Consider the following 54,824-nt stretch of genomic DNA (forward strand, 5'->3'; position numbering starts at 1 on the left):
GACGGCACTCGCGGTCCACCGCGACCGGCGGGTACACCCGGTCGAGCACGGACAGGCGGGCGCCCTGACGCATCCGCGTGGCCGCGGCGCGCGCTCCGCGCACGACCTTGCCGGGGTCCTCGCGGGCGGCCTTGCGCCAGGTGAGGTCGAGTTCCGGCAGCACCAGCCTCTCGTCGGTCTCGGGACGCTCCAGCATCCAGCGCAGACCGAGCGCGATCTCGTCGACACGCGGACGCCCGCCGGCGTCGGCGAGGTCGAGGAGCGCCATCGGCCCCATGGAGAGCTGGTGGACGCTGTAGACGGGGTAGCCCTCGACGACGGCGCCGGACCGGGCGTCGTAGTGCCACCACCACTGTCCCTCGGGCCCCTGGCCGGCGCAGATGCCCTCGGACACCTGCTCGGCCGCGCGCAGCGCGTCGGGGTCGCCGGTGAGGGCGTGCAGGCGGGCGAGCGCCTGCAGCGGATAGACCTGGTCGGCGAAGCAGCCCACGTGGGCGCGGTACCAGGGCACGAGCGGGCCGGAGGTGGGCCCGAGGACGTGCCGGTAGAGACGGTCCTGCGTCAATCCGCCGAGGATGCGCGCCGTCGAGCGGGCGAGGCGCTCGTCGGAGACCGCGCCGCCCGCCTTGCGCGCCGCGACGAGCCCGGCCAGCGCCCAGGCGGCCTCCACCGTGTAGACCTGGGCGTCCTCGCCCACGGCGTCGTCCAGCTCGCCCAGCCGCGCGAGCGCCGCGTCCAGCCGGGGGTGGCCCGTCTCGGCCGCCGCCCAGCAGATGAGGGCCGCGTCTCCCAGCCCGCTGATCTGGGGCAGCCGGTCGACGAGGCGCCCGGCGAGCTCCCTCGCGGTGTCGCCGGCCAGCGCCGCGCGCTGCCGGTCCACGGGCAGCGTGTTGACGCCCAGCGCGACGATCGCGGTGTAGCGGACGCTGCGGCCCTCGGGCACGGCGGTCCACGCCCCCGCGTCGCCGGGCCTGCCGCGGCGGGTGAAGACGAACTCGCCGTCCACGTAGCCGGGCGGCAGCCCTCGCACGGCGAGGTCGATCATGTCGGTCACGAAGCCCGGCAGCGGATCGGACCCACCGGCCTGGCGATCCGTACCGGTGGCGGGGCCCAGCAGCCCCACGCGGCGGCTCGGGGTCACGTCGTCCTCCCTTGTCGGTTCATCGTTGACGCGGCTCATCGCCGCCGCAACCGTTCGTGGGCGAGCATCAGCAGGAACCGCGTGTTCGTCTTGAGGTAGCGCGGCCCGAGCCTGATCGGTTCCTGCAGCAGTCGGTAGAGCCATTCGAGCCCCAGACGCTGCCACGCGGCCGGAGCGCGCCGGGTCTCTCCGGCGAGGATGTCGAACGAGCCGCCCACCCCATGAATGATCTTGACGCGGGTGGTCTCGCCCCACTCTGCCACGAAGATCTCCTTCTTTGGCGAGGTGATGCCGAGAAAGAGCATGTCCGCATCGGTGGCCGCGATCTCGCGCGCGACCTCCCCGGCCTCCTCGCCGGTGAAGTAGCCGTCACGGGCGCCGGCGACGACCAGGCCGGGGAAGCGCCGGTGCACCTCCCGCACGACCCGCGACAGCACCTCTGGGCGGGCGCCGAGGAAGTAGACCCGGTGCCCGCGCCGCGCGCCCTCGGCGAGCAGCTCCATGAACAGGTCGATGCCGGCGACACGCTCCGGCAGCGGATGGCCGAGCACGCCGGACGCCCAGACGACCGCCTGGCCGTCGGCGAGCACGAGGTCGCAGTCGAGCACCGACCGGCGCAGCAGCGCGTCGTCGCGCATGTTCACGATCTTCGCGGCGTTGACCACGCCGATGCTCAGCCTGCGGCCCGCGTCGATCGCCTCCACGCATCGGGCGACGACCTGCCGCAAGGTCAGCGCGTCCAGGACGGTGCCGAGCACCATTCGCCGCGCGGGCGTTCCCTGCATCGTGTTCACCGGCGCGCTCCCCCGCGCTCGCGGCCCGGGCGGCAGGGCCGGCCGCGGCCCGCCGCCACCCGGTGCGCACCGGATCCCCGCTCCATGGTCATGCGTCTTCCTTTCCGCGCACGGACGAGGCCGATCGTCTTCCGAGCAGCGTGATCGCGAGGACCATCGCCGTGACCAGCCCGGCGGCCATCACGGCGACGGCCTGCCGGGGGCCGCCCAGCGTCCACAGCGCCCCGAAGCACCAGGCCCCCGCCATGGCCGCCAGCGCCTGGCCGGTCTGGACGATGGCCAGGCCGGTCGCCCGCTGGGCCTTGGGCACCAGCGGACCGGCCAGGGCGCTGATCACCCCGTCGGTGGCCGCGTACCCGAGCCCTCGCAGGCCGAGCGCGAGCAGGAGCGGCGCCATGCCCTCGCCCCAGAGGACGAGGAAGTAGCAGCACAGGACGGCGAGATAGCCGCCGAGCACCACCGTGAACCGGCCGTACCGGTCGGCGAGCCACCCGAACGGCACGGCCGCGATCAGGTAGGCGACCGAGACCCCGACCGGCAGCAGTGGCAGCCAGCCGGCCGGGATGTCCAGCCGTTGCTGCAGCAGCAGGTACAGGAACGAGTCGCTGATCGTGACCAGGGACAGCGGCAGCACCGCGATGACCACCCGTCGGAACGGCGCCTGGCGCAGCAGCCCGGCCGCCGCCCTGACGGACACCGCCCTAACGGACACCGCCCTGCCCGGCGCCGTCCTGCCCGGCGCCGTCCTGCCCGGCGCCGCGCGCCCGGCCTCTGCCGCGCGGGCGGCGCCGCGCGCCGGGGTGGGAGCGGGTTCGCGGACGAACAGCACGAGCGCCAGCACCCCGGCCACGGCGACGCAGAAACTCACGGTGAACACCGCGTCGTAGGCGTCCAGGGTGAGCCACAGCACGGCGAACGCCGCGAGGGGCCCGAGCAGCGCGCCCGCCGTGTCCAGCGCGCGGTGCAGGCCGAAGGCGCGTCCCTGCCCATCGCGGGGCGCGCTCAGCGAGATGATCGCGTCTCTCGGCGCGGTGCGCAGCCCCTTGCCCGTGCGGTCGATCCCGATGGTCAGCCCGAGCAGCGGAACGGACGTGCCCGCGGCGAGGAAGCCGAGCTTGGTGACCGCCGACAGGCCGTACCCGAACCCGGCCACCGCCTTGCGGCGCTGGAACCGGTCGGCGAAGTGGCCGCCGACGAGCCGGAGCACGGCCGTGGCCCCGGTGTAGATGCCGTCGAGCAGTCCGAACTGCAGGGTGCTGACGCCGAGATGGAAGATCAGGTAGAGCGGGAGGACGGCGGTGACCATCTCGGAGGAGATGTCGGTCAGGAAGCTGACCGTCCCCAGCGCGAGCACGTTGCCCGCCAGCACCCGGCCCGGTCCGCCCGAGCGCGAGCCGGTCGCGGCTCCCTCGGCCGGCTCCGAGGGCCCGCCCGGAGCGGAGGCGCCCGCGCCGGAGCCGGGCTCGGCCGCGCCGTCCGGCTCCGCCGCGCCGTCCTCCGCCATGGCGGGGACGCCCGCCCCGCGGGTCTCCGACAGGTACATCAGGCCCGGCCTCCGGTGAGGGAGGGCCAGGCGTCGTGCAGGGCGGCGCGCCAGTGGCGGATGGGGGGCATGCCGGCGACGGCCCAGCGTCCGTGGCCGAGGACGCTGAAGGCGGGCCTCGCGGTCGGCGAGGGGAAGGCCGCGCTGGTGACGGGCCGCACCCGGCCGGGATCGGCGCCGAGCAGGGTGAAGACCTCGCGGGCCAGCTCGTACCAGGTCGTCCGCCCGCCGCTGGTGCCGTGGTAGACGCCGGGCGAGGCGTCGGCGCGCGCCAGCCGCAGCAGCCGGGCGGCCAGGTCGCCGGTCCAGGTGGGCTGCCCGTGCTGGTCGTCGACGACGTTCACGGTGTCCCGCGCGCGCTCCAGGGCGATCATCGTCTGGACGAAGTTGCGGCCGCCGGCGCCGTACAGCCAGGCGGTGCGCACGACGTAGCCCGCCTCGGGCAGCAGGCCGAGGACGGCGCGCTCGCCGGCCAGCTTGCCGCGCCCATAGGCGTTGACCGGACGGGTCGGGGCGTCCTCGGCGTAGGGGTCGCGGGCCGTCCCGTCGAAGACGTAGTCGGTGGAGACGTGCAGCAGCCTCGCGCCGATCTCGGCGCAGCCCAGGGCGAGGGCGCGCACGCCGTCGCCGTTGACCGCCGTCGCCTCGGCCTCGTGGGTCTCGGCGTCGTCCACGGCGGTCCAGCCGGCGCAGTTGACCACGACGTCGGGACGCTCCTCGCGCAGGACCTGCCGCACGCCGTCGGGGTGGCGCAGGTCCAGGCGGTCGCGCCCGCAGGCCAGCACGTCCGGCGCCTGCGTGTCGCGTTCGGCCTCGGCCACCACGGCGCCGCCGAGCATGCCCTTGGCGCCGGTGACCAGCAGCCGCTTCACCGAGCGCCCTTCAGCGGCTTCCACCAGGACGGGTTGTCGGCGTACCAGCGGACGGTGGCGGCGATGCCCTCGTCGAAGCCGGTGCGCGGCGCGTACCCCATGCCGCGCAGCCTGGTGTCGTCCAGGGAGTAGCGGCGGTCATGGCCCTTGCGGTCGGGCACCGGCTCGACCTCGCTCCAGCCGGCGCCGAGCTCGGCGAGGATGCGCCGGGTGAGCTCCACGTTGGTCAGCTCGGCCGTGCCGGCGATGTGGTACACCTCGCCCGGCTCCCCGCGCTCGGCGACGAGCTGGATGCCGCGGCAGTGGTCGTCGACGTGCACCCAGTCGCGCACGTTGCCGCCGTCCCCATAGAGCGGGACCTTGCGGCCTTCGAGGAGGTTGGTCACGAAGAGCGGGACGACCTTCTCGGGGAACTGGTAGGGCCCGTAGTTGTTGCCGCAGCGCGTCACCGACACCGGAAGGCCGTGGGTGACGGCGTAGGCGCGGGCCATCAGGTCGCCGCCGGCCTTGGCCGCGGAGTACGGCGAGCGGGGCCGGAGCGGGGCGTCCTCCGCCCAGGAGCCCTCGGCGATCGAGCCGTACACCTCGTCGGTGGACACCTGGACGACCTTGGGCACCCCGGCGGAGAGGCACGCCTGCAGCAGGGTCTGCGTGCCGAGCACGTTGGTGCGCACGAACGCGCCCGGCCCGTCGATGGACCGGTCGACGTGCGACTCCGCGGCGAAGTTCACCACCACGTCGTGGCCGGGGACGACCTCGTCGAGCAGCGCGGCGTCGCAGATGTCGCCGTGCACGAAGGCGTAGCCGCCCTCGACGGGCGCGAGGTTGGCCAGGTTGCCCGCGTAGGTGAGCAGGTCGAGCACCGTGACCTCGGCGCCCGCGAACGCCGGGTAGCCGCCCCCGACCAGCGTCCGGACATAGTGCGACCCGATGAAACCGGCGCCGCCGGTTACCAGAACCCTCATGAGCTGATCTGCACCTTGCTGTGATCTCCGAGCACCAGCCGATGGGCTCTGGGCGTGTTGGGAGCGGGCGTGACCTCGACGTCGTGCCCGATCAGGGACGCCTCGATGCGGCGCACCCCATGAATGGACGCGCGCCTCAGCACGATCGAGTACTCGATCTCGCTGTCCACAAGCTGACAGTTCTCGGCGACCGAGGTGAACGGGCCGACGTAGGAGTTGCGCACGACGGCCCCGGCGCCGATGACCACCGGTCCGACGATGCGGGAGCCGGCGACCTTCGCCCCGGCCTCCACCACGACCCGGCCGATGATCTCGCTCGCGCCGTCGACGTCGCCGTCCAGCCGCTGGTCCAGCTCCTCCAGCACGAGCCGGTTGACCTCCAGCATGTCGGCGACGTTGCCGGTGTCCTTCCAGTAGCCGGAGATCACCGTGGAGGCGACCGGGCGGCCGGCGTCGATGAGCCACTGGATCGCCTCGGTGATCTCCAGCTCGCCGCGCCAGGACGGCTTGAGCGCGGCGACGGCCTCGTGCACCGCGGGGCTGAACAGGTAGACGCCGACCAGGGCGAGATCGCTCTTGGGCGCCTCGGGCTTCTCCTCCAGGCCGACCACCCGGCCCGCGGCGTCGAGTTGCGCCACCCCGAACTGCCGGGGGTCGGGCACGCGGGTCAGCATGATCTGCGCGTCCGGGCGCTCCTGCCCGAACCGCCGCACCAGCGGCTCGATGCCGCCGACGATGAAGTTGTCGCCGAGGTACATGACGAAGTCGTCCTCGCCCAGGTAATCGCGGGCGATGAGCACCGCGTGGGCGAGGCCGAGCGGGGCGTGCTGGCGCAGGTAGGTGACCTCCAGGCCGAACGCCGACCCGTCGCCGACGGCGGCCTCGATCTCCGCGTGGGTGTCGCCGACCACCATGCCCACCTCGCGGACGCCCGCCGCCGCGATGGCCTCCAGCCCGTAGAACAGCACGGGCTTGTTGGCCACCGGCACCAGCTGCTTGGCGGAGGTGTGGGTGATGGGCCGGAGACGGGTGCCGGACCCGCCGGCGAGCACAAGCGCCTTCACTAGTACGCCCCTCCGCCGCGGGTGACGGCCGACCACGTCTTCCACAGGATCTGCAGGTCGAGGATGAGCGACCAGTTCTCGACGTACCGCAGGTCGAGCCGGACCGACTCCTCCCACGACAGGTCGGACCGGCCGCTGACCTGCCACAGGCCGGTCATGCCCGGTTTGACGACCAGGCGCCGGCGCACGTCCGTGCCGTACTGGGCCACCTCTTCGGGAAGCGGCGGGCGCGGGCCGACCAGCGACATCTCGCCGCGCAGGACGTTCAGCAGCTGCGGCAGCTCGTCCAGCGAATATCTGCGCAGGAAACCGCCGACCGGGGTGATTCTTGGATCGTTCCGCATCTTGAACAACACGCCGTCAAACTCGTTGTCATCCGCCAGCTCCAGCTTGAGCTTCTCGGCGTCCTGCACCATCGTGCGGAACTTGAAGACCTGGAACTCCCGCCCGTCGCGGCCCACCCGGGTCTGCTTGAACAGCGCAGGCCCCGGGCTGGTGAACCGGACCAGCAGGGCGATCACCAGCATGGGCAGCGCGAGGACCGACACCGCCGCCGTCGCCAGCAGGCGGTCGAAGAGGCTCTTGACGATCTGGCGCGCCCCGTCGAACTCCGGATGCTCGACGTGCAGCAGGGGCATTCCCGCGACCGGCCTGATGCTGGTGCGCGGCCCGGCGACGTCCATGAGGGCCGGGGCGACCAGCAGCTCGGTGCCCTTGCTCTCGATGCTCCAGGCCAGGCGGCGCAGCGCGGCGCCGTCGAGCTCGGGGCAGGCCAGCACGGCGACCGCGTCGGCGGAGACCTTGTCGGCCACGGTGGCGACGTCGGCGAAGTCGCCGTAGACGGGGACGCCGTCGACGTCGAGCCCGTTGCCGGGGTACTGCCCGGCCGGCAGGCAGGCCGCGACCACGCGCATGCCGTGGTACGGCTGGCGCCGGAACTGCATGACCAGGTCGAGCACGGCGGTCCTGTGCCCGACGGCGACGACGCGGCGGAGGTACTCGCCCTCGGCGCGCCTGCGGTGCAGCCGCTTGCGCATGCGGTAGCGGAACACCAGCGTGAGCGCCGTGGCCAGCGGCAGCATCGCCATGACATAGCTTCGGGCGATCATCGTCTGGGTGGCGTACGCGGCGATGGCCACGGCCGCCGTGAGCCCCACCCCGCCCTCGAAGACGGCGCGGAACTCCTCGCTGCCCTCGCCGTGGCTCTTTTCGCGATAGACCCCGGCCAGCGCCAGGGCGCCCGGCCAGGCGACCAGCGCGAGGCCGAACCCGAACAACAACTCCGACCACGGGATGAAGGCGCCCACCCAGAGCCTGAATCCCATGACGGCCTCGCAGGCGATCATGGCACACGCCAGATCGCCCGCCAGTAGAGCCCGCATATAGGAGCGCGTCCAGATGCTGGACGCCGTCAGCGGGCCTACTTCAAGGAGCGCGGCATCACGCTCCTCCAGCCCCACCCTCATGCCCACCCCTACCCTGCTCCCGCCCGACCGTGACCACTGCCGCACCGTGCAGATACCAGACGGCCATCGTGTCCCCTTGGTTGACACGTGGCGCAAATATCACGAGCGTGGGTACCCGTTCACATACTAAAGATCGCTAAGGCCCAGCGAAATAGCCTGGCAATGGCCACAATCGGCCTGAAACTCCCGTGTCCTCTGGCTTGACGGAACGGTCCAAATCCGTGTAGGCGACCCTAGCCTCGTTAGATTCAGCACATGTCTGGTATTCACCTGGAGCGCTCCGGCCCGGTCGCCACCGTCGTCCTCTCCCGGCCCGAGGTCCGCAACGCGGTGGACGGGCCCGCCGCGGCGGCGCTCGCCGACGCCTTCCGCTCCTTCGAGGACTCCGACGCGGCCGTCGCCGTGCTGTGGGGCGACGGCGGCACGTTCTGCTCCGGCGCCGACCTGCACGCCGTCGGCACCGGGCGGGGCAACCGCCTGGAGCCCGACGGGGACGGCCCGATGGGACCGACCCGCATGCGGCTGTCCAAGCCGGTGATCGCGGCCGTGGAGGGGTACGCGGTGGCCGGCGGGCTGGAGCTGGCGATCTGGTGCGACCTGCGGGTCGCCGCCGAGGACGCGGTCTTCGGGGTGTACTGCCGCCGCTGGGGCGTCCCGCTCATCGACGGCGGCACCGTGCGGCTGCCGCGGCTCGTCGGCACGGGCCGGGCCATGGACATGATCCTCACCGGTCGCCCGGTGGACGCCGCGGAGGCCCTGCGCATCGGCCTGGCCGACCGCGTCGTGCCGTCCGGGACGACCCGGGCGCACGCGGAGGAGCTGGCGCTCCAGCTCGCCGGGCTGCCCCAGGAGTGCATGCGCCAGGACCGGCTCTCCGTCCTGGAGCAGGAAGGACTCCCGGAGGAGGAGGCGCTGCGCAACGAGTTCCGCCACGGCCTGGTCTCCCTGCGAGGGGCGGTCGCCGAGGGCGTCGGCCGCTTCCGCGCGGGCGCGGGCCGGCACGGGAGCTGACCGGCACGGGAGCCGGCCGCGGGCTCAGTCGTATTCGAGGTCGGGCAACGGGGTGGGCGGGTCGGGGCTGCGCCACACGACCACGTAACTGGGCGTGGCGGAGGTGAAGGCCTCGCTCAGCCGGTCGAGGTCGAAGTCGGGCAGATAGCGCAGCCTCGCCAGGAAGGTGGCGTCGGTCGCCGAGCGCGGCACCACGCATCCTTGCCCGTCGCGGTCGAGCAGGACGATCAGGATGTCGGATTCCGTGACCCCGCCCACCCGGACCTCGACGACGTCCTCCCACGCGAGGGCTTCCACGCTGCCATCGGCGTAGTGACGGGTGACGCCCTCTTCGGTGACGTAGACATAGGTATCCGGCACAAAGTTGCCGTGCATGGGCGCGATTGTGACGACTTACGAGCACTCCATGCAAGAGAAGTCGCTAATCAGGGCACGCCTGGACCCCGCCGGTCGCCCGGCGGGGCGGTCGTCCGGTCCTCACTCGTCGCCCCATGTGTGGTCGAGATGGGCGGCCACGGCCGCTCTGGCGGCCTGCGCCGGGCCCCGTGCGATGGCGTCGAGCAGATCTCTGTGCTCGGCGACCAGCGTCGCCCGGTCGGGGTAGATCGTGCGCAGCCGCACGAGCCCGAGCCTGGTCTCGGCCGCGAGGGCGGCGTACAGGCGCTCCAGCCGGGGGCTCCGCACGGCGGCGATGAGCTCTGTGTGCAGCGTCATGTGCTCGGCCACGACGTCGGCCCACGGCGCGTCCGGCGCCAGCGCGGCCATCCGGGCGAGCGCGCCGTCCGCCCGCGCCACCCGCCTGCCGGCCAGCTTGACGGCCATGAGGTCCTCCAGCGGCCGCCGGACGAACATCAGGTCGTCCAGGTCGGCGCTGGAGACCTCGGGGACGTAGGCGCTGCGGTTGCGCTCGCGCCGCAGCAGGCCCTCGTGGACGAGCAGGGCCAGCGCCTCGCGGACGGTCGGTCGCGCCACGCCGTACAGGGTTCCGAGCTCCTGCTCGGGCAGCGGGGTGCCAGGGGGGATCTCGCCGGACAGCACGCGCCGGCGCAGGGCGGCGGCGAGGGCGTCGACCGTGGAGACCGGGCGCAGCTTCACGCCGACGATTGTGCCGTGCGCGGGCCGGGGCCGACGACCGCGCCCCGGCGCCGTCCGGGCAGGGCGACCAGGAGCAGGCCGGCGCCGAGGAGCGCGAGGCCCGCCCAGGAGACGGCGGTGAGCCGCTCGTGCAGGACGGCGAGGCCGAGCAGCGCGGCCACGGCGGGCTCGGCGAGCGACAGGGTGGCCGCCCTGGCCACCGGCGTCGTGCGCAGGCCCCGCCCGTAGAGGAAGTAGGACAGTGCGGTGGTGGCGCAGCCCAGGTAGACGGCGGTGAGCAGGCCGCGCGGCTCGCCCAGCCATGCGGTGCCGCTCCACAGCAGGATCGGCAGCATCACCGCGGCGGCCCCGCCGAAGAGCACGCCCATGACCGCGCCCGAGGCGGCTCCCGTGTTGATCGTCCGGGCGGCGGTCACCGCGTAGAAGCCGTAGAGCAGGCCGCCCAGCAGGGCCAGCAGGACCCCCGCCGGGTCGGCGCCGACGCTCCGGCCGCCGAGGACCAGGGCGGCGCACCCGGCGACGGCGGCGGCCGTCGCGACCGTCCAGCGCCCGCCGGGCCGCCGGCGGTCGTACAGCCAGGACAGCGCGCCGGTGAAGGCGGGCCCGCTGCCGATCGCCACCACCGTCCCGACGGCGACGCCGGTGCGCCCGACGGCGGCGAAGTAGCACAGCTGGTAGGCGGCCACGGCCAGCGCGCCGGCGGCCAGCGGCAGCGTGCGGCGTCGTGCGCCGCGCAGCAGGCGCCAGGCGGCGGGCCCGGCCGCCGCGGCCAGCACGGCGCCGCCGATCACCAGGCGGGCCGCGGCGAGCGCCACCGGGTCGGCCGTGCCGCCCAGGGCGAGCGTGCCGGCCGTCCCGGCGGTGCCCCAGAGCACCGCGGCGGCGACCACTGCGGCCGTCCCTGACATGGCGGGGGAAGGGTCTTGGTGCATGCGAAATATTGTCTGACAACCAGACGAAGATTACCAGTATGGGATGTCTGGTACTCCGAAAAGGCCCCGTTTAGTTACTTGAGGGCACTACCTCCACCTGACCCACGTTGATACTGTTTCGCCACCAATAACCCGCGTGTAACGATGCGGTTCCCCTGCGAGGTCACATGGGCGGGCGTAAGAGGTCCATCAAATTCAAGATCCTCACCCTGGTACTGGTGCCGCTGGTGTCCATGCTGGGGATCTGGGCGTACTCCGCGATGATCACGGTCCAGAGCGGGCTTGACCTCCTCAGAGTCCGGACGATCTACGACACCCTGGTCGTCCCCACCGGTGACGTGGCCTCGCAGATCCAGAACGAGCGCTATCAGTCGATCGTCTTCCTCAGCTCAGGAGCCCGTTCCAACGAACGGAACGAGCTGGAGGCGCAGCGCGCCAGGACCGACCGGGCTCGCATCGCCCTGGAGCAGGCCGTGCTGGCGAGCGCCTCGGAGCAGGAGTCCAGCCCGCAGATGTACCAGCGGGTGACCGAGCTGATCGAGACGACCCACCGGCTGCCCGACATCCGGGCCCGGGTGGACTCCAGGAGCTTCAGCCGCCTGCTCACCCTGGACGCCTACCGCCTGATCTCCGACGCCGTCGGCCGTGTGTACGACAGCTTGAAGTTCGCCGGAGACCTGGAGATCGGCCCGCCGACCAGGGCCGTGACGCTGATCGACCGCAGCCGCGACCTGATGAGCGAGCAGGCCGCCCTGCTCGCCGGCGTCGTGCGGGCCGGGTCCATGACCAGCGACGAGCGCACCGTGTTCACCACCATGGTCACCAAGCGCAGGATGGTCTACGACATGGGCTTCCAGCTCCTGGACCCCGACCTGCGCCAGCCGTACCTGGTGTTGCAGAACTCCCCGACCTACACCAGGTTCGCCTCCGTGGAGGACCAGGTCACCCAGGACGTGCAGCCCGGCAGGAGGCTGCCCGGCGGCTCGATCAACTGGGGATCGAACATCCTGTCCCTGACGACGGCGTTCGACCGGCAGAACGCGATCGTGTCCCAGCGGATCGCCGACCGCGCCGCCCCGCTGGCCAGCGTGATCCTGCTGCGGATCGCCGTCACGCTCATCCTCGGCGTCATCGCGGTGGGCGTCTCGCTGTACGTCTCCGTCCGCTTCGGCCGGCGCATCACCGCCGAGCTGATCAACCTGCAGCACGCCGCGCTCGAACTCGCCCACCAGCGCCTGCCCAGAGTGGTCCAGCGGCTGCGGCAGGGGGAGGACGTCGACGTGGCCGCCGAGAGTCCGCCGATCGCCGCCGGCCCCACCGAGGAGATCACCAACGTCGGTGAGGCGTTCACCTCGGTGCAGACCACCGCGATCGAGGCGGCCGTGGGGCAGGCGGAGATCCGCAAGGGCGTCGGCAAGGTCTTCCTGAACCTGGCCCGCCGCAACCAGTCGCTGCTGCACCGCCAGCTGTCCATGCTGGACGCGCTCGAGCGCAAGGTCACCGAGCCGGAGCTGCTCGACGAGCTGTTCGGCATCGACCACCTCACCACCCGCATGCGGCGGCACGCCGAGGGCCTGATCATCCTGTCCGGCGCCGTCCCCGGACGTGGATGGCGCAATCCGATCCCCCTGTACGACGTGGTCCGCGCCGCCGTGGAGGAGGTCGAGGACTACCTGCGCGTCCACGTGGCCATGCCGGAGACCGTGTCGCTCGCGGGCACCGCGGCCACCGACGTCATCCACCTGCTCGCCGAGTTGGTGGAGAACGCCACGATGTTCTCGCCGCCGCAGACCCACGTGGAGGTCCGCGGCGAGATGGTCGCCAGGGGCTTCGCCATCGAGATCGAGGACCGCGGGCTCGGCCTGAGCCCGGAGGAGATGGAGCAGATCAACCAGCGGCTGGCCGACCCGCCGGAGTTCGATCTGGCCGACAGCGACCGGCTCGGCCTGTTCGTGGTCGGCCGCCTCGCGGCCCGGCGGGAGATCCGCGTCTCGCTGCGTCCCTCCCCCTACGGGGGCACCACGGCGATCGTGCTGCTGCCCGAGAGCCTGGTCATGCCGACCGAGCGCTCGCCGGAGCCGTACTCGGTGGAGCAGATCACCGGCGGGGAGGGGTGGTTCGGCGGGGGACGGAGCCTCACCGCGGCGATCGGCTCCGGCTCCGACTCCGGCGCCGGACGGCCCGGCGCGTCCGTCCGGTCCACCGGCGAGGGGGGCGGCACCCACCGCTCGAACGGCACCGGCGGCACGGGCGACGAGGCCAGGGCGCCGCGCAGGGCCACCGGCCTGCCGCACCGGGTGCGCCAGGCCAGCCTGGCCCCCCAGCTCCGCGAGGCGCCGCCGGCGCCCCAGCGCGCGCCGGGCCGTCCCCGGGCGCAGGCGAACGGCGCGCCGGAAGAGCGCCCGGACGCCGAACCGCTCCAGCCGTCCCCCGATATGTTCTCTTCGTTCAGGGCGGGCTGGGAACGAGCTCACGAAGGTGAGGGGAACGCGTCATGAGCGACGGCGAGCGCTGGCTGGATCAGGAGGCCGGGCCCCTCATCCGCCCCTACACCGTCACCCGGGGGCGCACCCGCCCCTCGGGGCCCGCGTTCGACATGGTCGCGATCGTCCGGGCCGTGCCGGGCGGCAGGCCGCAGCCGGGCCTCGGCCCCGAGCACCTGCGCATCCTGCGCATGTGCGTCCATCCCATGTCGGTGGTCGACCTCGCCTCCGAGAGCGGCCTGTCGCTCGGCGTCACCCGGGTCCTGCTCGGCGACCTGCGCGACAACGAGCTCGTCACCGTCCGGCCCCCCGCGACCGTGTCGCAGCTGCCCGAGGAGCGTCTGCTGCGCGAGGTGATCCAGGGCCTGCGGGCCCTGTGAGGCCGCCCTCGCGCTCCCTGCGACGTACGGCGGGCCCCCACCGATGACCGGTGAAGGCCCGCCGTCCATGCGCGCCGTGGCGTCCCGCCCCGGCAGGCTCGGTGACGGCGCTCTCGCCGCCGCCCGGCGCGCCGGGGCGTCCTACTCGTCGATGTGGTAGCCGTCGCCGTACACCTTCCACGACAGCGGCGGGTTCAGGTCGAGGTTGCCGGCCTTGAGGAAGACCCGCTGCTCGGTGTCCACCCTGCTGGTGTCGCCGTGGGCCTCCTCGGTCCTCATGGCGGCCTCGCGGGCGTCGAGGAAGGCGTCCAGGTAGGTCTGCTCGTCGCCGCCCTGCGCGGGCGGCCTGGCCTTCTTCAGGGCCGTCTCGCGGATGCCGCCGAAGCTGACGGGGTCCGAGCCGGGGCCGTGCATGACCATGGCGTCGTAGTAGACGAACTGGCCGAGGGCGCGCAGGCCGTCCTGCTTGGCCTGCCGGACCGCCGGTCCGAAGTACACCCGGTCGCGCTCGTCGTTCTGGGCGGCCTGGAAGGCCGGGTCCCCGGCGGCGGCCTTCCAGGCTTCGGTGAAGTCCGGGCCGAGCCCCTTGTGGGAGTCGGTGCCGTCGACGGCGCGCAGCGCGGGCAGGTACCGGGCCAGGATGTTGCCCGGCTCGCGCGCGGTGTACAGCTCGACGAGCTCCAGCATGTCGCCGGTGCCGGAGCAGAACCCGATGATGCCGCCGGTGTAGCCCCGCCCGTCGTCGATGTCCTCGATGTAGCCGTACTGGGCCCGCCAGTCGAGCGAGGAGTTCTCCGCGCTCGACACCAGTCGCATGGCCATCTCCTTCTTGTGCGGGTCGGTGAGGTCGGCGGACGCCGCCGTCGCCCGCGCCGCTCCCGCCGCGGTGGTCGCCGCGCGGCCCGTCGTCGCCACGGCGGCCTGGTCACCGCCCGCGCCGCAGGCGGTGACCAGGACGGCGGTCAGCGCCGGGACCAGCAGGACGCGCGCGCGCAAGGGCCGTGCGGCCGGGGGGATCGGCACCTGACCTCCCTTACTCGTTAGGAAACTTTACTAACGAAGGGAAACATCATCGGCGGACGCGTGTCAACGGCTTCCACAAGTTGCCCCCAGGGAAGGTGCACGGCATCGGCAGGAAGGCCCGCGACTCGGCGGGACCAGGTAGATCACCCGGCCCGCGTTCGGGCCGCCCGGTCAGCCGAGCCACCCGCGAAGGTAAAGACTGAGTACCCATTTGCGGTATATGGGTATCGATAGGGGTAGTTGTCCCGTTACTAGGTATGCGTCCGCAGGACGATGCTCTACATGTCGGTAAGGAAGACGACCAGCAAGATCTCATCGGATTCAGGTGCCAGTCATGTGTCAACACCAACCGCAGTGCCCGCCGGCCGACGCCGTCGATCACGAGGCGGCCTGCCTGGTGGCCTTCCACCCGGAGCAGGGGTGGGGGCTGCTGTGCAACGGCGTGGTCGTGTTCGACGACACAGGTGAGCTGCTGCCGGACGGACGCAGCGTCCCTCCCGTTCACCGCTTCGCCTACGGATGTGCCGCATGACGACCACCCACACGCCGGGGAGGATCTCCTCCCTCCGCCACGCCCGCGCGGCCGTCCGCCTCTGGCCGGCGCGCCAGAGCGGCAAGCGCGCCTCGTGGGTGCTGGTCCCTGAACCGACCACGGTCCCGAAGATGCGCAGGCGGGTGCGCCGCAAGCTGTCCGACTGGGGGCTCACGGCGCAGTCCGACGTCGTGGAACTGCTCGTCAGCGAGGTCGTCACCAACGCCATGCGCCACTCGTGGGGCGCCGTCATGTCGCTCGCGATGGACGACGGAACGCTCCGCTGCGAGGTGCAGGACACCAACCCCGCCCTGCCCCAGGTGCGGGAGGTCCACGACGGCGACGAGGGCGGTCGCGGCGTGTATCTCATGCAAGCGCTTTCCACCTCCTGGGGCAGCCACCCGCTGTCCACCGGGAAGGTCGTCTGGTTCGAGGTGGCCTGCGAGTGCGAGACGGCGGCGGCCGAGGCCGGGAAGAGCGGGGACGATGAGTGAGGACCCGCGCCGCGACCAGGCGGCACCCGTCGCGGTCCCCGGCGGCCGGCAGGCGTACCGGGCGCGCCGGTTCCAGACGCGAAAACAGCGGCGGCGCCCGGCCGACGACCTCCAGGACCTGCGCACCCCGTCGGGACGCACCATGCTCCCGTACTGAGGACCGTCCCGCGCTCCTGTACTGAGGACCGTTCCGCACGAGCCTCCCGGGCCTTCGCCCGCCCCCTCCCCTGGTGACGCCGGACCGGCGGACAGCCCGCGTCCGCCCGGTCCGGCGTCCCTCGCCGCCGGCGCCGCCGTCCGGGGCGCTCAGCGCCGCGTACGGGAGGCCGCCGCCCCCGCGCCCTTGGGCGGGTCCGGCGAGGCCTGCCGGCTGTTGTCCTGCGCCGCGGCGCGGCGATCCTGCTCGGCCATCCACACCGCGATCTGCGCGCGCGAGTGGAAGCCGAGCTTGCTCAGGATGTGCTCGATGTGTCCCTCGGCCGTGCGCTGGGCGATGACCAGCGTCGCGGCGATGTCCTTGTTGCTCAGCCCGCGGGCGACCAGCCGCGCGATCTCCATCTCCCTGCGGGTCAGCGGAGACGCCTTGCCCGCGGCCTGCGCGCTCGGGGCGGCGGTCGGGCTCTCCTCCATGGCGTAGGCGAGCGCCTCCTCGAACGACAGCCGCGCGCCCTGGTCCAGCGCCGCCCGGAAGGCGGGCTCGCCGAGCGCCTGCAGGATGCCGGCCTCGCACTCCTCGTGGTAGACGATCAGGTGGCCGAACTGCAACAGCGGCCTGCCGGAGGTCCGCCACATGGTCCACAGCGCGCCGATCAGCCGGGCCGCCCGCTCGTAGTCGTGGGCGGCGGCGGAGATCCACGCCAGCACGTCCACGTTGATGCCCACGCCGAGCCGGTCGTTCAGCGCGCTGTTGCACCGCATGCTCTCCTTCTCCAGGGCGACGGCGCGCGCCATGTCCCCCTCGCGCCAGGCCAGCACGCCGAGGGCCATGAGGGCGTAGGCGCGGTGCCAGCCCTCGCCGCGGGCGTCGCAGACGCGGACCGCCTCCTCGCCGGCCGCGGCCGCCCGCTCCACGTACCTCTTGCGCCCGTAGGTGAGGCAGAGCCTGATCAGCGCCAGCACCTGGCCCCGCTCGTCCCCGGCGGCGCGGTGCCCGGCGAGCGCCTCCTCGTGGAACTTGATCGCAGTGTCGATCTCGCCGCGGTAGACGGCCGTCATGCCCGAGAACAGGGAGACGTACGCGAGCAGGTGGGGCAGTCCCAGCGCCTCCCCCAGTTCCCTGGCCTCGTCGATCATCACCGACGCCGCCTCGTGGTCGCCCATCATGATCGCCATCCAGCCCGCGCAGCACAGCGCCCAGGCCCGCGGCTCGCACGGCGCGGTGACCTTGGCGAGGCCGTCCTCCAGCCAGCGGCGCCCCTCCCCGATCTGGTGCATGGTCTTCCAGTGGTAGAGCAGGTCCGTGGCCATGCGCAGGCCGTCCTCCGCGTCGCCTTCCTCGAAGCAGGAGCTCAGGGCAGCCCGCAGGTTGGCGTGCTCCAGCATGAGCCTGCGCTGCCAATGGAGCTGCGCGGCGGTGAAGATCTGCGCGTGCGCCTGCCGCGCCAGCGCGCGGTAGAACTCGCGGTGCCGGTGCCGCAGCGCCTCCTGCCCGCCGCACTCGGCCAGCCGGTCCCTGCCGTACTGCCGGACGGTGTCCAGCAGCCGGTAGCGCACGCCCACGGGATGCTCCTCGCGGACCAGCACGGACTTCTCCACCAGGCCGCTGATCACGTCCACGACGTCCTCGCGGGCGATGCCGTCGCCGGAGCAGACCGCCTCGGCCGCCTCCAGGTCCAGCCCGCCGGAGAAGACCGACGCGCGGGTCCACATGAGCCGCTCCGGCTCGGTGCACAGCTCGTAGCTCCAGTCGACCAGGGCGCGCAGCGTCTGCTGGCGCAGGGCGGCCGTCCGCGACCCGGTCGTGAGCATCTTGAACCGGTCCTGCAGCCGGTCCAGCAACTGCTGGACGGACAGCGCGCGCAGCCGCACCGCCGCCAGTTCGATCGCGAGCGGGATGCCGTCCAGGCGGCGGCAGATCTGGCCCACGGCGTCGCGGTTGTCGTCGGTGACCGCGAAGCCCGGCAGCACCGCGTCGGCGCGCTCCACGAACAGGCGTACCGCGTCCACCTCCGCGAGCGCCTGGGTGGACAGGTTCGCGCCGTCGTCGTCGGGGAGGGGGAGCGGATGGACGACGAGGGTGCGCTCGCCGTGGATGCGCAGCGGCTCCCTGCTCGTGACGATGATCCGCAACCCGTCCGCGGCGGCCAGGAGGTCTTCGGCGAGCAACGCGCAGTCGTGCAGCAGATGCTCGCAGTTGTCCAGGATGAGCAGGCCCTTCCGGTCGGCCAGGTACTCGGCGGCCGCCGCCATCGACGGGCGGCTGGTCCGCTCCTCGATCTGCAGGACCTCCAGCAGGGTCGGCAGGAGCAGGTCGGCGTCCTCAAGGGCGGACAGGTCGACGAACCAGACGCCGTCGGGGAACGCCCGTTGCACGTCCTGGGCGGTCCGGGCGGCCAGCCTGGTCTTGCCGACCCCGCCGAAGCCGGTGAGGGTGACCAGCCGGGACTTCGACAGCAGCGTCTTGACCTCGGCCATCTCTTGCCGACGCCCGACGAAGCTGGTCACGTCTGCCGGCAATCCCTGTGCCGACCGGCGGCTCATGGAGCTCGATGTCATCACGCTCACCCAGGGCTTCGGGTACGACGGCCGCCCGCGAAACCGCCCTTAGTTCGCAAGACAGCACTAACGCCTTATACCCCCACAGATCGCCGAGCGCACTGACCGAATCGCACGGATCACGTCAGGTCACCGCAAAACTTTGACGAGGACTCCCGCGCCGATGTCCGCCCGGACGGCGACGCGGACGCCCGGCGCCCCGGCACCCCCGCGGCCTTTCTTACCCGAATTTGCCGATTCCCCGCACAAGCGTTCCGCCGGCATCCGGCAACCGGCCGGACGCTCTTTTCCGGTCGATTACTTTCGCCGTCCGTTCGGCCGTATAAAGCCCGCTCCGGCTCAGCGAATCGTATCCCCGCGCGCTCGACGGCGTTCTGCGCCGCGCACTGCGAGGTTTCTCGGCGGCGTTCCCGGCAGCGTTCCCGGTAGGCGACCGCTAATCGCGGGAACCGCGTGCCCGCGCGTGCGCCGCCAAATGCGGGACTTACCGGGATGCGAGGGGGATTGAGGTGTTTGTGCTGGTAACCGGGGTGGAATCGTAACCGTGTACCTGAGGCCATGATTCGCAGGCGGCATCGCGGAAGGCCTCTTCGACCGTCGATCCCGGACGATGTCCACCACATATGCGAAGCCGGCCGGAGAACAGCAGAACAGGAGAACCGCACACGTCGGCCCGCCTTGAAAGGAACCAGCACGTCGGCGGCCTTGAGAGGAGAGCCCGATGAGCCTGGCCGATCCCAGCGCCAAATCCGAGTTTCTTCCGTACCCTTTGGTGGAAAGCGACCTGCCCGGCCCGCGTTCGGCCGAACTGCTCGACCGGCAGGCCGTCCGGGAGTCCAACGCGCGCACCTATCCGCGCCGCCTCCCGATCGCCATCGCCGAGGCGTCCGGGAGCTTCGTGCGCGATCTGGACGGCAACGTCTTCATCGACTTCCTGACCGGCGCCGGCGTGCTCACTCTCGGGCACAACCACCCAGAGCTCGTGCGGGCCGCCACCGCCCAGCTCACCCGGCTCACCCACGGTCTGGACTTCCCCACCCCCGCCAAGGACGCCTTCACCGAGGCGCAGCTGTCGATGCTGCCCGCCCCGCTGCGCGACCGCATGAAGGTGCACTTCTGCGGGCCGACCGGCGGCGACGCCGTCGACGCCGCGGTCAAACTGTGCAAGATCGCCACCGGCCGCGGCGACGTCGTGGCCTTCCAGGGCGGCTTCCACGGCAGCGGCCACGCGGCGATGGCGCTCAGCGGCCTCGTGCGGCAGAAGCAGCCGGTGGCCAACGGCGTGCCCGGCGTCCATTTCTCGCCCTACTCCTACTGCGCGCGCTGCCCGCTCGGCCTGGTCCCGAGCACCTGTGACACCAACTGCGCCGGGCAGCTCGAACGGGCGCTGCACGATGGGAACGGCGGCGTCGCGCCGCCCGCCGCGGTCATCCTGGAGATCGTCCAGGGCGAAGGCGGCGTCATCCCGGCCCGCCGCGCGTTCGTCCGCCGCGTGCGCAGGCTCACCCGCGAGCTGGACATCCCGCTCATCGTGGACGAGGTGCAGACCGGCTGCGGGCGCACGGGCACGTGGTTCGCCTTCGAGCGGTACGACATCGAGCCCGACGTGATCGTCGCGTCCAAGGGCCTGAGCGGCATGGGCCTGCCCGTGGCGATCATCCTCTACGACGGCAGGCTGGACGTGTGGGCGCCCGGCGCGCACATCGGCACCTTCCGCGGCAACCAGCTCGCCTTCGCCGCCGGGACCGAGGCCGTGCGCGTCATGCGCCGCGACGACGTGCTCGGCAACGTCCGCAGGCGCGGCGAGCAGATCGCCGACCGGCTGGCCCCGCTGACGGCCAACCCGTGGGTGCGGGAGGTGCGCGGCGTCGGCCTGATGTGGGGCGTGGAACTGGCCGACCCCCGCGACGGCGGCCCGGCCACCGAGCTGGCGCACCGCGTCCAGGGGGCCGCCCTGCGCCGCGGGCTGATCATCGAGGTCGGCGGGCGCGCGGACTGCGTCGTGCGGATCCTGCCGCCCCTGAACGTGACCGCCGACGTCGTCGAGACCGCGTGCTCCATCCTCGTCGAGGCCATCACCGCGTGCTGCCTGGTGGCGGCCTGACGGTCCGGGATCACGGGGACCCGCGGGGGTTGATGGAGGCAGCATGACCAGACAGGCCGATGTCCAGGACGTCCGGCACGCCGGGCCGGGGCGCGGAGACGCCCCCGCCGGGCACGTGCTGGTCGGCGCGGGCGGCGCGTACGCGGCCCGGCGGCGCGACGGCGAACGGCTGGACCACCTGTTCGAGGAGCTGTGCGACCGGCTGCGCGCCGCCGGGGAGCACACCCGGACGGCGGTGGACGCCGGAGAGGTCACGCTCACCTTCGGCGAGCTGGACGCGCGGGCCAACCGGCTCGCCCGCCACCTGCTGCGGCAGGGCGCGCGCCCCGGCGATCGCGTCGCGCTGGTCCTCGACCGCGCCGTCTGGTCCTACGTCGGCATGCTCGCCGTCCTGAAGATCAACGCGGCGTACGTGCCGCTGGACGCGGGCTTCCCCGCCGACCGGCTCGCCTACATCGTGCGGGACGCGGGCGTGCGCACCGTGCTGACGCTGTCGCACCTGCGCGACCGCGTCGAGCACCTCGACGCCGCCGTCCTGTGCCTGGACGAGGCCGAACCGCTGATCGACGCCGAGGACGGCGGCCGGCTCACCGCCGAGGAGCGGGGAGCGCCGGTCACAGAACGGGAGACGCCGGCCGGAGAGCGGGGAACGCCGATCGGAGAGCGGGGAACGCCGATCGGAGAGCGGGGAGCGCCGGCCGAGGAGCGAGGAGCGTCGGCCGGTGAGCAGGGGGTGCCGGACGGGGAGCTGTGCTACGTCGTCTACACCTCCGGCTCCACGGGCCGGCCCAAAGGCGTGGCCGTCGAGCACGCCTCGATCTGCAACTTCGTCCGCGTCGCCGTCGACGCGTACGGGCTGGCCCCCGGCGACCGGGTGTACCAGGGCATGACCATCGCCTTCGACTTCTCGGTCGAGGAGATCTGGGTGCCCCTGCTGTCGGGGGCCACGCTCGTGCCGCGCCCGCCGGGGGCGACGCTGCTCGGCCGCGACCTGTCGGACTTCCTGCGGGCCCGCGCGATCACCGCCCTGTGCTGCGTCCCCACTCTGCTGGCCACCCTGGAGGAGGACCTTCCGGGCCTGCGCTTCCTGCTGGTCTCCGGCGAGGCGTGCCCGGCCGACCTCGTGCGCCGCTGGCACCGGCCGGGCCGCCGATTCCTGAACGTGTACGGCCCGACCGAGGCCACCGTCACCGCCACCTGGGCGGTGCTCGACCCTGACCGGCCGGTGACGCTCGGCGTCCCGCTGCCGACCTACGCCGTGGCCGTCCTGGACCCCGCCGAGCCGCGGGCGCTGCCCCCCGGCGAGCTCGGCGAGATCGGCATCGCCGGCATCGGGCTGGCCCGCGGGTACGTCAACCGCGACGACCTCACAGAACGCGCCTTCATCCCCGACTTCCTCGGCATCCCGGACAACCCGTCCGGCCGCATCTACCGCACCGGGGACCTCGGCCGGATCAACGACGACGGCGAGATCGAGTACCACGGCCGCATCGACACCCAGGTGCAGATCAACGGCTACCGGGTCGAGCTGTCGGAGATCGAGTCGGTGCTGCTCCAGGTGCCGGGCGTCGCCCAGGCCGTCGTCGACACCTACGAGCCTGAGCCGGGCGTGGTGGAACTCGTCGCCTACTACAGCGTCCGCGACGACGCGCCCGAGGCGGACCCCGAGCGGATCTACCGCGAGCTTCGCGCGCGCCTGCCCGGGTACATGATCCCGGCCTACCTGGAACCGCTGCCCGGCATCCCGATGCTGCTGAGCACCAAGGCCGACCGCAGGAACCTGCCGCCTCCCACCGGCCCACGCGGCCTGTCCACCGCGCAGCCCTACGCGGCCCCGTCGACCGCCGCCGAGCGCACGCTCGCGGACGTGCTGGCCGGCGTGATCGGGGTGGAGCAGGTCTCGGTCGACAGCCACTTCTTCGACGAGCTCGGCGCGAACTCGCTGCTGATGACCCGCTTCTGCGCCAGGGTCAGGGAACGCGCCGGCCTGCCGCCGGTGTCGATCAAGGACGTGTACCTGCACCCCACCATCCGCGCCCTGGCGCTCGCTCTCACGGACGGCGCGCCCGCGGCCGGGCCCGCGGCCGAGGCGCCGGCCGCGCCGCCGCCGACCCCGGTCCGGGCGGGCACCGCCGAGTACCTGCTGTGCGGGCTGCTGCAGGCGCTGCTGTTCCTCGCCTACACCTTCCTCGGCGCGCTGCTGCTGGACCGCTGCTACCGCTGGGTGTCCGGCGCGTCCGGCGCGGCCGAGGTCTACGCCCGGTCGGTCGCGGCCGGCGCGGCCGTCTTCGCCACGCTGTGCGCGGTGCCGATCGCGGCCAAATGGACGCTCGCCGGCCGGTGGAGACCCGGCACGACCATCAGGGTGTGGAGCCTGGCCTACCTGCGGTTCTGGACGGTCAAGACGCTCGTGCGCAGCAGCCCGCTCGCCCTGTTCACCGGCTCGCCGCTGTACGTGCTGTACCTGCGCGCGCTCGGCGCGCGCATCGGTCGTGGAACGCTGATCCTGTCCAGGAACGTGCCGGTCTGCACCGACCTGCTGACCATCGGCGGCGGGACGGTGATCCGCAAGGACTCCTTCTTCACCTGCTACCGGGCCCGCGGGGGCGTGATCGAGACGGGTCCGGTCACCATCGGCGAGGACGCCTTCGTCGGCGAGCGGACGGTGATCGACATCGGGGCGTCCATCGGCGACCGCGCCCAGCTCGGGCACTCCTCGTCCCTGCAGTCCTCCCAGTCGGTGCCGGACGGCGAGCGCTGGCACGGGTCGCCCGCCCAGCCGGCCACCGCCGACTACCTGGCCCTCGAACCGGAGCGCTGCGGCCGGTGGCGCACCGTCCGCTTCGGCGCCATGCAGCTGCTCACCACCCTGGCCGTGTACCTGCCGCTGGGCATCGGCGGCCTGTACTGGCTGAGCACGCGCTTCCCCGTCCTCACCGAGCCGGCCGCGGGCGGCACGGCGGCGGGGCCCAGGGACCTGACGTCGTGGCCGGCCTGGCGGGACGCGCCGGCCGTCTCGCTCGTCGTCTACTTCGGCGGGCTCGCGGCCGCGATGGTCCTGGTGGCGACCGTCCCCCGCCTGCTGCGCCCCGCCCTGCGCGAGGGACGCGTGTACCCGCTCTACGGCTTCCGATACTGGGCGCACCGGGCGATCGCCCGGGTCACCAACGCGCAGATGTTCACCCACCTGTTCGGCGACAGCTCCTGGATCGTCCACTACCTGCGCGCGCTGGGATACGACCTGTCGAAGGTGGAGCAGACCGGGTCCAACTTCGGGCTGCAGCACAAGCACGAGTCCCCGTACCTGACCACCATCGGCAGCGGCACGATGGTGTCGGACGGGCTGTCGATCGTCAACGCCGACTTCTCCGCCGGGACGTTCCGGCTGTCGCGCGCCACGATCGGCGCGCACACCTTCGTCGGCAACGACATCGCCTACCCCGCGCAGAGCCGCACCGGCGACAACTGCCTGCTCGCGACCAAGGTCATGCTGCCCATAGACGGGCATCTGAGGCGGGACGTCGGGCTGCTCGGCTCCCCCTGCTTCGAGATCCCGCGCTCGGTGCAGCGCGACGCCCGCTTCGACCACCTCAAGACCGGCGAGGAGCTGCGCCGCCGCCTCGCCGCCAAGACCCGGCACAACACGGTGACCATCGCGCTGTACCTGGTCAGCCGCTGGCTGCACGTCCTCGGCCTGGTCCTGCTGGCGATGGCCGCCGCGCGCCTCTACGACGCCGCCGGCGCGGCGGCGATCGCCGCCGGGATCGTGGGCGCGGTGGTGTTCACCACTCTGTACTTCGCGCTGGCCGAACGCCTGGCCACCGGCTTCCGCGCGCTGACCCCCCGGTTCTGCTCGATCTACCAGCCCTACTACTGGTGGCACGAGCGGATGTGGAAGCTCACCAACCCGCTGTACCTGGACCTGCTCAACGGCACCCCGTTCAAGAACCTCGCCTGGCGGCTGGTCGGGGTGCGCGTCGGCCGCAGGGTCTTCGACGACGGCTGCTACATACCGGAGCGGACGCTGGTCACCGTCGGCGACGACTGCACCCTGGCCCAGAAGAGCCTGATCCAGGCGCACTCGCTGGAGGACGGCACGTTCAAGTCCGACCACATCGCGATCGGCGCCGGTTGCAGCATCGGGACCAACGCCCTGGTCCACTACGGCGTCCGCATGGGCGACGGCGCCGTCCTGGACCCCGACTCCTTCCTCATGAAGGGCGAAGAGCTCGCCCCGCACGCCCACTGGCGCGGCAACCCCGCCGTCCCCGCGGCACCCGCCGCGCCCCCTCCGAAGGCCATCGCCGACCAGGACGGGCGGGCGGAGGCGCTCAGCCGGGGGTTCCGTAGCGGAGGCCGTCCAGCAGGAGGTCCAGGAGGCGGCCGGCTTGGGCGCGTTGCCCGGGGGCGCCCGCGGCCAGGGTGACGCCGCTCAGGGCGGTGAGCACGTCGGCGGGCGCGACGTCCGCGCGCAGGACGCCCGCCTCGGCCCCCGCGCGCAGCAGGGTTTCGCCGGCGCCGATCAGCCGGTCGCGGCTGTGCGCGTACGGGTCGCCGCCGGAGGCGATCACCGCGCGCAGCGCGTCGGCCATGCCCTGCTTGGTCGTCATGTAGTCCAGGAAGCGATCGGCCCAGGCGCGCATCGCCTCGACCGGCGGCATGGCCTCCAGCAGCTCGGGCACGGCGTCGCACAGCCGGGCGAGCTCGTTGCGGTAGGCCGCCTCGACCAGCGCCTCGCGGGTGGGGAAGTGGCGGTAGAGGGTGCCGATGCCGACGCCCGCCGCCTTGGCGATCGCTTCCAGCGTCACATCGGGCCCGTCGTGGGCGAACGCGCGCACGGCGGCGTCCAGAAGCCGTTCGCGGTTGCGCTGGGCGTCCGCGCGAAGCGGCCGTGGGCCGGTGACCGACACGATGCGTTCCTCCTCGCCCGTCCGCCGGCGCCCTGGCGGGCGCGGGCCGCAGATCTCCGTCTGGATTTCCCTGCGACCGTCCCACACGCAGGCACGATTTGCTAACCGGAGGAAACTCCGATTAGAGTCCGTCTAACTGGAGGTTCCTCCGATTCAGCGTACCGCGTGGGTCTCCCCATCAGAATCGCTCAACGAAACCAGGCACCGTCATGACCATGACACCTCGCATCACCACCCCGTTCAGCGCCACGTCCACCGCCGCCGAAGTCGTGGACGGCATCGATCTCACCGGCCGCCGCGCCATCGTGACCGGCGGGGCCTCGGGCATCGGCATCGAGACCGCGCGGGCGCTCGCCGGCGCGGGCGCGGAGGTCACCCTCGCCGTCCGCGACCTCGGCGCGGGCGAGCGCACCGCCGAGGACATCACCGCCGGCACCGGCGGCAAGCCGGTGCGCGTCGCGGCGCTGGACCTCGCCGACCGGGCCTCGGTCGCCGCCTTCGTCGCCGCGTGGGACGGCCCGCTGCACATCCTCGTCAACAACGCCGGCGTGATGGCGGCTCCGGAGACCCGCACGCCGGAGGGCTGGGAGCTGCAGTTCGCCACCAACCACCTCGGCCACTTCGCGCTCACCACCGGCCTGCTCCCGTCGCTCGCGGCGGCGGGCGGCGCCCGCGTCGTGTCCGTCAGCTCCGCCGCCCACCTGCGCTCGCCGGTCGTCTTCGACGACATCCACTTCCGGGACCGTCCGTACGAACCGTGGGCCGCCTACGGCCAGTCCAAGACGGCGAACGTGCTGTTCGCGGTCGAGGCGACCAGGCGGTGGGCGGACGACGGCGTCACCGTCAACGCCCTGCACCCCGGAGCGATCCGCACCAACCTGCAAAGGCACGTGTCGGACGAGGAGCTCGCGCGGCTGCGCGCCCAGACCGGCGGCGCGGCGGCCAGCTGGAAGATCCCTGAGCAGGGCGCCGCGACGTCCGTGCTGGTCGCCACCTCCCCGCTGCTGGAGGGCGTCGGCGGGCGCTACTTCGAAGACTGCGAAGAGGCCGGGCCCCACCAGCCCGGCACCCGCACCGGAGTGGCGGCCTACGCCCTCGACCCGGAAGCGGCCGCCCGCCTCTGGCAGGTCTCCGAGGAGTTCCTGGCCTCCTGACGCCGCACCGGCCCCGGGAGGGGCGCCATGCCAGGGGGTCACGCGTGGCGCCCGGGCCGGCCGGGCGCCAGGGACGGGTAGTCCGGCAGGTCGATGTTGGTGGCGAACATGTCCGTCATCTTCAGCATCCCCTTGAGCAGCAGGCGGCTTCTGAAGATCAGGTTGCGCATCCTGATCCTGCCGGGCGTGCCCGGGGCCAGGAACGGACCGGCGTTGCCGTTCTTGGCGATCTTCGCGTAGGGCCGGACGAGCTCCTCGTAGCGCTGGAACGCGGCGCGATGGTCTCCGCCGGCCAGCGCGAGCTCGCCGGCCAGGACGTAGGCGCCGACCACGGCCAGGCCGGTGCCGAACCCGGCCAGCGTGTTGCCGTACGCGGTGTCGCCGACCAGCGCGACGCGCCCCTTGGCGTACCGCTCGACGCGCACCTGGCTGATCGAGTCGAGGTACAGGTCGTCCGCGCGCCGCACCTGCTCAAGGATCGCCGGGGTCCGCCCGCCCATCCCGGCGTAGGCGCCGATCACGATGCGCTTCATCTCCTCGACGTCGTAGCGGTCGTAGGCGAGCTCCGGGGAGGCGAAGACGAAGAAGGCCGGCGACTTGGGTCCGCCGCTCGCGACCATCCTGCCCGGCTCGTTGTACATCTGCGGGACCCCTCCCACGGGCTCGGGAAGCTCGGCGAGCGCGTAGTAGTGCCCGAGGAAGCGGACGTGGTCGCGCTCCGGGCCGAACGCCAGCCTGCGGACGTTGGAGTGCATCCCGTCGGCGCCCACCACCAGGTCGAACGTGCGAGGAGCGCCGCGCTCGAACGTGACGTGCACCCCGCCCGGCGCCTCGGTGAGCGAGGTGATGGAGTCGCCGAAGACGTACTCGCATCCGGCCGCGGCGCTCCGGTCGTACAGCAGCCGGGCGAGGTCTCCGCGCCGGATCTCCAGCGCGCCGCCGGAGAACTCGGCGGGGAGCACCGCCAGCCGGCGGCCGTCCGCGTCGACGATCTCCTGGTCGGTGCCGCCGGTCCGCATGCGGCGGACGTCCTCCAGGATTCCCATGCGGCGCAGCACCGTCAGGTGCGTCTCGCCCTTGAAGTCGACGGCCTGCCCGCCGGGCCGCAGGGCCGGCGCCTTCTCCACGACGGTCACGGTGAACCCGTACCGCCTGAGCCACCAGCCGAGCGCGGGGCCGCCGATGCCTGCCCCGGAGATGAGAATGTTCGTGTTCTCCATGTCCCCGAGCCTGGACGCGACCGCTGACAGCCCGGCGACAGCCCGCTGACAAGCCGGCGCGGTCCTGTCAGCGCCGCCGGCTCCCCACCCAGGGACGGGCGAGGCGGCGTCGCCGGGTCACCGGCGCCGGGTGAGGGAGACGTCGGGTCACCGGCGCCGCGCGAGGGGTACGTCGCCGGGGCATCGGCCGAGGGCGGGTCGCCGGTCAGGTGAGGGCGGCCGTCGCCTGGTCGCGGGGCAGGGCGGCGCCCTCGGCGAAGCGGGCCGCGAAGGCGGCGGCGCCGATCAGTTCCGTGGCGCCCGCGGCGACGCGGGCGACGTCGCGGTCGCCGGTGACCGCGGTGCCGCGCAGGGCCACCCCGACGCCGAGCAGGTACGCGGCCCGCTCGCCCGCGCCTTCGAGCAGGGCCGCCCCGGCGTGGCCCTCGGCGATGTCGGCCAGCTCGGTGGCCACCACCCGCGTCTCGCGCGCCAGGCGCAGCGCCTCCCCGTGCCGGCTCACGGCCTCGGCGAGGTCGCCCTCCGCCTCGGCCAGCCGTCCCAGCGCGGTGTGCACCAGCGGCCGGACCCCCGCGGTGGCGAAGGGCCCGACGGCGGCCGCGTCCAGCGCGGCCCGGTAAGCCTCGCGCGCCACGGCGTGCTCCCCGGACAGCCGGGCCAGCTCGCCGCGGCCGAGTTCGACCCAAGGAGACCGGCGCGACGGGCTGGTCACGCGTGCCAGCTCGGCGGCGCGGACGAGGTCGGCGCGGGCCGCGGCGAAGTCGCCCTCGCGCAGCAGCCCGCCGGCCCTGCGCCACAGCACGTCCACCGTCTCGTCGAGGGCGCCGAGCTGTTCGTGCAGGTCGACGGCCTGTCCCCACAGCAGCCTGGCCCGCGCCCACTCGCCGCGCCAGCTCGCGAGCAGGGCCAGCCATTCCAGCGCCTGCGCCATCCCCCACCGCTCCCCCAGAGCGCGGAAGCCGGACAGCGTCGACTCCAGCTCGCGCTCGGCGCCGGACGGCCCGCCGTCGATCAGGAGCAGCAGCGACATCCCCAGCCGCGACGCGGCCCTGCTCCACGGGTCGGGGCCGAGCAGCCGCCCGCGCCGGGCGGCGGTCTCGGCGTCCGGCGGCCCGGCGATCATCCCCCACAGCGCGTTGGTGAACGGGTAGCGCACCTCGTGGCCCAGCGTCCGCATGATCCGCTCGGCCCGCGCCCACTGCTCGGGAGGGGCGTGCGGCACGGCGTTCAGCACGCACAGCACGTACTCCTCCTCCAGCCCGGCGGGCGGCCCGTCGCCGAACCGTTCGAGCAGCCGCAGCGCCGAGGAGGCCGCCTGGACGCGCCGCCCGCTCAGCCACCAGTACGCGGCCAGGGCCGCGACGAGCCCGAGCCCGGTGGCCGGATCGTCCTGGACGGCGTGCTGAAGCGCGGCCCGCAGGTTGCCGGACTCGGCCGACAGCCGGGCCAGCCATTCGAGCTGCTCGGCCCGCCGCAGCCAGGGGTCGGCACGCCGCGCGAGATCGAGATAGCAGGCCGCGTGCTCGGCCCGCACCCGCGGCAGCTCCCCCGACTCCGCCAGCCGCTGCGCGCAGAACAGGCGGATGGTGTCCAGCATGCGGTAGCGGCCGCCGTCCGCCTCGACGAGCGACTTGTCCACCAGGTCGGCCAGCAGTCCGGCCACCGGGCCGGGCGGCTGCTCGCCGTCGCCGCACACCCGCTCGACCGCCTCCAGCGTCGCGCCCCCGGAGAACACCGAGAACCGCCGGGCGAGCGCCTGCTCTCGCGTGGTGAGCAGGCTCCAGCTCCAGTCGACCACCGCGTGCAGCGTGCGGTGCCGCGCCGCCGCGGTGCGGTCGCCGCGGGACAGCAGCGCGAACCGCCCGTGCTCGCCCAGCCGCTCGGCGATCTGCGCGGCGGTGAAGGACCTGAGCCTGGCCGCCGCCAGCTCGATGGCCAGCGGGAGGCCGTCCAGCGTCACGCAGATCTCGGCGAACTCCGGCCGCATCGTCACGCCGGGGCGCACGGCGGCGGCCCGCTCCATGAACAGCCGCACCGCGGGGTAGGCGAGCGCGTCGTCGCCGTCCACGCCCGGAGGCGGCACCGGGAGCGGCGCCAGCGGGACGAGCATCTCGCCGGTGAGTCCCAGCGGCTCCCGGCTGGTGCACAGGACGGCCAGCGCCGGGCAGGCGTCGAGCAGCCGGCGGGCCAGCGCGGCGGCCGCGTCGACCAGGTGCTCGCAGTTGTCCAGGATGAGCAGCAGGTCCTGGTCGGCGAGCGCCGCCGTCAGCCGCTCGGCGGGGTCGGCCCGGCCGAGCGCGGGTGACCGCAGCCCCGTCTCGCGCAGGCCGAGCACGCTCAGCACGGCCGGCGGGATCTGGTCGCCGTCCTCCAGCGGGGACAGGTCGACGAAGCAGGCCTCCCTGCCGCCGCGGCGGGCCGCCTCGACGGCCAGGCGGGTCTTGCCGGTGCCTCCCGGGCCGGTCACGGTCACCAGCCGGTGGCCGCGGAGCGCGTCCAGGCGGGCCAGCTCCTCCTCGCGCCCCACGAAACCGGTGAGCGGCGCGGGCAGCCCGCCCCGCGGCCGCCTCTCCCGCTCGTCCCTTCCCTGCTCGTCCCTTCCCTGCTCGTCCTTCCCCTGCCCGTGCTCGCCGCGCAGGATGGCCACGTGCAGCGCGGCGAGCTCCGGCGCCGGGTCGACGCCCAGCTCGTCGGCCAGCAGCCGCCTGACGTCCTCGAAGACGGCGAGCGCCGCGGCACGTCGCCCGGAGGCGTGCAGCGCCCGCATGAGCTGGCCGGCGAACCGTTCTCGCAGCGGGTGCGCGGCCACGAGCCGCCGCAGCTCGGCGACCGAGGTGCCCTCGGGCAGGGCCAGTTCGGCCTCCACGAGGTCCTCTCGCGCCGACAGCCGCAGTTCCTCCAGCCTGGACGCCTGCGGCGGCGCGAACGGCACGTCCGCCACGTCGGCGAGCGCGGGACCCCGCCACAGCGCGAGCGCCTCGCGCAGCACGGTGGCGGCCTGTTCGTGCCGGCCGGCGACGAGGAGCCCGCGCCCCTCGCGGGCCAGCAGCTCGAAGCGGTGCGCGTCGACGTCCGCGGGGTCCACGGCGAGCCGGTAGCCCGCGTCGTCGAACTCGATCGTGCCGGGAGGAAGCGCTCTGCGCAGCCGCGACACGTGCGCCTGGACGGCACCCGCCGCGAGCGCGGGCGGCCGGTCGCCGTACTGGCCGTCGATCAGCCGCGCCACGCTGACCGGCCGACCGGCGTCGAGCAGGAGCAGGGCGAGCAGCGCCCGGGGCCGGAGACCGGCCACGGAGATCGGCTCGCCGTCCTTCGTACGCGCCTCGACCGGCCCAAGGATGCCGAACCACACAGATCCGATCGTATTGCCCAGCCCCCCGGACCGGATCCGGCTCGCGCTCCGTGCTCAGACCAGGAGCGTCGAGAGGTTCTGCTTGTGGGTGCGGCTGAGCTCGTCGACGATGATCTCCGGCGTGCCGGCGGCGATGCCGTCCAGGGCGGCCGCGGCCACCGCGGCCGGGTCGATCTTGTTCTCCGGGGCGACGTAGGAGGCCATGTCGGTGTCCATGTAGCCGACGTGCAGGCTGGAGACCTGGATGCCATTGGCGGCCAGTTCCTGGCGGACCACGTTGGTCATCGCCCAGGCGGCGGCCTTGGCGACGCTGTAGCCGCCGTAGGCGGGGACGTGCAGCCACGAGAGCACCGACAGCACGTTGAGGATGGCGCCGCCGCCGTTGGCCTCGATGACCGGCGCGAACGCGCGCGTCGCGGCGAGGGTGCCGAAGTAGTGGGTCTCCATCTCCAGGCGGACGTCGTCGAAGTCGCCCCCGATCAGCCCGGCGTGGGTCGAGACGCCGGCGTTGTTGATCAGCAGCGTGGCGTCGGTGGCGACGCGGGCGGCCTGCGCCACCGATTCGGGGTCGGTGATGTCCAGGCGCAGCGGCACCGCGCCGGGCACGTCGACGGTCTCGGGCCTGCGGGCCGCCGCGTACACCTTGGCGCCGCGTTCGAGCAGCTGCGTGACGAGGGAGCGGCCGAGGCCGCGGTTGCCGCCGGTCACCACGGCCACGGCGTTCTCGATGTCCATGTCTTCGTACCTCCTATGCGTTCTCCAGCTCCTGACCTGCGAATTCATGCAGTAGTCCGAGCTGGCTTGGTTCAGCCAAGCTAGCAGCTAGCTTGGAAAAAGCAAGTGAGAGTAGGCTGGAGGCGTGAGAAGGACGACCCGCCGCGCCATGCTGGACGCCGAGTGCTCGATCCAGCGCAGCCTCGAAGTGATGGGAGACCCGTGGAGCGTGCTGATCCTGCGCGACGCGTTCCGGGGCAGCAGCCGGTTCGGTGACTTCCAGGCCGGCCTCGGCATCTCCACCGACCTGCTCACCGACCGCCTGGCGCGCCTGGTCGACGCCGGCATCCTTGAGCGGCGCCCGTACAGCGAGCCCGGCAGGCGCGCGCGCAACGGCTACCACCTCACGCCCGCGGGCGAGGAGCTGCGCGTCGTCCTCGGGTCCCTTCAGCAGTGGGGAGACCACCACCGCCCGCCCGAGGCCGGCCCGGCCTACGAACGCCGCAGCCGCGCCACCGGCGAACGCCTCACCGTGGCCTTCGTGGACGCCGCCGGTCGCGCGGTGCCGCTGGACGACGTCACCTTCGTCCGGGCCGCCCGGCCCGAGGGGGAGACGTGCGCGGTCCCGCCAGACAGCGAGCCGGAGCGGAAGCCGGCCACCGCCCGGCCCGAAGAGGAGCAGACCCGCGCCGTCCGGTCAGGGAGTGCGCCCGCCGAGGCTGCGGCGTCCGGCGTGAGCTGAACGTTTCACCGCGTTCCGCGCCGCCTCACGCGTGGTCCGGCCGCGTTCTCCGAGGTGCCGAAGTCGCCCGCGCGCCCGCGCCCGGCCGTCCGCCCCGCCGCCGCCGTCCGTGAGGGCGCGCCGGCCGCCCGCTGTTGTACATCTCTAACAGGGCACCGAGCCCGGGAACGCCACCGCCTCACGCCGGGCCGGATGGGACTTGAGCGGCCGTCGCGCCGGCACGGCGACCCGGCCGGGCCGGCCACGTCATGGAGATGATCTTTCATGAGACTGGGCAACGGCCGATTACGGCGCAGGATCCTCGTCGCGGTCACGGCCACCGCGCTCGCCGCCGCAGGGCTCGTCACCGGCACGATGACCGCCGCCGACGCGGCCCTCACCTGCGAGGTGACCTACACCAGTTACCAGTGGGGCACCGGGTCGGGCGGCTTCACGGCCACCGTCGCCGTCAAGAACAGCGAACCGGTCGTCAACTGGACGCTGACCTTCACCTTCCCCGGCTCTCAGCGGATCACCCAGGGCTGGGCGGCCCAGTGGAGCCAGTCGGGGGCCCGTGTCACCGCCAAGGGACAGTCCTGGGGTCCGGCCGGCTCCTTCACCATCGGCTTCAACGGGTCCTGGACGGACAGCAACCCGCCGCCGACGGACTTCGCGATCAACGGCGTGCCGTGCAAGGTCATCCTGGTCCCGAGCCCCAGTCCCTCCCCCAGTCCCAGTCCCAGCGTCTCGCCGAGCGCCACGCCCACGCCCGCGCCGCTGAAGATCCTCATCTCGCCCTCGTCGCTCACCGTGCCGGAGGGGGGCACGGCGAGCGTCCAGGTGCGGCTCAACCGGCAGCCGCCGGGCAACGTCATCGTCGGCACCGCCCGGGTGGCCGGCGACCCGGACCTCACCGCTGGGCCGACGCTGACCTTCACCCCGGCGAACTGGGACATCCCACAGATGATCGTCGTCGCCGCCGCCGAGGACGACGACACGGTGAACGGCTCGGCGACCTTCGACTCCCGCAGCAGCCAGATCACCGGCAGCAGCGCCGTGCTGTGGTCCGCCACCGAGCAGGACGACGACGAGGCCACCCCCTCGCCCACGCCGAGCCCCACGCCGGAGACCCCGGTGGACAACCCGTTCATGGGCGTCGCCGGGTACGTCAACGAAGACTGGGCCGCCAATGTCGAAAGCTCCGCCGCGGCGGCCGGCGGCAGCACGGCCGCGCGGATGCGCGGCCTGAAGACCGTGCCCACCGCCGTCTGGCTGGACCGCATCGCCAAGGTCACCGGCGGCGCCGGCGTCACCACGACCCTGGAGGACCATCTGGACGCGGCGCTGGCGCAGAACGCCGGCTACGTCACCCTGGTGCTGTACGACCTGCCGGACAAGGACTGCTGGTCCCTGGTCTCGGACGCCGAACTGCACGACTCCGAAGGCCTGAGCCGGTACAAGACCGAGTTCATCGACGCCATCGCCGCCATCGTCGCCAAGCAGAAGTACCGCCGGTTGCGCATCGCGACGATCATCGAGCCGCGTTCGCTGGCCCATCTCGTCACCGGCAGGAACACCATCTCGTGCGCGCTGGTAGGGCAGTCGGGCGTCTACCAGTCGGGGATCAGGTACGCCCTGGACAAGCTCTCGCCCCTGCCCAACGTCTACACCTATCTCGACGCCGCCCACTCGGGCTGGGTCGGCTGGGAGACGAACTTCACGCCGCTCGCCGACATCATCACCGAGACCGTACGGAGCACGACCGCCGGGCTGAGCAGCCTGGACGGCATCGCCACGAACGTCGCCGACTACATCCCGACCGAGGAGATCTACCTGCCCGACCCGTACCTGACCTTCGGCGGAGTCCAGGTCAGGTCCAGCCGGTTCTTCGACTGGAACCCCAACTTTGACGAACGGGACTACGCCTCGGCGATGCGGAACACGCTCATCGCCAGAGGCTTCCCCTCCTCCATCGGCATCGTGATCGACACCTCGCGCAACGGCTGGGGAGGGCCGGCCCGGCCGGTCCGCGTGAGCATCTCCGGCGACGTGAACACCTACGTGGACGAGAGCCGCCTGGACCGGCGCCCCTACCGGGTCAGCCCGTGCAACCAGAAGGGGGCAGGTCTCGGCGCCCGGCCCGTCGCGAACCCGCTGCCCGCCGTCGACGCCTACCTGTGGATCAAGCCGCCGGGCGAGTCCGACGGCGCCGGCGGCCCCTTGCTGCCTCCGGACACCGACCGGCTCGTCGACCGGATGTGCGACCCCTCCGCCATGAACCGGTACGACCAGACCCAGCCGACCAACGCCATGCCCAACGCGCCCGCCAAGGGCGACTGGCATCACGACCAGTTCGCGATGCTGGTGGAGAACGCCTACCCGCCCCTCTGACCGATCTCGCCACGCCCAACGAGAGGATCTTCGATGGCATCCGGGACATAGTCGCTGATGTCGGGCGCGCTCGGCGGGCGATGGCCCGATCTGCAAGGTATGTGTCCTTGCGGCCATTCCCCGCGGTCGCCAAGTATGGCGGCATGTCCCAACGCGTCGTCATCGTGCTCTTCGACGGCTTCCAGTTGCTCGACCTCGCGGGGCCGGCCGACGTCTTCTCGGCGGCCGGCCTGCTGCGCCCCGGCGCCGACTACCGCGTCGAGGTCGCGGCCGTCCACGCGGGCGCCGTGCGCTCGTTGTCCGGTGTCACCGTGGCCGCCGAGACGCCACTTGCGAGCGTGCGGGGTCCGGTCGACACGCTTCTGGTCGTCGGCGGCCTCCCGGCCCGTTCGGCGATCGCCGACACCCCCGGACTGGTCCCGGAGATACGCAGGCTCGCCGGGGAGTCGGGTCGCATCGGGTCCATCTGCTCGGGCACGTTGCTCCTGGCCGAGGCCGGCCTGCTGAAAGGACGGCGGGCGACCACCCACTGGGCGGTGGGCGGCCTGCTCGCCCGCGAGCATCCGGACGTCCAGGTGGACGCCGACCGCATCTACGTACGCGACGGCGACGTGTGGACCTCGGCGGGGGTCACCTCGGGCATCGACCTCGCCCTCGCCCTCGTCGCCCACGACCACGGACACGACCTCGCAAGGGAGATCTCCCGGTGGCTGGTGGTCTACCTGCAGCGGCCGGGCGGGCAGAGCCAGTTCAGCACGCCGCTGATAGCGCGCACGCCGAAGCGCGAGCCGCTGCGCGACCTTCAGGGATGGATCGAGGAGAACCTCCGGGCCGACCTGTCGGTGGAGGCGCTCGCGGGACGGGTCAGCATGAGCGTCCGCCACTTCTCGCGCGTCTTCCGGGCCGAGATCGGCATGTCACCCGCGCGCTACGTCGAACACGCGCGGACGGCGGCGGCCGGACGCCTGCTGGAGACCGGCGACGAGCCGCTCGACCGCGTCGCCGCCCGCGTCGGCCTCGGGACCCCGGAAACCCTTTACCGCGTCTTCCAGCGCCATCTCAAGATCTCGCCGGGCGAGTACCGGCGCAGGTTCCATTTCCATCGCAAGGACGTCTGACATGCGCATCGCCATCCCCCTGTACGCCGGCTACGACGCCGTGGACGCCCTGGGACCGTACTTCGTCCTGCGCAACATCCCCGGCGCCACGGTCACCTTCGTCGCCGAGCGGCCGGGCGTCGTCGCCGACGAGGGGGTCACGCTGACCGCCACCGCCTCGTTCGCCGACCTGCCCAGGCCGGACGTCCTGGTGGTGCCGGGCACCCAGGACGTGCAGCGGAGCACGGCGGACCCGGCGCTGATCCGCTACGTGCGGACGGCCCACCCTGCCACCACCTGGACCGCATCGGTGTGCGTGGGCTCGCTCACGCTCGGCGCGGCCGGCCTGCTGCACGGAGTCAGGGCGACCACGCACTGGGTCGCCCACGACCTGCTCGCCGGGTTCGGAGCGCGGCCGGTCGACGAGCGCTTCGTCCAGGACGGCAAGATCGTCACGTCGGCCGGCGCGCTGGCCGGCATCGACATGTCGCTCCACCTGGCGTCCTTGCTGGCGGGCGAGGAAGTGGCCATGGCGATCCAGCTCGGCCTGGAATACGCCCCCCAGCCGCCCTTCGACGCCGGAAGCCCGAAAACGGCCCCCAGAGAGACCACCGCACTGGTGCGCTCCCTCCTGAGGAAGGACGCCTGAGGCCGGCACGGCGCTGAGCAAGGATGCGGCGCCGGGGCGGGCGCGGCGTCGAGGAACAGTTGACCGGGCGCGGCACTGAGGCCAATGCGGCGGGCGCGGGCTGAGCGGATGGCCGCCCGACCGGGGGGCGGCCGGACCAGGGGACGGCGGTTGGGCACATGTCCTCCTTCAGGGCGGTCCGCGGCGGCGCGTGCTCTCGTACCATGACTTCGTGCGCGGCCTCATTCGCTCGGTGTGGGACGAGCCCCGTCCCCCGAACCCGCCGCGACGGGTGTGGCGAGACTGGGTGCTCGTGGGCGCGCTCGCATCGCTCACGGTGGTCGAAGGGGTCGTGCGTCCCGAGCTTCCGTGGCGGGCCTTCTCGGTCGCCGTCACCCTGGCGCTGGTGCCCACGCTGTTGTGGCGCCGCACCCGGCCGCTGCTCATGCTCGCGATCGTCTTCTGCACCACGAACGCTGCCCCGCTGTTCACCGGCGGAGAGGCTCCTGAGACCTACACCATGGCGTTCGTGTTGTGCCTGGTGTACGCGCTGGCCCGGTGGGCGTCCGGACGCGAGGCCGTCGCCGGGGCGGCCATCATGTTCTTCTCGGTGTCCATCGCGATCGCCTCGCACCGCATGCAGGCCGCCGACGCCGTCAGCGCGTTCACCGTCATGTGCACGGCCACCACCCTGGGCGCGGCGTTCCGCTACCGGGCCAGGGCGAGGATGCGCGAGCTCGACCAGGTCAAACTGCTCGAACGCGAGCAGCTGGCGCGCGATCTGCACGACACCGTCGCCCACCACGTCTCGGCGATGGCGATCCGCGCGCAGGCGGGCCTCGCCACCTCCGCGTCGCGCCCGGACGCCGCGGCCGAGGCGCTCCGCGTGATCGAGGCGGAGGCGGCGCGCGCGCTGGACGAGATGCGCGCCATGGTCCGCGTCCTGCGCCATGACGAGCCGGCCGATCTGACGCCCGGCCGGCGCATCGCCGACCTCGGACAGCTCGCGAGCCCGGGCCGCTCCGGCCCCGCCGTCGAGGTGCGGACGACGGGCGACCTCGGCGGCATCCCTCCTTCGGTCGAGGCCACGATCTACCGTCTCGCCCAGGAGTCGGTCACCAACGCCATCCGGCACGCGCGTCACGCCACCCGCGTCGAGGTCGCCGTCACCGCCGACGACACGGCGGTACGCCTGCGCGTGCACGACGACGGCGACACCGGCCCCACCCGGCCCGCCGCGCCGTCCGGATACGGGCTGATCGGCATGGCCGAACGCGCCGGCCTGCTCGGCGGCACCTGCGAGGCCGGCCCCGACCCCGGGGGCGGCTGGACGGTGACCGCCATGCTGCCGCTGAAGGGGGCGCCGGCATGAGCGTCACGGTGGTCGTCGCCGACGACCAGGAGATCGTCCGCACCGGGCTGGCGATGATCCTCGACGCCCAGCCGGGCATCGAGGTCGTCGGCGAGGCCGCCGACGGGCGGCGCGCCGTCGAACTCGCACGGCGCCTGCGCCCCGACGTGTGCCTGTTCGACATCCGCATGCCCGGCCTGGACGGCATCGAGGCCACCCGCCTGCTCGCCGGACCGGGCGTCGCGGACCCTCTCGCCGTCGTGGTCATCACCACCTTCGACCTCGACGAGTACGTCTACGCCGCCCTCCGGGCCGGCGCCCGGGGCTTCCTGCTGAAGAACGCCGGCGCGGAGCTGCTCTCGCAGGCCGTCCACGCCGCCGCCGACGGCGACGCGCTCATCGCGCCGAGCATCACCGCACGGCTGCTCGGCACCTTCGCCCGCAGCGGGCCCGCCACACCGCCGGCGCGTCCCATCGAGCCGCTCACCGACCGTGAGGAACAGGTGCTGGTGACCGTGGCGCGTGGACGCACCAACACCGAGATCGCCGTTGATCTTCACATCTCGCTCAGCACCGTGAAGACGCACATCGCCAGCCTGATGGCCAAGCTCGGCGCCCGCAACCGCGTCGAGATCGCCATGTGGGCCTATGAGACGCACCGCGTCCCCTTCACCGACCCGCACAACCCACCGCAAAGACATCGTTAGTGCCCGGCCGCACCGCCCGAGGGCCCTTTTTCACCGTCCGGGGACCCGGCTCCACCGTCCGAGGGCCCGGCTTCACCGTCCGGCCGGAGTACGGGGCCGGCGGGCCGGCCGACTCCTGCGGATGACCCATTCCGCCACGGCGAGGTTGATCACCCAGCCCGCGGCCATGAGGAGCGCCCTCGCAAGCTCGCCCGGCGTGCCGACGATCGCGAAGTAGGGCGCGTGGGTCAGCGCCTGCGTGCCCGCGCCCAGACCGATCGCGTAGCCGCGGATCATCCAGGCGCGGTGCCGGGCGATGTCCCGCCGCCTGATCGCGGCGAGGCCCAGGACGATGGACACGACCATGGCCGTGCCGAACACCAGCCGGAAGGCGGCCACGAGATCACCGTCACCCACGGGACGGGGATAGAAGAGCGTCATCTCCAGACCGGTGAGCCCCGCGAGGAGTCCGCACGGGACCAGGAGCCGCCCGGCGACGCGATGCCAGCCGGGCCTGCGCAGGCGGAATCCGGGGGCGAACTGGAAGGCCCCGAGGAGGCTGTACACGGTGACGCCGATGATGTGCAGCACCACCGGCAGCGGCGCCGCGAAGAAGCGGGCGTTCTCCGGCGTGATCACAGAACCGTCGCTGGTCAGCTCGGTCATCCGAACGGCCCCGGCGATCACGGGAACGGCGCTGAGCAGGATCAGCGAGGCGGGCACGAGCCACCCTGCCTTCGGGCGGGCGGCTCTGGCGGAGTTCTCCGGCCGGTTCCGCCCGGCCGTCGGCCGGCCGCCTCGCGGCGACCGTGGCAGCGGGGGGATCGGAGGGAGCGGGGGGCGTGCCGTCGGGCTCTCGTGGGTCATGAGCCGATCGTGGCAAGCGAGGCTATGGCGGATCATCGGCGGACCGGCCCCATTTCCCCTGGCCGATCATCCACGCAATGGGCGTACTTTCGGCTGATGAGCGGGGGATGCCGGCTTTCTACATTGATTCTCGCCATCCGTTGATGAGGAGAATGCCATGAAAGCCTTCGTCCTACGCTCGTACGGCCCACCCGACGTCCTCGACCTCACCGACGTGGCCGATCCCGTGCCCGGCGACGACGAGGTGCTGGTCCGGGTGCGCGCCACCTCCGTCCAGCCCTACGACTGGCACCACATGAGAGGAGAGCCCTACCTCGCGCGGCTGATGGGCGGCACCGTCGGGCTGCGCAGGTCGAAGATCGAGATTCTGGGCGCCGACATCGCGGGGCAGGTGGAGGCGGTCGGCGGGAACGTGACGCGGTTTCGTCCCGGCGACGAGGTGTTCGCGATGCCCAAGCAGGGCGGCTTCGCCCAGTACGTGTGCGTCCAGGAGGACGAACTGGCGCCGAAGCCGAAGAACCTCTCGTTCGAGCAGGCGGCCGCGGTGCCGATGGCGGCCAACACCGCCCTGATCGCCCTGCGCGACGCGGGACGGATGCGGACCGGGGACGAGGTTCTCATCAACGGGGCCTCGGGCGGCGTGGGCACGTTCGCCGTGCAGATCGCCCGTGCGCTCGGCGCCAAGGTCACCGGCGTCTGCAGCACGCGCAACGTGGACCTCGTCCGTTCGATCGGCGCGGACGAGGTCGTCGACTACACCAAGGAGGACTTCACTCGGAGGGGACGGCGCTACGACCTGCTGCTCGACAACGCGGGGAGCCGCTCAGGACTGGCGTGCCGCCGGGTGCTGAGGCCCAAGGGCGCCTACGTCGCCGTCGGCGGCCAGCCTGGACGCTGGCTGCAGCCCGCCGGCCACGTGTTCTCGGCGCTCGCGGTCGCGCCGTTCGTGTCCCAGCGCATGGTCTCGGCGGACGTGGTCCGCTGCGAGGAGAACAAGCGCAACCTCATGACGCTGACCCGGCTCATCGAGGACGGAAGCGTCACCCCGGTCATCGACCGCAGCTACCCGTTCGAGGAGATCCCCGCCGCGATCAGTTACGTGGAACAAGGCCACGCCCCCGGCAAGGTCGTCATCACGGTATGAGGGGGTCTTCGACGTCGCGGCCCGCGAGCGTGCGGCTAGCGGCGGCCGACGCCGTTGAGGAAGGTGTCGACGACGAGGTCGGCGGCCTGAGGGGGGTCGAGCCGGGGGAACCGGTGGGCGGCGGTGTCGACGAGGTGGTCGAGCATGGCGCGCGCCCAGGCGACCGGCACGTCGGCGCGTAGCAGGCCCTCGTCGGCCGCCCGCTGGACGAACCGGTCGAGCCGGCCGCTCAGTTCCTCCCTGCGGACGCTCGCGGCCGGATCGGCGTGCATCATGCGGCGCACGTCCAGCGGCCACTCGCGGCTGACCGGGACGATGCCCTCCACGTACCGGTGCAGGGCCACCGCCACCGGGGCCTCGACGAGCCGGGCCTCGTCCAGGACCCGCTGGGAGGAGTCGAGTTTCGCGTGGAAGACGGCGGTCAGCAGCGCCTCGCGGGTGGGGAAGCGGCGGTAGACGGTTCGCCGGTCGACACCGGCCTCCGCGGCGATCGCTCCCATGCTGGTCGCCGGGTCCTCGGCCAGCAGGCGGGCGCCGGTACGCAGGACCGCGTCGAGGTTGCGTGCGGCGTCAGCTCTCATAACGCCGTCAGTGTACCCGCCTTCAGGCCATCGCTGTAGCACATCACCATTTGACTTCACCAGGAGCGCGACATATACAGCTCTTAGCGCCACATCGCTGTGACATATAGCGGGGCGCCTCCCGGTAAGCGGACGGCGCGCTCGAAGTGGCGACAGGACAAGAGGAACGTGCATGAACAGGACCTGGCTCATCACCGGCGGCTCACGCGGCTTCGGGCGCGAACTCGCGGAGGCCGCGCTGGCCCGCGGCAACAAGGTCGTCGCCACCGCCCGGCGGCCGGAGCAGCTCGACGACCTCGTGCGGAAGTACGGCGACGACGTGCGGACGTTCGCGCTCGACGTCACCGACGCGGCCGCGGCACGTGCCGCCGTGCGGCTCGCCGTCGACGCGTTCGGCGCGCTCGACGTCGTGGTGAACAACGCCGGCTACGCCAACTCCTCCCCCATCGAGGAGACCCCGGACGAGGACTTCCGCGCGCAGGTCGAAGCCAACTTCTTCGGCGTCGTCAACGTCACGAAGGCCGCCCTGCCGGTGCTGCGCGCCCAGCGTTCCGGCCACATCGTGCAGTTCTCCTCCATCGGCGGACGCGTGGGCGGGTCCCCCGGGCTCGCCGCCTACCAGTCGGCGAAGTTCGCCGTCGAAGGCTTCTCCGAAGTGCTCAACAACGAGGTCAAGCCGCTGGGCATCAAGGTCACCATCATCGAGCCGGGAGCGTTCCGCACCGACTGGGCCGGGTCCTCCATGCAGATCCCGCCCGTCGGGCCCGACTACGAGGAGACCGTCGGCGCGATGAACCGCCGCCGCGCCGGCTTCGACGCGACCGCGCCGGGCGACCCCGCGCGAGCGGCACAGATCATCCTCGACATCGCCGACCTCGACGAGCCGCCGCTGCGCCTGCTCCTCGGGGCGGACGCGGTGCAACTGGCGGAGACATCGTCCCGCGCCCGCGCCGCCGAAGCCGCACGCTGGGCGGAGGTCAGCCGCTCGGCGATCTTCCCGCCCGGCGAGTGACCCGACACGAGTTACTCCTCGCGGGACGTCGTACGCGGAAGAGTCATCCTCTTCTCCTTGTACTGGGACGGCTACAGGTACAGAGCCGCCATCCCGCGAGAACTCATCGGTGGCGGACGCGATGTGACGGCGTCCGGGGAATCCGGCTTGGAGATCACGGCGATGTGTCGCGAGGCCGCCGCGTGTTACGACAGATTGGTGCCATGGATCGCCAGTTCATCAGTCACCTCGCCCATCGGGACCACTCCATCGCCGCGCCGGTCTCCGGCGCGCACGTGACCCGGCTGCTGCGCCGGGCCAGGCTGCCCGAAGGGGCGAGGATCCTCGACCTCGGCTGCGGTGAGGCGGCCTGGACGCTGCGGGCGCTGGCGCTGTACGAGGACGCGACCGCCGACGGCGTCGACATCTCCGCCGACGCGCTACGGGCGGCCGAGGTGAACGCGGAGGTCCAGGGCGTCTGGGAGCGCATCCGGCTGCACGAGCGGCCGGCCGCCGACTTCCCCGTGGCCGAGCGGTACGACCTGGTGATCTGCGTCGGAGCGACGCACGCGTTCGGCGGGCTCGGCCCCACCGTCGAGCACGTGCGCCGCTACCTGCGGCCGAACGGGCTGGCGCTCATCGGCGAGCAGTTCTGGGAGCGCGAGCCGACGCCGGAGGCGCTCACCCGGCTGGGCGCCGAGCCGGGCGAGCTGCGCGACCTGCCCGGCACCGTCGCCGCCGCCGAATCCGCCGGCTTCGACACGGTCTACGGGTACACCAGCGATCTGTCGGAATGGGATGAGTACGAGTGGTCCTGGACGGGGACCCTCCTGCGCTGGGCGAACGAGAACCCCGGCCCGGACGCCGACGCGGCCCGCGCCGCCGCCCTGGAGCACCGCGACATGTGGCTGCACGGCTACCGGGGAATCCTCGGCTTCGTCACCCTCCTGCTCCAGCGCACCGGCTGAGACCGAGCCGCGTCCGACGCAGATACCGCCATCCCAGGACGCCGTACCAGATCATGACCGGCAGGTGGAGGGCGTACCCGGTCTGTTCGAGCGCCACCGTGGATCCCTCCGTTCCGGTCGTCCACGGGAGGGCGACCGCCGCCAGGCCGGAAAGCGCGGCGATCAGGCCGGCCGCGCGAAGCCCGGCGGGCATCGGGATGCCGAACGCGGCGGCCGCCGTCGCGGCGACCCACAGCAGCCCCGCCAGGTCTACCAGCCATTTGGCGGTGAGCAGGACCGCCGAGGCCACGGTGACGGCCCCCGGAGCACCCGGGCGGGCGGCCAGCTGGGTCAGTGCCAGGTTTCCCGCGTCATGGAGCAGGCCCGCCAGCCCGGCGGCGGCCAGCAGGCCGCCCGCCTGCGTCACCAGGTGCCCTCTGGACGCCTCGGCAGGGCGAGCGGCCATCGCCAGCCCCGCCGCGGTCAGTGCCAGCCAGCCCAGCACGTCCAGCGCCAACTCGGTCATGTGCGGCCCGGCCTGCTCGCCCACCGCCGCCAGTACGGCCCCGGGGTCGGACGGACTCAGGGTCAACCCCGATGGCACCGCGATGGCGGTACCGGCGATCATGGTTGCCAGCGAGGTCAGCAGCAGCACACCGGTGAGCCGGTGCGAAGGGTTCGGATCGGTCATGGACGGACGCTAGAACCCTGACGCAGGGACAATGTCAACCCGCCATCGAGAGGGGACACCATGTGGCGGATCGGACAACTGGCGCACATGGTCGGCGTATCCGAACGCACCCTGCGCCACTACGACAAGATCGGCTTACTGGTCCCCGCCGCAGTGGACCGCACCACCGGCTATCGCCGGTACGGCGTGGCCGAGCTGTCCCGGCTCGAACGCATCCGCGGACTGCGGCGCCTCGGCCTGCCGCTGCGTCGGATCGCCGATCTGCTGGACGCCCCCGACGCGCAGCTCCGCCAGGCGCTCACCGAGGTCGTGGCGAACATCCGGCGTGACATCGACGCGCTGGCCTCGACCGCGGCCCATGCCGAGGACCACCTGGCCACGCCCATGTCCGTCCTGCCCTGCCAGGCCGCAGTGGGCCCGCGCCGGTTACGCGTCCACCACATGCGTCTGGACCATCCCGCCGACCTGGCCACCCTCTGCTCGGAACCACCGGCGGCCCTGCTGACCTGGCTTCGCGGACGGCCGTCGGGCGGGTTCGCCGCCGCGGTGACCACCGAAGAGGCGGGCGACGCGCTCACCCTCCCCGCCCGCACCGTCGTACGAGCCCTCGTCCCCTCCTCTGCGGGCGTGGTGAGAGCCGGGTATGACCTGTTCGACTGGCTGCACCGCCACCGTCTCGCCGTCGTCGGCCCAACCCTGGAGGAACACCTCACCGACGCCGACGGCGCCCGCGCCATCGTCCTTGAGATCCCGGTGGATCCCCGAGCCGGGGCCCACGCCGCCTGACCGCTCCCGGCCGTCGCCGATCCACGCCTACCGGACCTCGCCCCGGGCGGGCAGGCCACACCCGCCGTGCTACACGCCTGCAGGGAGGGACGGATGCCGTACGCCTCGGGCCGCATCCAGGGGGAGATGCGGCCCGAGGCTGGGGAGGGGCAGGATTCACCGGTGGTCAGACCTATGGACGACTCACTCGGGGCGCCGGCCGGCGTGTGTCGATGCGATCCGCCGGTCCGCCGAAGGCCGAAAACGACTCAGCGTTCATAGAGGAGCCAGTTGGCAGGTGTCTGCTCGCAGTGGTACCAGTCTCCGGAATGCCCTTCTTCCTGGGCCTTCTTGTCCTCGAAGTAGTTCTCCACAGCGTGGCAGAAGATCCCGCCGGCCTCGCTGTTCGCGAAGGTGCTGATCAGCCGGGCCGCATGCGCCGGGGTGGCGAGCAGTCCGGCGCTGGAGGCGGCCACGACTGCGACGACGGCGATGCGTGTCCTGAGGTTCACAACTCGACTCCCATCGATCGGGTGCTGGACGCGGATCCTTCGCCCACGGCGAGTTGACGTCGTGCCGCCGACTGTAGGGTCGGCGGCGGTGGGGTCCCTGGATCTTCTGAACCTGGGTTTGCCATGCCCACCAAGAGGCCGCGCTCCTGCGCTATGGGGCGGCAGAAGGCGCGTGCGGTCGTTCGGAATACCCGCAGGACTGGATGCCGATACGGCTCCTGCCCCGTCCCGGAGTCGCCGGCCGGCAGTATGGCCGATGGCGTGGTTGCAGTGCGGAACCCGGTGAGATTTCAGCGCTGTTGCAGGAAAAGGCGTCGTTGCCGGCAGTCGCGGCGAACCGGGCGGCTCCGCACACCTCGGACGCGTCGTCGTAGCGGCACTCGGACATCAGTCCGTCCGAACCGGCCGCCCTCACGGTGCGGCGGTGATGCGAAAATCAACCATGGTCAACGAGCGGGCGGCGGCCCGGGAGCTCGGGACGTTCCTCCGCTCTCGACGTGAGAGGACGACCCCGAAGGACCTCGGGCTGGAGCCCGGCCCGAGGCGGAAGGTCGAGGGACTGCGGCGCGAAGAGGTCGCGGCGCTGGCCGGGCTGAGCACCGACTACTACCAGCGCCTGGAACAGGGCAGGAACGTGCGGCCCTCCGACGCGATACTGGATTCGATCGCCGACGCGCTCGCCCTGGACGAGGTGGAACGACGTCACCTGATGAGGCTGGCGCAGCTGGCGCGCAGACCCCGACCGCCGGCCCTCCGTGCGGCCGACCGGGTGCCGAGGAACGCCAGGCTGCTGCTGGAGGCGATAGACCTGCCGGCGTTCGTGGCCACCCGGCATCTCGACATGCTCGCCTGGAACAGGCTGACCGCGGCGCTGCTCGGCGATCCCCGAAAGATTCCACCGGACCGGCGCAACGTGCTCCTCACACTGTTCCATGAGGAGTTCCAGCCGCGCTGCCCCGGCTGGGAAGCCATGGCGTCCGACTACATCGGCATGCTGCGCGCCGCGGTCGCCACCGATCCCGAGCATCCACGAGCGGTCGCGATCGTCGATGAGCTGAGCATGTGCAGCCCCGAGTTCCGCCGGTTATGGGCGCGGCACGACGTCAGGGAGGGCGTCCACGGCGCCAAGACCTTCCAGCACCCGCGCGTCGGTGACATCGCCGTCGAATGGGACGCCTACCCGCTGCAGCCCCCGGCCGGACCACTGATGATCGTGTTCACCCCCATAGCCGGGCATGAAGGGCGATTACGCCGCCTGAAAGTCATCGCGGACGCCGGCGACGACCGTGAGCCGGAGCCGCACGCCGCACCCGCACCCGCACCCGCACCCGCCAAGCGGCATGCCGACACGGCAGGCGACCGGCGCCACGGCGGCGGCTGACGAACGGATACGGCGGAGCAGGGTGAGCCCGGTGCCGGGATTCAGGCGCGCGGCCCGGCTCACACCCGATGCCAGCGGGCCTCCGCGAAGCAGTAGACGGCGAACAGCACCAAGCCGACGGCGACCGCGACGAGCAGCCACGGACCGGTCGGGGTGTCGGCGAGCGACTTGAGCGCCCCATCGATGCCGACCGCCTTGCCGGGGTCGTACGTGAGGGCCGCCCGGCCGATCAGCGCGCCGGCGGCGAGAGCGATGACGCCACGGGCGACATGGCCGACCTTGCCGATGATGACCACGAGAGCGTGGGCGCGCGGCTCGGCCACGTGCATGTCCCGCATGAACCTCCCGGTCCACCCCTCGTGTATCCAGGACACGCCGAAGCCGATCAACGCGAGCGCTATCAGGGCGACCAGGATCTGGCCGCCGGGCAGCTCGAACAGCGCCTTGGCGGCATCCTGCGACTGGCTGTCGGTCGAGGAGGCGGCCTTGTTCTGAGTGAGCAGAGCCACCATCGAGAACACCAGGGCGATGTAGACGGCGGCCTTGGCGATGGACTCGACGCGATAACGGACCTCGGGCCGGCCCCAGATGGCCTCGGAGAGGTGCCAGACCGTCAACGCGGCCAGGCCGACGGCCATGACCCAGAGCAGGGTGTCACCGACAGGCGCGTCGCGCACGATGTGGATCGCACTGCTCTTGTCGGCCTCCCCACCCCTGCCGAAGGCGATCTGGAGCGCGACCAGCCCGATGATCGCGTACAGGACGCCGCGCGCGGCGAATCCGACTTTGGCCAGCTTCTCCAGGACGGGGTGGTCGGCCACGCGCCGGGCCGCACCCTCCAGCCGCCGGCCGGCCCGCTTCGCGGTCGTCATCGAGGTTCCTCCCGGGTAACAGGTCGATCTGACTCCTGACCTGGACCCGGTCGGTCAAACGTGCGAAGTTCGTGCCCGATAACTCGTCGGCGCTATACCCGCACCAGACGGACGGCTTTGCCGCAGAGCCTGCTCATGTCGTCTTCGTCTGAGGTGAGGATGATGACCGGGCGGGCGGAGCGGAGGGCGGTCGCGGCCACGACGGCGTCGATCGCGTACTTGTGGCCGTGCAGGCCGGCGGCACGGAGCAGTTCCAGCGCGTGGACGGAGAGATCCTCGGTCACCGGCTCCACACGCAGGCGCGACAGGTGCCATCGCAGGCGGTCGTTCGTCACCCGAGCGTCGAATGCTTCGAGAGGAGTGAGAGCGCTCACGGCGACGCGGAAATCGTTGCTCTGCGCCTCTCGGATGATCGCGGTGACACGCTGATCGGCCGCACACCATTTGGAGAGGCCTTCGGAGTCCAGGATGACGGTCCCGGCGCTCAGTTTGCTCCGTGCGCGTGCCATCTGCCGTCCTCCTGTAGTTCGGGAGCGGATTTCACGCTGCGGAACAGATCCTCCGCCTCGTCACGGAGGTGCTGCGGGATCGGGCCGTTCTCTTGTTCGTTGGCCTGAAGCGCCTCCTCCAACAGATCCCGCTCGATCTGACGCTCCACGGCGGCATCCACGTAGGCCGAGAAGCCGCGGGCACCGACACGTTCCTTGACGGCACGGATGTTACCGGCGCGCAGGGAGACGCTGACCTTGGCCGCGGGCCCCTCACCTGGCGGGAAGGCGCGTTCAGGCAGACTCATGAAGCAATCTTACTACTAGAAGTAGTAAATCACCCGCCCCCTCACGGATCGGCGCTCCTCTCCCACGCACGCGGCGAGCCGGCGCCTCCTGCCAGCGCGGGCTACATCGTGATGGCCGCCCTGAAGGTGGCCCTGACCGCGATCCTCCTGGGCGTGCTACGCCGCCACTGACCTTGATCACAGGTGACGGCCGAGCAGGTTCCAGTGCTGGCAGAACCACAGGAGGGCGAGCAGCCCCGCCAGCACGACCACCTGGTGGCCGCGGGCCAGGACGCTCGCGCGCCGCCAGGCCCTCACGGTGGTGGCGATCGCGGCGACGGTGAGTGCGAGGATCAGCAGCGGCAGCACGAGGAGGGCCTGGACGTTGGCCGGCACGCCGTACAGGATGCTCGTGTCGCCGGTCAGGACCAGCGTGAACAGCACCACGAACACCAGTCCGACCGCGGCGGCAAGCCCGGTCAGGACACGTCCGGCGCGCCAGACACGCGGAACGGGACGCTTCTTGGCCCGGAAGAGGCGGACCACGGCGGCCACCGGCAGGCCGAGTACGGCGGTCAGGGCCGTCACGGCGAACAGCAGGACGATGACGACGTTGACCGGCGGGGTGTCCCACCAGGGAACGCGTTGGTAGGCGGGACCGTCCGTGGCCACGTACGCGGCGCCGCTCCCGCCGGTCACCAGCGCCAGCCGCTGAGTGCCGCCGTCCTGCCGGTACAACCCGGGTCCCAGCGGGCTCCACGTCGAGCCCCTGAAAATGAGCTTCCCGCCCTCCACCCGCAGCCGGGTGGAACCGGTCAGGGCGACCACCTTCTCGATGCTGGACTCGGCGGACCGGGTCGGCTTGTAGAAGCCTTCGACCGGCATGACATGAGCGCCGCCGTCGGGCACGGCGCGCTTTCCGGGCAGGAAGCGGTCGAAGAAGGCAGGAATGATCTCGGTGGCGGCGTCGCCCCCGCCCAGACCGTTCATGGAGACGAACAGTCCGAGGTCGGCGTCGGGCACCAGCAGCAACGCGCTCTGGAAGCCCTCCCAGCCGCCGTCGTGCATGATCACACGATGCCCGTTGAGCGTCTGCTCCTTGAACCCGTGGGCGTACCCGTCGATGCGCGGATCGGCCGCGAACGTCCGCCGGTGCATGAGCCGGGCCGTCGGCTCGTCCAGGATGCGCCGGTCGCCGAAGCGTCCGTCCCGCAGGTGGGCGATCATGAAGTGGGCCATGTCGTTCGCGGTGGCGCTGATCGACCCGTCGGGGGCGAGGTTGTCGAAGACGAACGGCTTGCGCCGATACGCCCCGCCCTCGTAGTCGTAGCTGCGCGCCAGATCCGCGGCCAGCGGGGCGGGGACGGGCTCGGCGGCCGTGCTGTGCCGCATCGCGAGCGGGTCGAGGATGTGCTCGCGCACGTACTCGTCATACGGCTGCCCGCTCACCCGCGACACGATGTGCCCGGCCAGCGCCGCCCCATAGTTCGAGTACGCCGACACCTCGCCGGGCGGGCGCACCCGCGCGGGCATGTTGTCGGCGAGATAACGGGCCAAGGGCGGCACGTCGTCCTTGCTCCGCGACCCCACGCCGATCGTGCGGTCCTCGAACCCGGCCGTGTGGTCCATCAGGTCCTGCAGCGTGATCGGCCGGGGGTAGGTCGCGGGGATCCGGAACGCGGCAAGGTAGCGGTTCACGTCCGCGTCAAGGTCCAGCTTGCCCCGCTGGACCTGCTGCATCACCGCGGTCCAGGTGAACAGCTTGGTGATCGAGGCGATGCGGACCATTGAGGTGCCGGGGTCGAAGGGCCTGCGGTTCTCGACGTCGGCCAGTCCGTACCCCTTGCTGAAGAGCGTCTTCCCACCGCCCACCACCGAGACGACCGCGCCCGGCACGTGGTTCACCGCCAGCCCGTCGGCCATCGCGGCGTCGAAGAAGTCCGCGAGAGCACGTTCGTCCGGAAGATCGGTGGCCGCCGCGGCGGGACGCGGCACGAGGATCATCAGCGCCGCGCACAACGCGACGGACACCGCCGCCGCGCACACCGCGACGAGCATCGAACGGAAGACATACACGGGAGGACTCCTGACCTTGTCGAGGCCATCCACGATGCGGCCGGCGATGGCGCGGCCGCATCGCCATCGCGGCCACCGGCGTGTCAGAAGAAAGTCGGATAAGCCCGGCGTCCGGCATCGACCCTGGTATGAGGTGGCGCGCCACCGCCCTGGCTACGCTGGACCGATGCTGTCGTACCGCGCGGCGCTGCGGCGGGTGGCCGCGCTCGGGCCGCACACGATCAGCGCGGCCGCCGTGGCGCTCTGTCTGTTCCTCACCGTCCTGGCGGTCAGGACGCCGTGGGCGCCGCTGCCGCCACCCGTCATCGCCGCCGCCGGGCTGGCAGGCACGGGTGCGGTGTGGTTCCGGGGCCGGTGGCCGGTCGCGGTGGCCGTCGCCGGGGCGGGCGCGTTCGTGCTGTCGGGCAATCCGGGGCCGCTGCTGATCAGCTTGTTCTCCGGCGCGAGCACGCGTTTCCCGGCGCTGGCGGCGATCGGCGTGGCCGGGTTCCTGGCCCAGCAGTGGGTGGACGGCGGCCGATCGGGCACGGACGCGCTGATCTCGGCGGCGACCGCCACCGGGGTCGCGCTCGCGACAGGGGCGTACGTCACCACCCGCCGCGAGCTGACCCGATCGCTGCGCGAGCGCGCCGAACGCGCCGAGACCGAGCAGCGTCTGCGCAACGAGCAGGCGAGGTCCGCCGAGCGCCGCCGGATCGCCCGGGAGATGCACGACGTGCTCGCGCACAAGGTGACGCTCATCTCGCTGCACGCCGGCGGCCTGGAGGTGAACGCGAGCGCGGGGCCCGAGCGCGTCGAGCGGGAGGCGGCGCTGATCAGGGTCAGCGCGCAGGAGGCCCTCGAAGAGCTGCGCAAGATCCTCGGCGTGCTGCGCGCCGGGGCCGACGATGACGACGACGGCTTCCCCGACCTGCGGCGGCTGGCCGACTCCTGGGTATCGGCCGGCGGGACCGTCACCCTGCACGGCGATATCGGCACGTGGCCATTGGAAACGGCCAGGGCCGCGCATCGCCTCGTCCAGGAGGGCCTGACCAATGCGCACAAGCACGCCCACGGGGCCCCGGTCACGATCACGGCGACCGGGAGCAGGGAAGACGGTGTCATGATCGCGGTCGCCAACGGACGCTCGTCCCGGCCGAGCCTGGAGACCGGCGCCGGGGTCGGTCTGGTGGGGCTGGCGGAGCGTTTCCGGCTGATCGGCGGAACGGTGCGCGGCGGTCCGGACGATGCGGGAGGCTGGCGTCTTGAGGGCCGGCTGCCGTGGCACGCCGCGGACGCATCCCCGGGGGGATCACATGATCAGGACACTGCTGGTTGACGACGAGCCGCTGATCCGCGCGGGGCTGCGGTTCATCATCGAGTCCGCACCCGACGTGGAGGTCGTGGGCGAGGCCGAGGACGGCGACCAGGCCGTCGACGCGGTCCGCCGTCTGGGGCCCGACGTCGTCCTGATGGACGTCAGGATGCCCCGGTACGACGGCCTGGCCGCCACCGGGGCCATCCGCCGGCTCGCCCGGCCGCCCGCGGTGATCATCCTCACCACGTTCGACAGCGACGAGCACGTCTTCACCGCCCTGGAGGCCGGAGCCTGCGGGTTCCTGCTCAAGGACACCGCGCCGCACGACCTGATCCAGGCGATCCGCCTCGCGCACGGCGGCGACTCGATGCTGTCCCCGCGGGTCACTCGGCGGCTGATCCACCGGCTCACCACCGACCAGCCCATTCGGCGCCGCCGTGACGCACTCGCCCGGCTGGAGGCCCTGACCGGCCGCGAGCGCGAGGTGCTCACCGAGGTCGGGCTCGGCCGCTCGAACGCCGAGATCGCAGCCCGGCTGAACATGAGCGAGGCCACGGTCAAGAGCCACATCTCCCACCTGTTCGACAAGCTCGCCGTCACGAACCGCGTACAGGTGGCCATCGCCGCCTACCGCGCCGGCCTGGTCGACTGACTCGGCCCCACGCTCTTACCACCGGGACTGTACGACCAACGGCCTGAGCAGCCGCAGCCCCGGCGAGACGATTTTCGGCGTCCGCATGGTGCTGTCGGTCATCGTGGTGGCCGCGCCGCCGGGATCGGCCGCGAAAACCGAGATGCCCGTGCCTCGCAGCCGCTCCGCCAGGTCCAGGGTGTATGCGAGGTTGGCGAGCTTCGCCCGGCCATACCAGTGAAAGCCGCTTCCAGCTCGCCCGTCGTCATGGCGATGACCAGCCTCTCGGCCTCGTCCACGTCGTGGTACTCCAGGATCTCCCCGTTGTCCTCAAGGAAGGCATCTCCCGGCTGAACCATCGCCCAACTGATCGCATCGAATGGTCGGCGCCGCTTGACGAGATACGCACCGCCGAGGACCTGAACGGCGACTCCGGGCTAACGGGACCCCGAGCGGAACTCCGTCCATAGATCGACGGCTTTCTCCAGATCGAGTGCCGCTACATCCTCGCGGGCCATGCCGACTGTGTAGATCAAGCGATTGGCGAGCCAGTCGGGGACCGGCTCTCGTGCAGGTGGCTCGTCGATGTGGATGTGGTCGGTCAGAGTTCCGAGGCGGTCGATGACCTCGCCGAGGCGGACGAGATCGGGACGCGAACCGCCGGCCGCCCGGACTCGCGCCTTGGCCTCGGCGTAGACCTCCGCGTCGGCCCTCTCGCCGACTGCCCAGATCTCACAGATTTCGACCGCCTTGTCATCGGTGATCCGATAGACGACCCGCCAGGTGTTCCGGCCGACGACAAGCTTGCGGAATCCGGTGAGTTCCCCACCTAGTGGGTAACCGGCCTCGGGGTTCTCCAGCAACAGAAGAATTTTCTTCAGAATCTTGGGAACCGCGTCCGGGCCGATTTTACGGAGATCGTCGACGGCCGGGTCGGTGAATACGACGTCGGACACCGCTATTCGTCGTCATCCGGAAGCGCGGCCAGCGACTCACGGGTATGCCCGAAGGCGGAAAGGACATCATCGATCGACGTCCGTCGCCCGGTGTCGGTCGCCGCCCGTACGAGAACCAGCGCCAGATCGCGTAGATCGGCCGCGGCCTCTTCCAGCTCGTTGAGACGCCGCATGCTCACGACCGCTGCGACCGGCTGATGCCGACGGGTCACCACCAAATCTGTCCCATGCTCCGCATCGGCCACCAGGCGGGCCACCCCGCGCTGCGCAGCCTCGGTGACCGTGAGCTCGGTCGCATCATGGAGAACAGTCATGCGAAAACTGTATAGGAAACTGTGCAGAACGACAATCACTGAACCGCGTCGCAGGCCGTCGCAGCGGAACGGCCCGCGCCTGCAAGGTCGGCGGAACCTCCGGCGGCAGGTGACGAGCTACGCCTCGGCCGAGGACGGGCCGGCCCCCTGGCCCAGGTGGGCGACCTCCTCGGGCAGGCTGGAGCGCCGGCCACTCGTGCCTTCACCCCCTGTCTGGGCAAACCCCAAGGATTTCCCATCCCGCTGCATGAAGGAAGCGAGCGTTCGAGTGCGGCGCGACACCGTCGCGCATATGCGGCTCAGGCGTCGGGCTGGCGGCTTGCCGCGCTGAGCAGCAGGTCACCGAGTTCGGTCCGCGAGTAGAGCACCTGCCGGCCCACCCGCCGCGAGGTCAGCAGCCCGGCGGCACGCAGCGCCTGGAGGTGCGCGCTGAGCGTCGGCGCGGAGAGCGCCATCTGAGTGGCGGCCTGGCTGGTCGACATCGGCAGGTCGAGCTGGGCCAGCAGGGCGGCGCGGGTCTGCCCGAGGACGCCGGCGAGCGCCGAGCCGGTCTGCTCGGGGTGCGGCTCCCAGAGCCGGCCGAGGCCGCGCGGGGAGTAGGAGACGCTGGGGGCATCTGGCTGCGCGGTCCGCACCAGGACGTCCGGCCAGGCGAAGGCGCACGGCACGAGGAACAAGCCGCGCCCGCCGCAGTCGGCGTGGCCCTCGTAGTACTTGACGATTCTGAGCGTCTGGTCGGCGAACGTTACCGACGGGTGCAGGTTGCTCATCATCCGGTCGACGCCGCCGTCGGCCAGGGCATCGAGCCGGTAGGCGATGTCGTCGTCGAGTAACGCATTGATCCGCGGCCAGTCTGGGGCGATCGCGACCCGGTGGTACGCCTCGAGCGCCTCCGTGACGGGGCCGATACCCGCATCCGGCCGGTCCACCAGCGCCTGGAGCAGGGCTCGCCGCGCTTCGCGGCCGGGCCCCTGCTGGGCGACCGGGTGGGCCGCCAGGTGCGCCAGCTCCTGCGCCACGATCTCCGGATCGGCGTCGGCGATCTGCGCCAGCGCGTCCGCGAAGGTCGAGGAACGGCGACCCGGCGGCGGCACCAGGAAGTTGGGGACGTAGCCCTCTGGACGCACCAGCGCCCGCAGTAGGTCGAGGTCGCGCTCCCGCAGCCGGCCTGCCCGCTCGGCGAACC

49 protein-coding genes (1 of these 49 only partly in view) are annotated in these 54,824 nt (G+C 72.3%); 22 read left to right on the top strand and 27 right to left on the bottom strand.

What is annotated here, in order from left to right; all coding sequences use genetic code 11:
* The 7 genes from ACZ6QO_RS24105 to ACZ6QO_RS24135 form a co-directional block, all read right to left on the bottom strand.
* A protein-coding gene (locus ACZ6QO_RS24105) for a hypothetical protein (protein ID WP_465853842.1) crosses the window boundary here: on the bottom strand, nt 1-1,141 show its 5' portion. Its footprint begins 62 nt before the window's first position; the window shows 1,141 of its 1,203 coding nt (coding positions 1-1,141); its start codon is at nt 1,139-1,141; its stop codon lies off the left edge, out of view.
* Nucleotides 1,142-1,176: 35 nt separating this feature from the next.
* Nucleotides 1,177-1,926, bottom strand: coding sequence for a WecB/TagA/CpsF family glycosyltransferase (locus ACZ6QO_RS24110; RefSeq protein ID WP_465853896.1), 750 nt, complete (start codon nt 1,924-1,926; stop codon nt 1,177-1,179).
* 97 nt (nt 1,927-2,023) lie between these two features.
* The gene (locus ACZ6QO_RS24115; protein WP_465853843.1) at nt 2,024-3,478 is read right to left on the bottom strand and encodes an MFS transporter; all 1,455 of its coding nucleotides are present in this window, start codon (nt 3,476-3,478) and stop codon (nt 2,024-2,026) included.
* On the bottom strand, nt 3,478-4,374 hold the full coding sequence (gene rfbD, locus ACZ6QO_RS24120) for a dTDP-4-dehydrorhamnose reductase (protein ID WP_465853844.1): 897 nt from the start codon (nt 4,372-4,374) through the stop codon (nt 3,478-3,480). The genes ACZ6QO_RS24115 and rfbD overlap by 1 nt, the downstream gene beginning before the upstream one ends.
* Nucleotides 4,347-5,315, bottom strand: coding sequence for a dTDP-glucose 4,6-dehydratase (gene rfbB, locus ACZ6QO_RS24125; RefSeq protein ID WP_465853845.1), 969 nt, complete (start codon nt 5,313-5,315; stop codon nt 4,347-4,349). The genes rfbD and rfbB overlap by 28 nt, the downstream gene beginning before the upstream one ends.
* On the bottom strand, nt 5,312-6,379 hold the full coding sequence (locus ACZ6QO_RS24130; protein ID WP_465853846.1) for a glucose-1-phosphate thymidylyltransferase: 1,068 nt from the start codon (nt 6,377-6,379) through the stop codon (nt 5,312-5,314). Before ACZ6QO_RS24130 ends, rfbB begins: the two co-directional genes overlap by 4 nt.
* The gene (locus ACZ6QO_RS24135) at nt 6,379-7,845 is read right to left on the bottom strand and encodes a sugar transferase (RefSeq protein WP_465853847.1); all 1,467 of its coding nucleotides are present in this window, start codon (nt 7,843-7,845) and stop codon (nt 6,379-6,381) included. The genes ACZ6QO_RS24130 and ACZ6QO_RS24135 overlap by 1 nt, the downstream gene beginning before the upstream one ends.
* A gap of 255 nt (nt 7,846-8,100) precedes the next feature.
* On the opposite strand from ACZ6QO_RS24135, the gene ACZ6QO_RS24140 reads away from it, so the two are divergent.
* Nucleotides 8,101-8,856, top strand: coding sequence for a crotonase/enoyl-CoA hydratase family protein (locus ACZ6QO_RS24140; protein WP_465853848.1), 756 nt, complete (start codon nt 8,101-8,103; stop codon nt 8,854-8,856).
* Nucleotides 8,857-8,880: 24 nt separating this feature from the next.
* Here ACZ6QO_RS24140 and ACZ6QO_RS24145 read toward each other — a convergent pair whose 3' ends face one another.
* The 3 genes from ACZ6QO_RS24145 to ACZ6QO_RS24155 form a co-directional block, all read right to left on the bottom strand.
* Complete coding sequence (locus ACZ6QO_RS24145; RefSeq protein WP_465853849.1) at nt 8,881-9,231, bottom strand: hypothetical protein; 351 nt, start codon at nt 9,229-9,231, stop codon at nt 8,881-8,883.
* A 102-nt stretch (nt 9,232-9,333) separates the two neighbouring features.
* Complete coding sequence (locus ACZ6QO_RS24150) at nt 9,334-9,951, bottom strand: GntR family transcriptional regulator (protein WP_465853850.1); 618 nt, start codon at nt 9,949-9,951, stop codon at nt 9,334-9,336.
* Complete coding sequence (locus ACZ6QO_RS24155; RefSeq protein ID WP_465853851.1) at nt 9,948-10,883, bottom strand: EamA family transporter; 936 nt, start codon at nt 10,881-10,883, stop codon at nt 9,948-9,950. Before ACZ6QO_RS24155 ends, ACZ6QO_RS24150 begins: the two co-directional genes overlap by 4 nt.
* 167 nt (nt 10,884-11,050) lie before the next feature.
* Here ACZ6QO_RS24155 and ACZ6QO_RS24160 point away from each other — a divergent pair, with 167 nt between their 5' ends.
* Both ACZ6QO_RS24160 and ACZ6QO_RS24165 read left to right on the top strand, forming a co-directional pair.
* Nucleotides 11,051-13,381 (top strand): sensor histidine kinase, encoded by a 2,331-nt coding sequence (locus ACZ6QO_RS24160; protein WP_465853852.1) that lies wholly within the window; start codon nt 11,051-11,053, stop codon nt 13,379-13,381.
* A complete protein-coding gene (locus tag ACZ6QO_RS24165; RefSeq protein WP_465853853.1) occupies nt 13,378-13,746 on the top strand; it encodes a DUF742 domain-containing protein in 369 nt (122 codons plus the stop codon). Before ACZ6QO_RS24160 ends, ACZ6QO_RS24165 begins: the two co-directional genes overlap by 4 nt.
* Nucleotides 13,747-13,887: 141 nt before the next feature.
* Here ACZ6QO_RS24165 and ACZ6QO_RS24170 read toward each other — a convergent pair whose 3' ends face one another.
* A complete protein-coding gene (locus ACZ6QO_RS24170) occupies nt 13,888-14,769 on the bottom strand; it encodes a chitosanase (protein WP_465853854.1) in 882 nt (293 codons plus the stop codon).
* A 334-nt stretch (nt 14,770-15,103) separates the two neighbouring features.
* On the opposite strand from ACZ6QO_RS24170, the gene ACZ6QO_RS24175 reads away from it, so the two are divergent.
* Genes ACZ6QO_RS24175 through ACZ6QO_RS24185 form a run of 3 tightly spaced genes read left to right on the top strand, consistent with a single transcriptional unit; the run spans nt 15,104 to nt 15,952 of the window.
* The gene (locus ACZ6QO_RS24175; protein WP_465853855.1) at nt 15,104-15,301 is read left to right on the top strand and encodes a DUF5999 family protein; all 198 of its coding nucleotides are present in this window, start codon (nt 15,104-15,106) and stop codon (nt 15,299-15,301) included.
* Nucleotides 15,298-15,795, top strand: a complete 498-nt coding sequence (locus ACZ6QO_RS24180) for an ATP-binding protein (protein WP_465853856.1) — start codon at nt 15,298-15,300, stop codon at nt 15,793-15,795. The genes ACZ6QO_RS24175 and ACZ6QO_RS24180 overlap by 4 nt, the downstream gene beginning before the upstream one ends.
* The gene (locus ACZ6QO_RS24185) at nt 15,788-15,952 is read left to right on the top strand and encodes a hypothetical protein (RefSeq protein WP_465853857.1); all 165 of its coding nucleotides are present in this window, start codon (nt 15,788-15,790) and stop codon (nt 15,950-15,952) included. The genes ACZ6QO_RS24180 and ACZ6QO_RS24185 overlap by 8 nt, the downstream gene beginning before the upstream one ends.
* Nucleotides 15,953-16,101: 149 nt before the next feature.
* On the opposite strand, the gene ACZ6QO_RS24190 is transcribed toward ACZ6QO_RS24185, so the two are convergent.
* Entirely contained in the window at nt 16,102-18,459 is a 2,358-nt protein-coding gene (locus ACZ6QO_RS24190) for an ATP-binding protein (protein WP_465853858.1), read from the bottom strand.
* Between the two features lie 772 nt (nt 18,460-19,231).
* Here ACZ6QO_RS24190 and ACZ6QO_RS24195 point away from each other — a divergent pair.
* Both ACZ6QO_RS24195 and ACZ6QO_RS24200 read left to right on the top strand, forming a co-directional pair.
* Nucleotides 19,232-20,614 carry an aspartate aminotransferase family protein gene (locus ACZ6QO_RS24195; RefSeq protein ID WP_465853859.1) on the top strand — a complete coding sequence of 461 codons (1,383 nt, stop codon included), beginning with the start codon at nt 19,232-19,234 and terminating at the stop codon, nt 20,612-20,614.
* A 43-nt stretch (nt 20,615-20,657) separates the two neighbouring features.
* Complete coding sequence (locus ACZ6QO_RS24200) at nt 20,658-25,040, top strand: Pls/PosA family non-ribosomal peptide synthetase (protein WP_465853860.1); 4,383 nt, start codon at nt 20,658-20,660, stop codon at nt 25,038-25,040.
* On the opposite strand, the gene ACZ6QO_RS24205 is transcribed toward ACZ6QO_RS24200, so the two are convergent.
* Complete coding sequence (locus ACZ6QO_RS24205) at nt 24,946-25,524, bottom strand: TetR/AcrR family transcriptional regulator (RefSeq protein WP_465853861.1); 579 nt, start codon at nt 25,522-25,524, stop codon at nt 24,946-24,948. The two genes, ACZ6QO_RS24200 and ACZ6QO_RS24205, sit on opposite strands and share 95 nt — an antisense overlap.
* Nucleotides 25,525-25,739: 215 nt before the next feature.
* On the opposite strand from ACZ6QO_RS24205, the gene ACZ6QO_RS24210 reads away from it, so the two are divergent.
* On the top strand, nt 25,740-26,678 hold the full coding sequence (locus ACZ6QO_RS24210) for an SDR family NAD(P)-dependent oxidoreductase (RefSeq protein WP_465853862.1): 939 nt from the start codon (nt 25,740-25,742) through the stop codon (nt 26,676-26,678).
* A 38-nt stretch (nt 26,679-26,716) separates the two neighbouring features.
* Here the strand turns inward: ACZ6QO_RS24210 and ACZ6QO_RS24215 are convergent, their stop codons facing one another.
* The 3 genes from ACZ6QO_RS24215 to ACZ6QO_RS24225 all read right to left on the bottom strand — a co-directional run bounded on the left by ACZ6QO_RS24215 (nt 26,717) and on the right by ACZ6QO_RS24225 (nt 31,985).
* Nucleotides 26,717-27,898: an FAD-dependent monooxygenase gene (locus ACZ6QO_RS24215; RefSeq protein WP_465853863.1), complete on the bottom strand. Its 1,182-nt coding sequence runs from the start codon at nt 27,896-27,898 to the stop codon at nt 26,717-26,719.
* A gap of 205 nt (nt 27,899-28,103) precedes the next feature.
* Nucleotides 28,104-31,250, bottom strand: a complete 3,147-nt coding sequence (locus ACZ6QO_RS24220) for an ATP-binding protein (protein WP_465853864.1) — start codon at nt 31,248-31,250, stop codon at nt 28,104-28,106.
* Between the two features lie 54 nt (nt 31,251-31,304).
* Nucleotides 31,305-31,985 carry an SDR family oxidoreductase gene (locus ACZ6QO_RS24225; protein ID WP_465853865.1) on the bottom strand — a complete coding sequence of 227 codons (681 nt, stop codon included), beginning with the start codon at nt 31,983-31,985 and terminating at the stop codon, nt 31,305-31,307.
* Between the two features lie 124 nt (nt 31,986-32,109).
* Here ACZ6QO_RS24225 and ACZ6QO_RS24230 point away from each other — a divergent pair, with 124 nt between their 5' ends.
* The 6 genes from ACZ6QO_RS24230 to ACZ6QO_RS24255 all read left to right on the top strand — a co-directional run bounded on the left by ACZ6QO_RS24230 (nt 32,110) and on the right by ACZ6QO_RS24255 (nt 38,859).
* Nucleotides 32,110-32,706, top strand: a complete 597-nt coding sequence (locus ACZ6QO_RS24230; protein ID WP_465853866.1) for a winged helix-turn-helix transcriptional regulator — start codon at nt 32,110-32,112, stop codon at nt 32,704-32,706.
* A 264-nt stretch (nt 32,707-32,970) separates the two neighbouring features.
* On the top strand, nt 32,971-35,076 hold the full coding sequence (locus ACZ6QO_RS24235) for a glycoside hydrolase family 6 protein (RefSeq protein WP_465853867.1): 2,106 nt from the start codon (nt 32,971-32,973) through the stop codon (nt 35,074-35,076).
* 143 nt (nt 35,077-35,219) lie between these two features.
* Nucleotides 35,220-36,194, top strand: a complete 975-nt coding sequence (locus tag ACZ6QO_RS24240) for a GlxA family transcriptional regulator (protein WP_465853868.1) — start codon at nt 35,220-35,222, stop codon at nt 36,192-36,194.
* 1 nt (nt 36,195) lies between these two features.
* Nucleotides 36,196-36,822, top strand: a complete 627-nt coding sequence (locus ACZ6QO_RS24245) for a DJ-1/PfpI family protein (RefSeq protein ID WP_465853869.1) — start codon at nt 36,196-36,198, stop codon at nt 36,820-36,822.
* A gap of 211 nt (nt 36,823-37,033) precedes the next feature.
* Nucleotides 37,034-38,173, top strand: a complete 1,140-nt coding sequence (locus ACZ6QO_RS24250) for a sensor histidine kinase (protein ID WP_465853870.1) — start codon at nt 37,034-37,036, stop codon at nt 38,171-38,173.
* A complete protein-coding gene (locus ACZ6QO_RS24255; protein WP_465853871.1) occupies nt 38,170-38,859 on the top strand; it encodes a response regulator in 690 nt (229 codons plus the stop codon). Before ACZ6QO_RS24250 ends, ACZ6QO_RS24255 begins: the two co-directional genes overlap by 4 nt.
* A gap of 72 nt (nt 38,860-38,931) precedes the next feature.
* Here the strand turns inward: ACZ6QO_RS24255 and ACZ6QO_RS24260 are convergent, their stop codons facing one another.
* Complete coding sequence (locus ACZ6QO_RS24260; RefSeq protein WP_465853872.1) at nt 38,932-39,561, bottom strand: DUF2306 domain-containing protein; 630 nt, start codon at nt 39,559-39,561, stop codon at nt 38,932-38,934.
* A gap of 301 nt (nt 39,562-39,862) precedes the next feature.
* Here ACZ6QO_RS24260 and ACZ6QO_RS24265 point away from each other — a divergent pair, with 301 nt between their 5' ends.
* Nucleotides 39,863-40,849, top strand: a complete 987-nt coding sequence (locus tag ACZ6QO_RS24265; RefSeq protein ID WP_465853873.1) for an NAD(P)-dependent alcohol dehydrogenase — start codon at nt 39,863-39,865, stop codon at nt 40,847-40,849.
* 35 nt (nt 40,850-40,884) lie between these two features.
* Here ACZ6QO_RS24265 and ACZ6QO_RS24270 read toward each other — a convergent pair whose 3' ends face one another.
* Nucleotides 40,885-41,430 carry a TetR/AcrR family transcriptional regulator gene (locus ACZ6QO_RS24270; protein ID WP_465853874.1) on the bottom strand — a complete coding sequence of 182 codons (546 nt, stop codon included), beginning with the start codon at nt 41,428-41,430 and terminating at the stop codon, nt 40,885-40,887.
* A 172-nt stretch (nt 41,431-41,602) separates the two neighbouring features.
* Between ACZ6QO_RS24270 and ACZ6QO_RS24275 the strand changes: the two genes are divergently transcribed.
* Together ACZ6QO_RS24275 and ACZ6QO_RS24280 are read left to right on the top strand one after the other, a co-directional pair.
* The gene (locus ACZ6QO_RS24275) at nt 41,603-42,442 is read left to right on the top strand and encodes an oxidoreductase (protein ID WP_465853875.1); all 840 of its coding nucleotides are present in this window, start codon (nt 41,603-41,605) and stop codon (nt 42,440-42,442) included.
* A gap of 203 nt (nt 42,443-42,645) precedes the next feature.
* Complete coding sequence (locus tag ACZ6QO_RS24280) at nt 42,646-43,389, top strand: SAM-dependent methyltransferase (RefSeq protein WP_465853876.1); 744 nt, start codon at nt 42,646-42,648, stop codon at nt 43,387-43,389.
* Here ACZ6QO_RS24280 and ACZ6QO_RS24285 read toward each other — a convergent pair.
* Nucleotides 43,361-44,059: a hypothetical protein gene (locus ACZ6QO_RS24285; RefSeq protein WP_465853877.1), complete on the bottom strand. Its 699-nt coding sequence runs from the start codon at nt 44,057-44,059 to the stop codon at nt 43,361-43,363. The two genes, ACZ6QO_RS24280 and ACZ6QO_RS24285, sit on opposite strands and share 29 nt — an antisense overlap.
* A gap of 60 nt (nt 44,060-44,119) precedes the next feature.
* On the opposite strand from ACZ6QO_RS24285, the gene ACZ6QO_RS24290 reads away from it, so the two are divergent.
* Nucleotides 44,120-44,845: a MerR family transcriptional regulator gene (locus tag ACZ6QO_RS24290; RefSeq protein ID WP_465853878.1), complete on the top strand. Its 726-nt coding sequence runs from the start codon at nt 44,120-44,122 to the stop codon at nt 44,843-44,845.
* Nucleotides 44,846-45,093: 248 nt separating this feature from the next.
* On the opposite strand, the gene ACZ6QO_RS24295 is transcribed toward ACZ6QO_RS24290, so the two are convergent.
* The gene (locus ACZ6QO_RS24295) at nt 45,094-45,336 is read right to left on the bottom strand and encodes a hypothetical protein (RefSeq protein WP_465853879.1); all 243 of its coding nucleotides are present in this window, start codon (nt 45,334-45,336) and stop codon (nt 45,094-45,096) included.
* A 427-nt stretch (nt 45,337-45,763) separates the two neighbouring features.
* On the opposite strand from ACZ6QO_RS24295, the gene ACZ6QO_RS24300 reads away from it, so the two are divergent.
* The gene (locus tag ACZ6QO_RS24300; protein WP_465853880.1) at nt 45,764-46,717 is read left to right on the top strand and encodes a helix-turn-helix transcriptional regulator; all 954 of its coding nucleotides are present in this window, start codon (nt 45,764-45,766) and stop codon (nt 46,715-46,717) included.
* 59 nt (nt 46,718-46,776) lie between these two features.
* On the opposite strand, the gene ACZ6QO_RS24305 is transcribed toward ACZ6QO_RS24300, so the two are convergent.
* From ACZ6QO_RS24305 to ACZ6QO_RS24320, 4 genes are all read right to left on the bottom strand, one after another.
* Nucleotides 46,777-47,589, bottom strand: coding sequence for a DUF1206 domain-containing protein (locus ACZ6QO_RS24305; RefSeq protein WP_465853881.1), 813 nt, complete (start codon nt 47,587-47,589; stop codon nt 46,777-46,779).
* A gap of 92 nt (nt 47,590-47,681) precedes the next feature.
* Complete coding sequence (locus ACZ6QO_RS24310) at nt 47,682-48,098, bottom strand: PIN domain-containing protein (protein WP_465853882.1); 417 nt, start codon at nt 48,096-48,098, stop codon at nt 47,682-47,684.
* On the bottom strand, nt 48,074-48,385 hold the full coding sequence (locus tag ACZ6QO_RS24315) for a hypothetical protein (protein WP_465853883.1): 312 nt from the start codon (nt 48,383-48,385) through the stop codon (nt 48,074-48,076). Before ACZ6QO_RS24315 ends, ACZ6QO_RS24310 begins: the two co-directional genes overlap by 25 nt.
* Nucleotides 48,386-48,562: 177 nt before the next feature.
* Entirely contained in the window at nt 48,563-50,440 is a 1,878-nt protein-coding gene (locus ACZ6QO_RS24320) for a serine hydrolase domain-containing protein (RefSeq protein ID WP_465853884.1), read from the bottom strand.
* A gap of 166 nt (nt 50,441-50,606) precedes the next feature.
* Between ACZ6QO_RS24320 and ACZ6QO_RS24325 the strand changes: the two genes are divergently transcribed.
* Both ACZ6QO_RS24325 and ACZ6QO_RS24330 read left to right on the top strand, forming a co-directional pair.
* Nucleotides 50,607-51,758: a sensor histidine kinase gene (locus tag ACZ6QO_RS24325; RefSeq protein ID WP_465853885.1), complete on the top strand. Its 1,152-nt coding sequence runs from the start codon at nt 50,607-50,609 to the stop codon at nt 51,756-51,758.
* On the top strand, nt 51,736-52,389 hold the full coding sequence (locus ACZ6QO_RS24330) for a response regulator transcription factor (RefSeq protein ID WP_465853886.1): 654 nt from the start codon (nt 51,736-51,738) through the stop codon (nt 52,387-52,389). Before ACZ6QO_RS24325 ends, ACZ6QO_RS24330 begins: the two co-directional genes overlap by 23 nt.
* Nucleotides 52,390-52,805: 416 nt before the next feature.
* On the opposite strand, the gene ACZ6QO_RS24335 is transcribed toward ACZ6QO_RS24330, so the two are convergent.
* The 3 genes from ACZ6QO_RS24335 to ACZ6QO_RS24345 all read right to left on the bottom strand — a co-directional run.
* A complete protein-coding gene (locus ACZ6QO_RS24335; RefSeq protein WP_465853887.1) occupies nt 52,806-53,324 on the bottom strand; it encodes a type II toxin-antitoxin system RelE family toxin in 519 nt (172 codons plus the stop codon).
* A gap of 2 nt (nt 53,325-53,326) precedes the next feature.
* Nucleotides 53,327-53,638, bottom strand: a complete 312-nt coding sequence (locus ACZ6QO_RS24340) for a type II toxin-antitoxin system prevent-host-death family antitoxin (RefSeq protein ID WP_465853888.1) — start codon at nt 53,636-53,638, stop codon at nt 53,327-53,329.
* A 299-nt stretch (nt 53,639-53,937) separates the two neighbouring features.
* A partial coding sequence (locus ACZ6QO_RS24345; RefSeq protein WP_465853889.1) for a DUF5937 family protein occupies nt 53,938-54,824 on the bottom strand: 887 nt, incomplete at its 5' end.

It is taken from the genome of Sphaerisporangium sp. NPDC049457 (genome assembly GCF_055586705.1).

Coding starts and splice junctions, on each gene's coding strand:
- ACZ6QO_RS24235 (WP_465853867.1), top strand. CDS start 32,971: ATGAGACTGGGCAACGGCCGATTACGGCGCAGGATCCTCGTCGCGGTC.
- ACZ6QO_RS24325 (WP_465853885.1), top strand. CDS start 50,607: ATGCTGTCGTACCGCGCGGCGCTGCGGCGGGTGGCCGCGCTCGGGCCG.
- ACZ6QO_RS24240 (WP_465853868.1), top strand. CDS start 35,220: ATGTCCCAACGCGTCGTCATCGTGCTCTTCGACGGCTTCCAGTTGCTC.
- ACZ6QO_RS24175 (WP_465853855.1), top strand. CDS start 15,104: ATGTGTCAACACCAACCGCAGTGCCCGCCGGCCGACGCCGTCGATCAC.
- ACZ6QO_RS24145 (WP_465853849.1), bottom strand. CDS start 9,231: ATGCACGGCAACTTTGTGCCGGATACCTATGTCTACGTCACCGAAGAG.
- ACZ6QO_RS24305 (WP_465853881.1), bottom strand. CDS start 47,589: ATGACGACCGCGAAGCGGGCCGGCCGGCGGCTGGAGGGTGCGGCCCGG.
- ACZ6QO_RS24160 (WP_465853852.1), top strand. CDS start 11,051: ATGGGCGGGCGTAAGAGGTCCATCAAATTCAAGATCCTCACCCTGGTA.
- ACZ6QO_RS24110 (WP_465853896.1), bottom strand. CDS start 1,926: ATGCAGGGAACGCCCGCGCGGCGAATGGTGCTCGGCACCGTCCTGGAC.
- ACZ6QO_RS24215 (WP_465853863.1), bottom strand. CDS start 27,898: ATGGAGAACACGAACATTCTCATCTCCGGGGCAGGCATCGGCGGCCCC.
- ACZ6QO_RS24315 (WP_465853883.1), bottom strand. CDS start 48,385: ATGAGTCTGCCTGAACGCGCCTTCCCGCCAGGTGAGGGGCCCGCGGCC.
- ACZ6QO_RS24225 (WP_465853865.1), bottom strand. CDS start 31,985: ATGGACATCGAGAACGCCGTGGCCGTGGTGACCGGCGGCAACCGCGGC.
- ACZ6QO_RS24340 (WP_465853888.1), bottom strand. CDS start 53,638: ATGACTGTTCTCCATGATGCGACCGAGCTCACGGTCACCGAGGCTGCG.
- ACZ6QO_RS24285 (WP_465853877.1), bottom strand. CDS start 44,059: ATGACCGATCCGAACCCTTCGCACCGGCTCACCGGTGTGCTGCTGCTG.
- ACZ6QO_RS24245 (WP_465853869.1), top strand. CDS start 36,196: ATGCGCATCGCCATCCCCCTGTACGCCGGCTACGACGCCGTGGACGCC.
- ACZ6QO_RS24200 (WP_465853860.1), top strand. CDS start 20,658: ATGACCAGACAGGCCGATGTCCAGGACGTCCGGCACGCCGGGCCGGGG.
- ACZ6QO_RS24310 (WP_465853882.1), bottom strand. CDS start 48,098: ATGGCACGCGCACGGAGCAAACTGAGCGCCGGGACCGTCATCCTGGAC.
- ACZ6QO_RS24255 (WP_465853871.1), top strand. CDS start 38,170: ATGAGCGTCACGGTGGTCGTCGCCGACGACCAGGAGATCGTCCGCACC.
- ACZ6QO_RS24185 (WP_465853857.1), top strand. CDS start 15,788: ATGAGTGAGGACCCGCGCCGCGACCAGGCGGCACCCGTCGCGGTCCCC.
- ACZ6QO_RS24155 (WP_465853851.1), bottom strand. CDS start 10,883: ATGCACCAAGACCCTTCCCCCGCCATGTCAGGGACGGCCGCAGTGGTC.
- ACZ6QO_RS24210 (WP_465853862.1), top strand. CDS start 25,740: ATGACACCTCGCATCACCACCCCGTTCAGCGCCACGTCCACCGCCGCC.
- rfbB (WP_465853845.1), bottom strand. CDS start 5,315: ATGAGGGTTCTGGTAACCGGCGGCGCCGGTTTCATCGGGTCGCACTAT.
- ACZ6QO_RS24135 (WP_465853847.1), bottom strand. CDS start 7,845: ATGAGGGTGGGGCTGGAGGAGCGTGATGCCGCGCTCCTTGAAGTAGGC.
- ACZ6QO_RS24270 (WP_465853874.1), bottom strand. CDS start 41,430: ATGAGAGCTGACGCCGCACGCAACCTCGACGCGGTCCTGCGTACCGGC.
- ACZ6QO_RS24330 (WP_465853886.1), top strand. CDS start 51,736: ATGATCAGGACACTGCTGGTTGACGACGAGCCGCTGATCCGCGCGGGG.
- ACZ6QO_RS24275 (WP_465853875.1), top strand. CDS start 41,603: ATGAACAGGACCTGGCTCATCACCGGCGGCTCACGCGGCTTCGGGCGC.
- ACZ6QO_RS24280 (WP_465853876.1), top strand. CDS start 42,646: ATGGATCGCCAGTTCATCAGTCACCTCGCCCATCGGGACCACTCCATC.
- ACZ6QO_RS24290 (WP_465853878.1), top strand. CDS start 44,120: ATGTGGCGGATCGGACAACTGGCGCACATGGTCGGCGTATCCGAACGC.
- ACZ6QO_RS24180 (WP_465853856.1), top strand. CDS start 15,298: ATGACGACCACCCACACGCCGGGGAGGATCTCCTCCCTCCGCCACGCC.
- ACZ6QO_RS24165 (WP_465853853.1), top strand. CDS start 13,378: ATGAGCGACGGCGAGCGCTGGCTGGATCAGGAGGCCGGGCCCCTCATC.
- ACZ6QO_RS24300 (WP_465853880.1), top strand. CDS start 45,764: ATGCGAAAATCAACCATGGTCAACGAGCGGGCGGCGGCCCGGGAGCTC.
- ACZ6QO_RS24265 (WP_465853873.1), top strand. CDS start 39,863: ATGAAAGCCTTCGTCCTACGCTCGTACGGCCCACCCGACGTCCTCGAC.
- ACZ6QO_RS24115 (WP_465853843.1), bottom strand. CDS start 3,478: ATGTACCTGTCGGAGACCCGCGGGGCGGGCGTCCCCGCCATGGCGGAG.
- ACZ6QO_RS24195 (WP_465853859.1), top strand. CDS start 19,232: ATGAGCCTGGCCGATCCCAGCGCCAAATCCGAGTTTCTTCCGTACCCT.
- ACZ6QO_RS24140 (WP_465853848.1), top strand. CDS start 8,101: ATGTCTGGTATTCACCTGGAGCGCTCCGGCCCGGTCGCCACCGTCGTC.